Origin of the sequence: Virgibacillus byunsanensis, from assembly GCF_042675965.1 — a bacterium.
Taxonomy (GTDB): Bacteria; Bacillota; Bacilli; order Bacillales; family Amphibacillaceae; genus Virgibacillus_R; species Virgibacillus_R byunsanensis.
The window spans coordinates 1-57,671 of the sequence record NZ_JBHTKJ010000076.1; the positions used below are offsets into that span (position 1 = coordinate 1).

Below are 57,671 nucleotides of genomic sequence, written 5' to 3' on the forward strand. Positions count from 1 at the left end.
CATGAATTCTGGCAACCTTTGTTTTTTGTTTATACCAGTTGTTTGAACCAATGACACGTCTTGATAGGATCTGTTGGGCTTTTATGAGCTTTTCTTCTAAGGACTTGAAATAGCGGTTATTTTTATATTTCGTGCCATCTGAAAGGATAGCGAAGTCCTTTAATCCTACATCCACACCTGTACTAGAGTTTGTTTTAGTTAATTCGCTTACTTCTGTTTCTGCAACGATAGATACAAAGTACTTTCCGCTTGGATTACGTCTAATCGTCGCATTGATAATACGACCATCTATTTCACGACTCTTGGCATAACGAACGAGCCCGAGCTTTGGTAGCTTGATATGATTTTCTAAAACATCCATATTGCCGTTCGTTTGTTTCGTGCTATAAGACTGCACATTATTCTTTTTACTTTTAAAGCGAGGTGCTTTAGTTTGTTTTTTATAATAGCGTTGATACCCGTCAGCTAAATTTTCAACTGACTTTTGTAGGGAAATACTGTCTACCTCTTTCAAAAAAGGGTAGTTCTCTTTCAATTGACGAACTGCTTTCACCGATTCATATTTATGGAAAAACTCACCTTTCCAGTTGTTAGATGGTAATTGACCATTTTGTTTCATCTCTTCAGCGATATACCAAAAGGCATCTTTTTCTTTCTGTTTGGCGAGAAAGAAGTTGAAAACAAATCTAGAACAACCAATCGTTTTATGAATCAACTCTATCTGCTTCTTATTCGGGAAGATACGGAACTTAAAAGCCTTCTTTACTAGCATGATTTCACCTCATATTCACAGGAACATTTGTTCTAATTATAGCACGATGAGGTTCGTTTTGGCTATCGCCAACCGCCATTCATCTCCCCCTTATCGTTGAGCTAAAGCCCTTCCCGCGCTTGAAGAGGGAGTCTTCTGTCTGATGATAAAATGAATTTAAATGAGGAGCGTGAAACACATGGCCAAATCCAATGCTCAAAAAAAGCGTCAAAAACTCGAGCGAGAAGGAAGATTGAAACCGGAATTGAGCAGAAGTCCTTTTACACAGCTGGACTTACGAACAAGAAAAACGAAAACGAAGAAAGATCACATGTATCGAATGAAACATAAGAATCGTTATCCACAATCATGGGAAAACGATTCTTTTTTATTTGCCTGCTACCTAAATTAACCCTTCTACTACCTAAAAGTTGTTATACAAATCCCAGTAATGGAGAACATATATAAAAGAGCAAACATACATAGCGGAGGAGAGACATCCATGCAACCTTCAGACCACTATCGCACGGAGAAAGATCCAATGGGTAGAATATTAGTTCCAAAAACAGCTTATTACGGTGCTCAAACCCAGCGCGCAGTAGAAAATTTTCAAATCAGTGGACGGCGACTTCCACGGTCGTTTATTAAAGCACAAGGAATTATTAAAGCTTCAGCAGCAAAAGCAAATATGCAATTAGGCATGCTTGCAAGTGATAAAGGAAAGGCCATTGTCGAAGCCGCTGAAGAAGTCATTGAAGGAAAATGGGACGATCAATTCGTAGTCGATGTATATCAGGCTGGAGCTGGAACATCACAAAATATGAACGCCAATGAGATCATCGCAAATCGCGCTTCAGAAATCATGACTGGTTCTCTAGAGTCGTATACCGTCCATGCAAATGACCATGTAAACATGGCACAATCAACCAACGACACCTTCCCAGCAGCACTCCATATCGCATGCGTGGAGAATATTAATGAACAACTCCTCCCCGCCATCTACAACTTACAAAAAGAATTAAAGCGAAAATCAGTTGAGTTTATGCCAATTTTAAAAAGCGGTCGAACTCATTTACATGACGCAATTCCAATTCGCCTAGGCCAGGAATTCTCCGGGTATGCTGGAACAATTGAATCTGTGTATCATCAAATTGAAGACTGCCTTGACGGGTTATATGAACTTGGTTTAGGGGGAAATGCAATAGGTACAATCATCAACACACATCAGGATTATCCGCAAACAGTAGTTACGGAAATTTGCAATCGCACGAATGCACCTTTTCGCGCACCAGAAAGTATGTTCAGTTATATGCAAAACCGAAATGCGGCAATACGTACATCACTTGCATTAAAGGAATTAGCTGTTCACTTAATTAAGATAACGAGTGATCTGCGATTACTAGCATCAGGTCCACGAACTGGCTTAGCAGAAATAACGCTTCCCACTCTTCAGCCTGGTTCAACGATTATGCCTGGAAAAGTAAATCCAGCTATATTGGAAATGACTTACATGGTATGCTGCCAAGTCATCGGTTATGAAACAGCAGTTGCAACAGCAGGCACGGCAAGTCAATTGGAAATCAATGTGATGATGCCAGTGATTGCTCATACCGTTCTCGATTCGATCGCATTATTATCGAATGCAATTCCAACTCTTACAGCAAAGTGTATCAGCGGAATTCAAGGAAATGAAGTCATCTGCAAAAATTGGATGGAAGAGAGTCTATCCTTAGTTACAGGACTAAGTCCGATTTTGGGATATGATCTCGCTTCACAGATTGGAAATGAAGCAGATAACAAAAATATAACGATAAAGCAGGTCCTCCAGGAACGAGGTATACTAACTCCTGAATTGGAAAACGCAATAGATCCTACTGGAATGGTTTAACGGTTAGAATTGAAGCAAAAGCTAGAAGCGCTTTGAAAGACACGACAAGCATAAGTAGTTCTCGTAGTGTGGACGCACCACACGGAGTCGGACTGCTTATGTCTTAAGTGTCTAGGCGCTTGATCTGGACCTGGAATATTCCGTAGATAAATATACATGACTTTCAATTTGTACTTTATTTACTAATTAAAAATGTATTACCTATTTGCCCCCAAAACACTTAGTTAGTTCGATTGTAGCTTTAGATTAGGTTATTGCTTTTTAGAGGAATATCATCGTTCATTTATATAATCGAATGTGGATCTAGTTATAGGGGTATGGTTGTTAAAAATTAAAAAATAATCCATGCGCTTAAGTGTTGAATTTGCATAAATCTTAATAAATAACTATTAAACGAAAGGAAATTATTATGTCTCTTGACCATATAATTTTGGTTCTTATTTGGATTATTGGAATCGCACTTTTTATCATTATCACTCCTAAAAATCTAAAAAGAAAATTGATTTTGGCATTCCTTGTTTGCCAGGCTCTTAAATGGTTAAGTGGTCTACTACATTTAAAGTTTGATTTAATTTCATTTCCTACTCGTGAGTTTCCCAATGCTTCAGACATTTTACTTGCTACGGAAGGGTTTTTATATCCATTACTTTGTGGATTTTATATAATCTATGAGCCAAAAAATAACTTCTTAATCCGTGTTGTATATTTATCAATTTGTATTTCCGTATTGGTATTAATTGATTTGATGTTTGTGAAGTTCACCAAATTAATTGATTATGTTAATTATGCATGGTATTGGACATGGCTCGTTTTTTTGGGATTATTTGTCATAACGAATGTAATCTATCATTGGTTTTTCAGAAACAAATTATTGTTTGAACCTGAGAAGAGGATTTCACCATGATTTTAGAATGGACGATCTTGATTTTTGCTTGGATTCTTACTGCTTGTTTACTTTTCATTATTCCGAAAGATAGAAAGAGGATAGCCATTGTGGCGTTTTTATTTAAACAAGCTATTACTTTGCTTTTTGGCTTAGCAGTAGTTGAATATAATTTAATTTCCTATCCTATTCGTTTTTTTTCAGACGTTAATCGTGCTAGTTTTACTTTTGAGTATTTTGCATATCCAACAATATGTGGTATCTTTGTTTCATTTTACCCTTACTACAGAACCCGTTTATATAAGTTGGGCTACTATGCTTCCTTCTGTACAGTACTTACAATTCCAGAGCTACTTTTAGAGAAGTATACAGATGTAATAGAATACTTACATTGGTCTTGGTACTGGACATGGATCACGTTGTTCATTACATTAATGTTATCCAGACGGTTTTGTGTATGGTTCTTTAACGGTTTATCAAAAGAAATTGAATCATTAGAAAACTAAGCTTATCACCAAGCCTTAGTTGCACTTAGTAGGTAAGAAAGTTTTATCTTTCTTATCTACTAAAAAATTAACTGCCTTTCCTTGTTTCACTCAGGGCAAAGGCAGTCTAGGCGCTTTATCTTCTCTCATGTTACTAGGTCAATACATCTTTTCATTTAGCCTTGTTAACTTCCTTACCAAAACACTGATTATTACAATAGATAAGTCCCCGTTCTCTGACATAACATTTACTGCATATTGCCTTCGAACACCTCTTGCACTTACTGCTCGTTCTTACTTCACAAAATCTGCACCACAACATTGATCATCCTTCTTTCTCATTAGGATTCTTACGATTCAAAATGTCAGATTGATGGCATTTGTCTAATTTCTATGTTTTTTTTCATATAAATATTCAGCAAAACGTGTAATTCTGATAGTAAGATTTCCTGGCAATATTTTGATAGAATTAAGGGTTTGGTTTTTTTACCTTCAGCAAAAAACACTGCAATTATAATAAAATTGCAGTGTTTTCCTTGTATATTACTCACCTATTACCATCTACATGCATCTCATTCTCTGCCTTATCCCAAGGAACTTTATACCCTTTACCTTTCGCACAGAATATAGAACTGGATGTGTATTGTGAATCGGCATTTTTATCATAAGCTAATTGCTCAATAATCTCCTCCTCATTATGACAACGATCATATCCACCATAACGGAGACTTAATACTCCTTTTCCATGTGTGAATGAAACGAACATGGTCGAATAATTTTTAAAAGTAGAAACTGGTGCTATTCCCGTAACAATTGCTTTGTCCGCTATCGTTTCTGGTGGATCGAATGTTCCATGTGCCTTTTCAATATCAGATAGTACCCTACCCATATCGTCTATATCTACTTTAATTTTAAACTGGTAATATGGCTCAAGGAGTACGTTATTTGCTTTCTCTAATCCTTGCCGTAATGCTCGATATGTCGCTTCCCGGAAGTCACCGCCTGAAGTGTGTTTATGATGGGAACGTCCAGTCAGTAATGTGACTTTTAAATCAGTAACAGGAGAACCTGTAAGTATGCCGTGGTGATCACGTTCAAATAAATGATGACGAATTAAATTCTGATTACCAATAGATAAGTCATTTGGGTGGCAAATAGTCTCAAACGAAATTCCTGATTCTCTATGTCCAGGTTCTAACTTAAGATGGACTTCTGCATAGTGCTTTAACGGCTCAAAATGACCATACCCATTTACTACTGTTTCGATTGTTTCCATATAAAGAATCTCGGGTTCATCAAAAGAAACATCAAACTGAAACCGCTCTTTAACAAGCTGTTCAAGTACCTCAAGTTGAACTACTCCCATCACATGGATATAAATTTGTTGAAAATGTTCATCCCAAAGTACCCTTAGTGATGGATCTTCTGCATCCAATATGTTAAAACAACGCAGTACATCTTTTACATGCATGGATGAATCGAAAACAATCTTTGACTTCAGCATCGGCATCATTTCATACTGAACCTTTTCCGCGTACTCACCGACCCCATCCCCAACAGAAGCCTTGGATAACCCTACGATTGCGAATAATTCACCAGCAGAAACCTGATCTACTTGCGTATAATCCTCTCCATGATAAACACGAAGTTGTGTCACTTTCTCGGAATTTCTATTTTTTTCATTTCCATAACTAAGCATATTCCTAACAGCTATTGTGCCGCTAAAGCTTTTTACAAATGTAATTCTGTTCCCGCTATTATCATATCGAATTTTATACACCTGACCAGCAAAGTCTTCATCGTCGTTATAAGATGTTTCTGTTAACTGATCTAGCTTTTCAAAAAACGATTTGACACCTGTATCTTTTAATGCTGAACCACTGGAAGCAGCATATAATTTATTTTCAGCTATTAATCTTTTTAATGTATGTAACCATAAATCCTTGTCATAACCTGACTCCATATACGTATCAAATAACGTTTCATCACGTTCTGCAAGAAATTCCACTAATTCTTCTTTCATTTCGCCTTCAGAAAAGCTCTGTGTTAGATCACAAATATTCTCTGTTACATTAGATCTAATTTCATCCAGAACTTCCTCTACATTCGCCCCTTCACGATCCGTTTTATTGATAAAGAAAAATGTAGGTACCTCATGTTTTTGGAGCAACTGCCAAACGGTTTCCGTATGTCCTTCCACACCTTCAACAGCACTGATAATTACAATGGCATAGTCCATTACTTGGATAGCTCGTTCCATTTCCGGGGAAAAATCGACGTGACCTGGCGTGTCGATCAGATAATAGGTCGAATCGTTGTAAGAAAATTTTCCCTGATCAGCAAAAACAGTGATGCCTCTTTTCTTTTCTATGTCATGACTATCGAGAAAAGCATCCTTATTGTCCACTCGCCCTCTTTGTTTAATGCTTTTCGTATGATAAAGCAGTTGTTCTGAGAAGGTAGTTTTGCCTGCATCAACATGTGCGACGATTCCAATTGTTTTATTCATCGTGTGCCCTCCCCGTTATCAATTCTAGTATATTATTATATTATATCAAAAGCTTAACCTAGCAACCTAAAAAACTTATATGACATTGGAAACTAGTGTTATAATAGGTCTGTACAAGAAAATTCAAACATAGAATTATTTTATAAATCCTTATCAGTAATTGAGGATTAATTCTATCTTTTCAGAGGTGCAATAAATGGAATTTAATATCGGTCCACGTATGGTAAAAACGGGACTTGCTGTTACATTGACTTTACTATTAACAGGTATACTCAACCTTCAACTGGAAATTGTTGCGGCGATCGCTGCCGTGTTGGCGATGCAGCCTTCCATTATGCGGTCATACAATTATATTAAAGAAGTTATCATCTCCAATGGGGTTGGACTTATTTTTGCCGTGCTTGGTACTTTCCTGCTTGGAACGCATCCACTTTCTGTTGGTGCTGTTGTGATCATTTCCATTGCAATTAACATCAGGCTTGGCCTTTATAAAACCGTAAGCTTGACGATCTTAACCATCATCGCATTAATGTTAGTTAATACTGATGGGTTAAGCCTTATAAACATTATTAATCGATTATCATTAGTTGCAATTGGAGTTTTTTCTGCCTTTATTATTAACGTGATCGTTTTTCCACCAGACCATCAGAAGAACTTGTTTACTATTATTAAAAAAGCCAGTGATAAAATGAATTTTCTATTACGTGTCATACCAAACAGTACTATGAGCATTCCTAGGATGAAAAAAGAAGATACGGAAGTTGAGAAATTACTTAACGAAGCAGAGGACTATTATGAAATCATTTCGGATGAGAGAAGCCGAATATTTATAAAAAATCGGTTGAGCTTTTACCGAAACATTATTATTTATAAGCATATGATTCAGGTGCTAGATAAAAAGCAAACGTTGATTCGTCAGCTAGAGAAAAACATCCAGGAAATCGAGACCATTTCGAGCAATAAATCCTACTTAATTAAAAAGCTCGCAAAAGAAATAAACAGCTACAGCGAAAATGTTTTTTTATTATATGAAAATAAAATTATTCTTAACATGGATCTGCAGAAAGAAACAAAAGCAGCCATGCAAGTCACAATCAATAACCTCATCGAGGAATTACAAGGGGCAGAACTATACAAGTGGAATTTTGTTTTTCCAATTGCAAACAGTATTATTGAGCTATTTTTTGAGTTAGATAAACTAGAAAGGCTTGTGCGAATAAAGGAATTGAAGGAAGAGAAGTAATAACGAAGCCTGTTTTCGTAAAGATTGTTGCTTTTGAGAGAAATAGATATATGATGCGTCGTAACTTGAGATGATGGGTGGCGCTGTTACTCGCTCCGGAAATACACTTCGCGCATCTTAGGGCGGCTGGTGAGCTTCTTCATGCTAACGCATTTCAGAATCTCACCTAGGAGGCTGTCCGATGGAATAATTCAGTGTGAATATATATGCATTCACACTGAATTATTAATGTATAATCCACCATATTTTGAATAAATATTCGGCAATTTCACTTCGTCGGACAGCCTCCTAGGCCTATCCTCCCGCAGAACAAGGAAAGCTACGGCAGCATTACATCGCACGCAGAAAAAGTGATTTCCTTTTTCAAGGAGTCTTCGTGTATTTCCGCCGCTGGTATAGTTTTCCATAATAAAACAGCAGCTTTCATTTCGTTTTTTATCATATTTATGTTGTTTGATTTTCTCTGCGGGCAGTGACTCCTCGCCTGTGGGGACTTCAGAAGCTGTTCTTGCCCAGGAGTGTAACATTTTTTCACAGCTTAGAACAGCTTTCTGTTCAAGTAACAAGATTCCAAATGTTTTATCAAACAATGATTAGAAAGCCATGACAAGCGTAGGCAGAATATGTAGACTCCTCGAAAATACAAACCGATTTTCTTCGTGGGATGCTACGCTTCGAAGCATACCTTGTCCTGTGGGAACAGCACGTGTCCGAAGACCCCCGGAAGAAGCGTTCTTTGCTTCTGAGGAGGGCTGAGGCCGTGCCCACGGAAAGCGAAGTATTCTGCCGAAGCGGTTTTATAGCACTCGATGTCGAGAAATTTACGTCGCATTTTACATCAACTATGAACACACTAAGGGTGACAGGACTTTTAGTTTATTTAGTTTAAAACAGAGAATGCTTCTGCTACTTTACGTGCGAAAGTTAATGGCGGCTCAACAGACTGAAAGTGTAAATAAAGAATAGTTGGCTCGGTATACAGCCAGTGATTATGCAAAGCACTTATAATAATACCATTTCTCACCAAAATACTTATGAATAAGGGAATCTCTTCTTCGAGAATAACCGTTTCTCCCATATTGAGTGCATTGCCTTCCTGATCCAGCGATTCAAACATAACCTCGGCATGAAGCTCTCCACGACTCGGACGACTTTGAATGGTTACATCCAGATCCCGATCAAACTCAACAGAACAGACACCATGTTCAATCGTTGGCTTTCCTCCGTTCAGTATTTGAGCATACTGCTGACACAATGTATTAAAGTGATTCATCCTAAACACCCTCACCATTTTTACCATACGTTATGTGTTGGGCAGATGTTTTGTTCCATGTTGGATAAAGATATTGTTTGCATTTATTCTTAGAATATCGCCCTAAATTGCACTTATCTACCAAAAAATGTCTGACACCTAGGATGATCCTCACTCCATCGGTGCCAGACACTAGATTTCTGTTTAGCCATTTACTTCCTGAATATCAAAGGAAACAATTCGGTCTGTATCGGTATTGTAAATCACGCTACCTTGGACTTTAATATTTTCTGCGGGGGACTGCAGCATATATTCATATGTTTCCCTCTTTTGAGCGGCATTCATTTGGGTTTCACCTGTTTTATTGTAGTCTGTGACGCTATAACCTGGATAAGCAATTTGTACGACTTCCAATAAATACTTCCCCCATTTTTGTTCTTCCAACTCAGGTGATGGTATAATATCAATATTTATAACACCTTGACTCAAGTTTGCACCCAATGCTTCAAAAGCTCTCCGATGAAGATTAATTTTATTTGCAGGATAGCCAGATACTTGATCAACTACCGTTACTATTACTTCTCTACCTGGTATGGATTGGTTCCTTATTTTAAGGATATCACCACATTGATAGGGTGAATCCTCACCAACAGCGGCCGTCATGTATCTGTTCGTTGACCAAGGTATGCCACACTGTGTAACTTGGCCCCCTTCTGTCCATGTCGCTTGACCTCTAGTGGGTTGTTGACGGTTATTGATATAATAAGGATTTGGAGAATACCTTCCATAGTACCCATAATAAGGGTTAACGTGATAAGGACTATTTACGTACCAATTCATGTATTGCATCTTCATTTAACCTCCTGTCTAAATCAAAACTCATTGATAACATATGCATCAATCAGGTTGACCGGTGACAGATGGGCTTGGATTATTCCAACCATTTCTACTTAACACTTCAAATAAGTAAAAAATCATGTTCATAAATAAAAGCATAACGAATATCGATAAACAAAAAATACTGATCCGTTAACGGGTAGCTAAACGTACGAATCATTTCCCTTGTCTCAATGTCCGAGTAAATGTCAGATAATATACCTTTACTCCATGTTTTCATTTGCATCACATTTTCAAGAAAATAAGGACGAAAAGCCCAGTTTGAACCCTTTTTATGTGGCTCCGGTTCCCAGGTTTCATCACGTTTGCGAAAGTTTGATGACACTTGCTGTCCATTATCGTTACAAACAAACATACGAAAACTTTCTTCATCAAATTGATTCGTTACAGCTTCGATAAACGAATCAACATTTCCAGGGCCGTCCCATTTGGGAAGTAACTCTCTTACTTTCTGTTCCCAGGATAGAACAAGACCCAATCGTTGTTTAACCAGTGATTTTTCACGTTGAATATACGTGTCAATTTCTTTTCCGACATTTAACGAAAGTGAATCTCCCGATGCTAGATCGAATTTTGGTTTTGCAAGGTAATGCCCTTGATAAAAACGACCACCATGTTTCCAAGCGAAATGCAGTTGGGAGTCTACTTCAATATTTTCAAATAGCATGGCAGCACCTATTCTTCTGGCTAACATGGATAGGGAATACATAATATCCTGAAAACCTTCAGCATTGTAGGTACGAATTATCTTTGTATTTATTTTTAAAATATGTGGTTCCAGCTGACGGATTCGATCTATGTTCGAGCTTTTGGCACCCACACGATCAATAGCAAATTTTATTCCAAATGTTTTATAATATTGCAGTAAATGACTAAGCGAATCAAAGTCTTCATCAAAGTCATGCTCTGTTACCTCTATTACAATTCTGTCCATAGAGAATCCTTTTTGTTCAAACTTTTGTAGTGCCTCTAGCAAGTAATCCCCGTTATCTAAGGTTAGTTGTTTGGCATTTCGATTGATAAACAAGTTGCCTTCTTTGTTTAACTCAAGCATTTTTAAAACGGCTATTTCTAATAAGTGTTGATCTACTTCGACTTTAAATTCTTCTGGCACCTCAGTATCTTGAAAGAAATTCCCAAGACTTCTCCACTCATTACCATCGTGGAATCGTCCTAACACTTCATATCCAATCACATCATACCGAATGGCACTAATAATGGGCTGATAAACAGGTTTTACTTTATCCATATTTCCAACAATATCTAACGGATCCATGAGTATGCCTCCTCTTACTCTACCTCTATATTATAATTCTTCTTTCATCCATTTGTTAAATTTCTGTCTATGAGTACTGTTACATTTTCACGTTTATGTATTACTACTTATTAAAAGAGTAAACATGTGGCTTTTGCTACACGTTTACTCTTTTAATAAGCACTTTACCTCGAGCCTACATTCAATTACATGGTGAATAAACACTAAACCTGTTTCCTTCTTTCTTCCCCAGGTACATTGCCTCATCAGCGTGATGAATCAGCATTTTAGCAGTTATCCCATCATCTGGATAAAAAGAAATACCAATACTTGTTGTTACGTTAATGACATTATTCTTAATGATATATGGTTCTTGAGAAGCATCATGTACTCTATCAGCAATATCGGTTACACATTGTTGATCGGTTATATTTTCTAGGAGAATAAGAAACTCATCTCCACCTATACGACAAATTGTATCATAATCACGTACATTTTCCTTCAGTCTTTTAGCAAATTCGATTAGGAGTTCATCGCCAACCTCATGGCCAAATTCATCATTAACAGACTTAAATTCGTCCATGTCCAAGTACATTACAGCCATTTCCTCATGTTTATTATTAGCACTTTTAATGGATTCTTCTAATTGATCAAGAAACGACCTTCTATTTTTCAATCCTGTTAACGGATCATGAAATGCCATAAATGCCAACTGTTCTTCCTGTTTGATTCGTTCCGAAATATCCCGAAAAATAGCTTGTATCGCTATTTCTCCATTCAGTTCGATTGGTGCAGCGGTGACTTCAGTATGGATGACGTTTCCGTTAGAATGAATCAGCTTCTCTTTAATTGGAGAGAATCCCATACTATCTAATTCAACCTCGTTCTCTAGTTTAGCTGCTACATCATCAATCCATCCTCTTTCATCCGGATGTACAAATGGCCAAATGGACTTACCGATTATCTTATTCACATCGCTTATCCCTAACAATTCTATTCCAGCTTTATTCATATATATAACTTTTCTATTTTTATGTATCACGATAGCATCTGGGGACAACTCGATCATTTTGCGATAACGCTTTTCGCTTTCTTCTAGTTGCTTTAAGATAAGATTTCGATCTGTAACATCTCTGTACATCGCAACAGCCAGAACGTTATCTTTATTGATTGGCCTGTATGATGCTAGAATATCAAGCATCTGTCCGTCTTTTGTAAGCCTTTGTACTGGACGATTGGTGATAGTTTCCCCTTTGTGTAATCGATCAAGGAAAGGCTGTTGGCCAGGAATTTCATGTACAGGAAAGATAGGTGGTGTTGCAATACCTTTTATTTCCTGCTCATGATATCCGAACGTTTTTTCAAAGGTAGGATTGGCTGTCAGAACGGAACCATCTTGAGCAATTAAAAAAATAGCATCCATCGTATTATCCCATGCAAGCTCCAGTTGACTCTTTACTTCGTTCAGTTCATTCTCCATTTCTTTTTCCTTTGTGATATCTTTAGCTATACCATAAACACCTTCTAAAATCCCATCAATAATAACTGGTATGGTTCTCACTTGCAGCAAAAGTACATGACCATCCCTATGATAGACAGAAACCTCAAGCTCCTGATGCGTTTCACCTTCTATTACCTGGTTAAAGTGTTCCTTCACATCTTCACTATTTCCTTCCACCAAAATAGAAAAGGAATTGCCCAAAAGTTCCTTTTCTTCGTATGCTGTAATTCTAGTAACGCTATCGTTTATTTTTTTAAAATTTCCATTTAAGTCTAGCTCAAACACCGCATCATCATTTTGAGAAACAAGTGAATGTAGTCGTTTTTGTTTTCTCTCCAGCTGTTCTTTTGTATCTGAAAGTTCTTGCTCATTGTGTCTTCGTTCTGTGACATCTCTTACGATGGCTAATATATATTCGCACTCCCCATCGTTTGTAAGTATTGGATTAAGAGAAGTTTCCCCTACAAATTCTCCGTTGTTACTTTCTATTGTTTCTTCAAAATTTACTCGCTCTTTTGTCTGTATAACCTGATGATAGTTTGCTATCAAGTTATTCGCTACTTTTGAAGACATTATATCCTCTATTTTACTTCCTATGACTTCTTCTCTTCCGACATTTAACATATTTAATCCCGGCAAATTCACGTATTCGTAACGAAAAGAATTTCCATCAAAATTCATTATAAATAACAAATCCTCTATGGTATTAAACATGCTTTCAATTGCCTCAAGGTCACGACCTAACTTATCCAAAAATTGTTGCAACGTATGAAACCTCTTTTCCGTTTCTCGGCTGTAATATATACTTTTTAACTATAATTAAAAATATGAAAATATACAACATTTTAGCAATCATGCACGTAAATAAACCCATCTCGAAATGAGTATGGGCTGATCACTGAACTTATCGAATTCTTTTTCATATCTCACTTAAAAGGTATCTAAGTTATCCAGATTATTTTCTTTCATTCCATCCGGTTCACTGCGGATGATATCTCTATCATACTTATGGAATACATCTACATGAGCAAGCTTTCCTGCCTTTGCTTCATCTAAAGCGGTGACATAATCCAGCTCTCTTCCACTTTCTGTTTTAAATGCAATAATATCACCATCGTCATTTTTGCGAACAGCAACTATTTCTTCTTGGTCTGTATCCACTGATTGTTGTGCTGGATTTTCTCCTTGATTCTTATAATCGTTATATATTTGCTCAAAGTCCTTACTTTCCATTAAAAAACACCTCCTAAACACAGGCTTAGTATGTTCTGGAAGTGTTTGATTTATTCCAGGAGTAGAGTAATAAACTCACCATGATTAACGATTGCCCAAGAAAAACGACCGCATCCCAAAAGTATGGGTTCCCAACTGGATGCAATAACTCAGGTAGTGTTTGTGAATACGCATATAATGCTTGTGGTATGAAGTAAATTATAAATAAACCAACTGTAAACAGAACACCACACATATAAAATAATCCATACATGCGAACAAATTTCGCTTCTTCCTCGAACGTCTCCGTTGTGGAGTCCTGTTTTATAAACGGAATCCATTTACTTAAGTATTCTTTCCCATTTTCCATCAGGTTGTAACACCCTGTTATATTTTCACATAGATAATAGATGTCTGTCTTCATATAAAAACAACATTGGTAAATCGTTTTGATACATATATCAAGAATGGCGACTCCAACGATTCCTGTAAGAATTTCATTACCTTCAGGGAAAGACAATTTAATACTAAATGCGATAAGGATCATCAATTGGTCACAGCAAATCCCAGCAGCATATAACATGTTACGTCGCTTCGGTGAAAGTTTCCATGCCGGAGATAAATCTGTTTGGAATACGACAAAAAACAACCGGTGTCCCACTTCCAACTTAGCGGGTAAGCCATAGGAACGAACGGCTAAAATATGGCCAAATTCATGTATCATAATTAAAATTAACGAAACTCCCATAAACGTTAAAATATTAAACGTCATGGCTTCAAACAAAAATACATCCTGATATGTAGGTAATAACTGCGGATTGAGAAACACAAGCATAATATTAATCAACATAATAGCCATAAATAGTTTAGTTGTTACCTTGTTAAAAATGAACCGGCCTATCCGAGGTGAGAGCCACAAAAAGCCATTTGGCGATTGATTATTCTTTGTTACCTGTATCATTTCACCATCAATCTCTTTAATAAGACCAAGCTCCATCAGCTGATTGGCGAATACAACTAGATCCACTTCTTCCTCTGGGTATTGCGACTTTAACTCTTGCTCGATAAGTTCCAATGAGTCACCTTTATTAATCAAATGGATCGCATCAATACAGACCTTTGGCATCTCAAAAAAATCACCTGAAAGGCTTTCTTCGACAATATAATGTTTCTTATCTTGTCGAATCGTTAGAGGATATAAAACTAGTTGAGATTGTAAGGATACATGCATGCTTTCACCACCCTAGAAAAATAGGATGCTAGCTTTCTAGCACCCTTGATGACTGGAATGATTAACGGCCGATCAAGCCACACCACCAGCACGTTACTTTGATTTTGTTAAGTTTGCGGATTTTCATGTGAATTCACCCCCTTTAATTAGTAGCTGCGACTTCATCCAAACTAATTTGGGTATGATAGCTTTTGTGATATTCGATCCACTTAGGGTATACTTTTTCAAATACGTTTACTAATTCCGGGTCAAACTGGGTGCCTTTTCCATCCATAATTTCTTGGTAGGCTTCCTCCAATGGTAGAGCAGACCGGTAAGAACGAGAGGAAGTCATCGCATCAAATGCATCCGCAATGGCAGTCACTCTTGGAAGCAGCGGGGTTTCATTTCTCTTTAATCCATCTGGATAGCCTTTTCCATCCCAACGTTCATGGTGATGTTTGATGACATCAATATTCTCAGCAATCCCTTCCACTTGCTTAACTGCATTAGCCCCAACAACAGGGTGTGTTTTAATCACTTCAAATTCTTCTAGAGTCAATTTACCAGTTTTAGTTAAAATAGAATCTGGAATGTGAACTTTACCAATATCATGCAATAGACAGGAATAATAATAGGAATTTAATTCACCTTCCTTCAATTCTCCTGTATTCTGGGCTAGAATCATAGCGTAGTTAGCTACTCGTTCACTGTGACCCCGTGTATATGGATCCTTCAGTTCCAGCGTTGCGATAATTCCTTTTACAATTCCTTCTAGTTGTTTATTATAAGAGTTCTCCACCGCCGTAACATAACTTTTAAAACGATTAAGGAGAATGTAGGCGATCAATGACAATGCCAATACTGTAACTAATGGAAACAAAACTACCGGTTCTAAAAGGACTAACCCTACAATGATAAATTTTAAACTTGTCCCTATTGAAACCATGTGAAAGAATTTTTTATTAACAAATATGGGCGAGAAGAGGACGATTACTAATTCAACTACATTTCCATTACTGTACGTAGCATCGCTCCCCCAATAGACCCAAATGTCATTCATAATATTTATAGATGTGAAAGTTAAAAAGTAGATATACTTTATTAACCACGGATTCTTTGTTTTTATTAAATAATAAGCGATTGGTAAAAGAGCAAACATTACTATGTATATCACATAATTCAGGCCACCACTGACTAATCCAATCTCTGGTCCCCAGGGATTTTCAGGTAAAATGTAATAATAAATTACATCATAAACAAAGTATACAATGTAAAATAACCACAAAAACCATATAGTAGTTCGTTTTTCTTCATTTAATAAAGTAGAGTCTCTTAGTTCGTTTTGCATTTCGAAGTCCTCTCTGTTTCTAGTATTAGCTATATATGTAGCGGCATTCCATAGTTTGGTAGATTCTCTACATCTACATTACAAAATGATTACATCCTGATAACAGTATAAGTCAAGTGTCGATATATGTAAATAATGGTAGCATATTAAAGGAATTTGTATAAGAAAATATGGTTGCGAATTATTTTATCTCGATCGTGCCTGTTATTTCAATTTCACGTAATGCCTGGGATGCTAATTGGTCAGCTTCTTTATTCTTTTTTCGAGGAACGAGTTCATATTCGGCTTCGATTCCCAACTGATTGAGATGATTTTCAATCCGATCAGCCCAGTTAGTTAGTTCTTCTTCATAACACGGCCATTCTTCCATTAACTGATTAATGACAACTTGAGAATCGCCAACAAAAGTTACAGCTAAATGATGAACTCCTAGGTATTCTAATTCTTGTAACCCGAGATGAAACGCAGCGTATTCTGCCTCATTGTTTGTTTTAAGTTCTTCGACTAAAGCATTTTTTCGAAGCCGCCAGGACTTTTTATTCTGTTCATAATAAATGACACATCCTAATCCTGATTTTCTAGTTTTCAGATCAAATCCACCATCAAAATAAACTGTTACGTTATGAGGTTCAGTTTGGATTTCCTCCATCTGTTTCTTTATTTCCTTTAATGTCCATGTCGTTTCATGATTGTCGATGAAGGTTACATGTTTCATCCGCCCTGTTTTATCAAAATCTTCCACGATCGATAGTGCCTTCTCAGCATGTAACCATTCAGAGTTAAAAGAAGTCTCTATTCCTTTTGGTGTTTGGTACGTTAACTCGATTCTTATTTTCATCCTAAGACCTCCCATTAATTTATTTTGTGCTAATTCCTGATAGCCAGGTTATTACTAATATGCCCTGTTTCAGACCTAACCAAAAATGGATTTGTATACCAAAGTATACTATACGTCATTATTTTTCCTAGCTATGATGAATATACATGTTAAAAGTCAGTGGTTTTATATGTCATTTATAAATGAGGGGAATTCGTTATGAATAAAATTTCCAAAACGAAGAAAGAGTTCGATCAGTTTTATGAAGAAACATTAAAGGGGGAGGTTGAAGAGTTAGAAGGGAACAGAAAAATTTTAAAAAAGAGGCGTAACAAACAAGCTATGATTACTGGGATAGCAGCCTTAACTCCTATCTTAATTGGCATCATATTTAATGAATATTTCATTGTCTTTTTCATCATAACTTTTATCATACTTATCTTTGGATTTAGTAAGCTATCTAAAACGTATAAGTCATTCGAAGGGATCATGAAAGAAAGAATTGTACGAAAAATCGTAACATTTATAAATGAGGATTTTCACTATGCCCCTGAAAAACATATCCTGGAAAGCACGTTTATGGATACAAAAATTTTTCCAAAGAAACCCGATAAATATCTTGGGGACGATTTAATTTGGGGAAATGTGTACGATGAGGAATTATCTGAAATCGAAAAACAACCTGAAATACCTGCTCAAAGCGCAATACCAAACGATATTAGTGAAAGTCTTACACAGGTTCATGATGTAAAGGGGAATGAAGCAAAACAGAACACGTTAGATGTACCTAAAACGGAAATTGCTTTTTCTGAAGTAACATCCATAGACGTGTGGACGGATGCAGATGACAAAGCCCATGAGAACGTTATTTTTCAAGGATTATTTTTCGATGTTGACTTTAATAAAGACTTTGAAGGAACTACCGTTATTGCACCCAAAAAAGATGTCTTAATAGATTTTAAGAAGCTGGATATTTTTCATAAGCAGAAATTGGATATGGTTGAGTTAGACAACGTGGCATTTAATGAGCGATTTACAGTTAAGACGACAGATGAGGTCAGAGCAAGGTATATCTTAACACCAGGTTTTATGGAGAAACTGTTAGCACTGGCGGACGGATCGAAAAAAAGAGCATCAGAACGTATACCGAATCAACATTTGAAAATCGTTCAAAGTGTTGTTGAAAAGATCCAACCTTACTTTTCTTTTAAAGACGGGAGAATGTATTTCCTATTAAATACATTCCAAGACCATTTTGAATTTAATATTGACAAGAAACCTAATAAAGAATCGATCTATAGTTACTTTGAGGATATTAACCAGGCATTAGAAGTAGTGGAAGAGTTAGATTTGAACTTAAAATTATGGAATAAAGGGTAAATGGGGTGAAAAGTAATGACGTTGTATATCATCATGGGAGTATGTCTACTATTTTTCCTTTATATCATTGTAACGTACAATACCGTTAAAAAAAGAGCAGTAAAATTGGAACAGTCTTTTTCCAACATTGACGTCCTCTTGCAAAACCGTGCGGATGAAATTATTAATTTAGTTTCTACTACTAAAAGTGCTGTGGAAAATGAAAAAGAATTGCTTGCAGAAGTAACAGCTTTACGATCTCAAATGAATCGTAATACATCAAAAAGAATGGAAGACAAAGTGAAAGACGCACAGCGTTTAGAAGGATCGGTAACCACCTTACTAGGCAGATTAGAAGCTTATCCCGATATCAAGTTTACCTCACAATATAATCATCTTCAAAAAAGAATCACAAACATCGAAGAAAACATTCAAGCGCAACGGAGAACATTTAACGCAAGAGTAGCAGACTACAATGTCTATATTGTCATGTTCCCAAGAAACATCATTGCATCTATGTTTCATTTTACTAAAAAGCCTTCCTATGAAGTATCAGATCCATCGAAAAAAGAAAATACTGACGTAGGTGCCATGTTTAGAGAATAGCACCTAGAAAGGATCTGTCCGGATAAGGACAGATCCTTTCTATTATCTTTCTCTTTTATTTTTTTCATTATCTAAATTAAGAAACTCGCTTTCCCTCGAAAACTCTTCTTTGTTGTTTTTCGGCGATGTATCATACTTAAGTACATTTCTCTGTTTATTCTTGTCCTTATTGCGATTTTTGTTTTCCTCTGACATGAAACGATCCTCCTAACATGTTATTTCATGTGATTATTATGTCCATGATAACTATTTTTATTTTAGGCTGTTTTCGTATTGTTTGTTGTTTTTGAGAGAATAGATATATAATGCGACGTAACTTGAGATGATGGTTAGTGCTTTTACTCGCTCTGGAAATACACTTCGCTTTTCGCGGGCGGCTGGTGAGCCACCACGTGCTGAAGCACTTTGGTGTCTCACCTATGCCTATCCTCCCGCAGAAGTCTTCGTGTATTTCCGCCGCTGGTATAGCGTCCATAATAATACAACAACCAATCATTTCGTTTTTATAGCATAAATTACCACTTTTATGATGGTTGATTGGAGCCGATGGCGGTCGACTCTTTGAAAATACAAACCAATTTTCTTTGTGCGATGTAACGCTACCAGAGCTTTCCTTGTCCTTTGGGAAAAGCAAGTTTTAAGATACGAAACTTTAATTTTGAATGATTTTTCCTAAAATTAATTAGAACATCACTACCAGCGAAGGCAGAATACGGAGACTCCTCGAAAATACAAACCGATTTTCTTCGTGCGATGTAACGCTGTCGAAGCATTCCTTGTCCTGTGGGAACAGCACGTGTCCGAAGACCCCGGAAGAAGCGTTTTTTGCTTCTGAGGAGGGCTGAGGCCGTGCCCACGGAAAGCGAAGTGTTCTGCCGTAGCGGTTCTATAGCACTCGATGTCGAGAAAGAAAATCCACGAATAAGTTACGTCGCATTCTACATCAACTATGAAGTTGAAAAAGTATTAATGCGTGTGAAAACAGCCTTATTTTATTGCATCTAGATCAGCCGATACATAATTTATAATTACTCGTTCAAAATAACATAAAAAGGAGGGGTTCCTATGAGTAAAGATAAAGGTAAGAAGAAAAAGAACAAGAGCAAGCAGGAGTTGAACGACATGAAGGATGATAAAAAGTATCCACAAAATAGACCTCCAAGTTAAGCGTATTAGGAGTAGGAGTAAGGGGCGATTATGCGGCTTTGAAATGAAGAATTAATACCATATTTACCTTACCAAATAAACAATTAATGGGGCAGCACCATGAATGTTGGGTATGAAGAGGCAATGACTGGGGTAAAAAGCATGCACACAGTTAATTATATAGTTGATTAATCCCCCTATCGCCTCTTTATATATCACTAGATGATTATCGATGAGATGAAAAAGCGTGGCTAGGGTGATAACTAAAAAACTAGAGTAACGTTTATCTCGACAGGTGATATCATCCTAATAATTAGAGATTTCTATACGGTCAGAACCAAATTGTCCAATCGATTAATGTTTATGGTAAACATCTCCCTTTTACGTATTTCATACATTTACTACGCTTAGTGATTTACCCTTATGTAACAACATCGATAATAAAACTATCTTGATAACTTTAGAGTTGCCTACGCTTATTTTATCAGAAAAATTAAAATCGACTCTGAAGATTAATTAAACCACTATGATGATGAATTAATCTAAAAGAGGTATAAATCAAAATACGATTTATACCTCTTCCCTCATATTTCTTCTAGCTTATTCGCCGGTCATCCATTGTGGTTTTCCAAATCCTTGGAATTCTTCATCAATGATGGCTTCAAATTCATCCGATTCAATTACTTCTTTAATATCTTTTGTAAATTGTTCATCCACATCGTCTGTATTTACAACCACACGGTTACGGTAATCATCAGGCATATCTTCTAATGCTAGTGCATCTAATAAATCCATTTCGGCTGCAAGTGCGTAGTTACCTGGTACTGCAGATACGTCCTCACTTTCGACTAGACGAGGAAGCTGTGCTGCCTCTACTTCAACAAATTTAAGATTTTTCGGATTTTCTGCAATATCATTAACAGAAGCAGTCAATGCTTCTACATCTTCGCTAATCGTAATTAACCCTTCGTCTTCAAGCATTCCTAATGTTCTTGCCAGGTTAGTAGGATCGTTGGCAATAGCTATTTGACTTCCATCTTCTATTTCATCAATACTGCTAAACTTTTCCGAATATAACCCCATTGGTGCTGTTGGAACAATGATAACCTCTGATAAATCTAAGTCATTTTCTTCTGCAAATGCTTCCATATAGATTTTATGCTGGAATAAGTTCGCATCCAGTTCACCATTTGCTAAAGCATTGTTTGGCTGAACATAGTCTGTAAATTCCTGATTGGATACTTCATAGCCCTTTTCTTCTAACAACGGAGCAATTGCTTTTGTAACCATATCACTGTATGGACCAACTGTTGCACCAAATTGAACTTCTTTATTCTCATCACTGCCACTTTCTTCTTCTCCACAAGCTGCTAACAGGATTAATAATAGTGCTGAACATGTTACTACTAATTTTTTCATTTTATTTTCCCCCATATTTTTGTTTTTTTATCATACTTAACGTTTATTTACAGCTTTTGCTATAAAATCGCCAAGATATTGAATGAATTGAACGAGTACGATTAACACAATAACGGTGGTGAACATGACGGTATCATCATATCGGTAATAGCCATATCGGATCGCTAAATCACCGATTCCTCCGCCACCGATTGTACCTGCCATTGCCGAGTAACCAATTAGACTAATAGCCGTAATCGTTAATCCGCTTATTAAGCCAGGTTTTGTTTCTGGAAGTATTATTTCTTTAATAATCAGCTTAGGAGAGGCTCCAACTGCAATTGCTGCCTCGATCACTCCTTTATCTATCTCCCTTGCAGCAGATTCCACGATTCGTGCATAAAATGGGATCGCCGCAACTGATAAGGATACCGATGCAGCTAAGGCTCCTGTCGTTCTTCCCACCAGTAAATCTGTAAACGGAAATAAGAATACGAGTAATATAATAAATGGAATAGACCGAATGAGATTGACAATAACACCTAAGACTGTTTTAACACCTCGGTTCTCCCAAAAGAGTCCTTGATCGGTAACAAATAATAGAATCCCTACAGGCAGCCCGAGAATAACTGCTACTAGAAGTCCTATTCCCACCATAATTAATGTTTCATAGAATGCAGCGTTCAGTTCAGGTAAAATTTCAATGATTCTATCGAGCATGCTGGATCACCTCCACCTGTTTTAAACGTTGCTCTAAGTATTGTTTTGCCTTTTCAACCTCTGATGAGTCACCTAAGAGTTCCATAATAAAAATTCCTAATGGGATCTCTTTGATATACTCCACTTTTCCATGCAAGATATTTCCACTCACCTGGAAGGTTTGCAGCATATCGGACACTACCGGGTCACTAGCCAGGTTCCCTCTGAATTGAAGTTGTAGAATGGTACCTTTGCACGTTTCTAAAAGCTTAGGTGGTAACTCGAAATTTAAGATTGTGTCAATAAACTGTTTCGTTAATTCTTCTGTTGGGTTGGAGAAAATCTCATAGGATGGGCCTTGTTCAATAATCCTTCCATCCTGCATGACAGCACACGTGTCACAAATCTCCTTTACAACCTCCATCTCGTGCGTGATCAACACAATCGTAATACCCAACTCCCGATTAATCTTTTTCAAAAGGGCCAGAATCGATTTTGTTGTACTTGGATCCAGTGAAGAAGTTGCTTCATCACAAAGTAACACTTTTGGGTTATTGGCAAGCGCCCTTGCAATACTTACCCGCTGTTTCTGGCCCCCACTTAATTGGGCTGGATATTGATCTACTTTATCTGACAACCCTACCAAATTCAGTAATTCTACTACTCTCTTTTTCCTTTTTTCAGCTGGAATGCCTGCAGCTTTTAGTGCAAAAGCAACATTTTCAAAAACAGTTTTCGCTGAAGCTAGGTAGAATCCTTGAAAAATCATTCCAATTGACTGCCGTGCTGTACGGAGCTCTTTTGCGGATAAATCTAGTAAGTTCACCCCATCCACAATCACGTTTCCAGATGTAGGACGCTCGAGAATGTTCATGCAACGAATTAATGTACTTTTTCCAGCTCCACTATAGCCGACAATGCCGTAAATATCCCCTTTTGGAATTTTTAAAGATACATGATCCACACCAACTACTTGACTGGATTTCGATTTATATATTTTACTTACATTTTCTATCTCAATCATGCGAACTCAACTCCCAATCTTATTAACAACGAAAAACCCCCTTTCATAATGAAAGAGAGTGAATGATAAACGGTATTATCAACACTTATCTTTCAGAATGAAATCCATTCTGAAGGAAGTAGCACCACTCCAATTTGGAAGGTTGCTGTGACGTCTCAGGGCCTTTTCCCTCAGTCACTCTAGATAAGAAGGTTATTATTTTTTAAATGGATAAGACCTATCATAATGCTGTAGTCTAACTTTGTCAACATCTATTTCGTAAATAGTCCAAGTTTACCGATTCGTTCTGCCGCTTCACTAAGACGATCTTCACTTGCGAGTAATCCAGCCCGAACAAATCCTTCCCCAGCCTCGCCAAATCCATTACCAGGTGCAACGACAACGTGCGCCTTCTCCAAGAGTATGTCGGCAAACTCTTCTGAGGTATACCCTTCTGGAACAGGGAGCCAAGCAAAAAATGTCCCCTTTGGCGCTTGAACCTTCCAGCCAATTTCATTTAGTTTCTCAACCAGAACATTGCGCCGATTTTCATATGTATTTACCAATTGATCTACTGCAGACTGATCACCTAATAAAGCTTTTTCGGCAGCTTGTTGGATCGCTCCAAATAAGCTGACATACATATGATCTTGAATAAGATTTAAACTTTCAATAACGGAACGATTACCAACTGCAAAACCAACGCGCCAACCGGCCATATTATACGTTTTCGATAACGTATACATTTCGATACCGATGTCTTTGGCACCTTCTGATTGTAAAAAGCTTTGTGGCTTTTCCCCATCGAAGCCAATAGCACCATACGCAAAGTCATGTACGACACAAATATTATGTTTTTTAGCAATATCAACCGTTTCGTCAAAGAAGGCTTGATTAGCGGTAGCCGACGTGGGGTTGTTTGGATAATTTAAAAATAATAGCTTCGCAGCTTCTAAATCCTTCTCATCAAGCTTCTGATAATCCGGTAAAAAAGCATTTTCCTCCATTAAAGGCATCCATGCAGTTCGAGCATTTGCTAAGGCTATTCCTGACATATAGTCTGGATAACCAGGATCAGGAAGCAATGCTAAATCTCCTGGGTTGAGCAAACATTGACTAATTTCCACTAAGCCGGTTTTTGCCCCAAACAAAACAGCAACCTCTGTTTCTGGATCGATATCCACTCCGTATTCACTTTTGTAAAAAGAAGCAATCGCCTCTTTTAAAAATACCTGCCCGGTAAATGGGGAATACTTATGATATTCCGGGTTATCGGAGGCCATTTTTAATTCCTCCACAATGTGTTCTGGTGTCGGTAAGTCTGGATTCCCCTGTCCTAGATTAATCATGTCATGGCCTTCATCTTTTAACTTTTGAACTTTTTGAACGAGATTAGCAAAAAACTGCTGAGGTAACCGATTTAATGTATCCGAAAACGCAAACCTTTGCATGACCCTCACACTCCTGACCGTTTCTAAACTTATAATTAATCATCTTAGACAATATTTCTTGAGTTGTAAAGTATATTTGGAACACTTAATTCATTTGAGTCATTATTTAGCTGTTCATTACAATCCACGAGAAGATGCGATTCATAAGCAACTCCATATGAATCGTTTTATATATACGTTGTTTTCTCTTTTCACAACCCTATTCATTCCTTTTATACCACCAGCGATAAATCGGTATCACAATTAAAATAAATGCTACATATATCGAAAGACCGATGACGAATGAGCGGATGGAAGTGAATAACTGATTTCCTAAGTAAGCATAGACGATCATTCCCGGTATCTGACCAATTGCAGTTGCCATCAGATATGTTTGAAATGTCATCGTGCTTAACCCGGAATAAATATTAACGACAGGTGGTGGGATAATTGGGATCATTCGGCTGAATAAAACAGCCACAAACGCATTTTGAGTGATGATATAATCAAACTTTTTAACCTTTTTAAACTTGGATATATATGTTTGAAATTGCTTAACAAAAAAGTAACGAGCAAGAACGAAAAATATTATCGCAGCTCCAACCGAGCCTGTCCAATTTATAGTTGCACCAACCCAGACTCCGTATTTCGCCCCCATTAATCCAGCATATACAGCAAATGGAACAATAGGAATAACCCCAAATAGAATGGCCAGAACAAACATCAGTGGAAGATAGGCTATATTACTTTGATTTATCCAATCCATGATCGGTTCGCGAAATAAAAAGGCAATGTAAAGAATAGTTCCATAAATGATGACAAAAATAATTCCTTTTTTCATACGATGACTCCCTAAGCTGTTTTAATTACTTGTAATCGAATAAATATATTTAACCATTAGACACAATACTAGTATTAACTAATGATGTAACATTAAAGGATGTTTTTTATGATTAAAAAAATAGTTATGACGTTGATCGGTCTAGGGTTAATCTTATTCGTCATTAATTGGTATGGGTTTTCAACTCCGACCAATGACATAAACAGTCAAAAAAAGAACCCCACTTCCAAACCTGTTGTATTTATTATTATGGATTCCCTTATGGATAAACCACTGCAAAAAGCTATCCAAGAAGGACGAGCACCTGCCATGAAATTTTTATCTGAACAGGGACAATACCTCGATAACGTTGTCACTTCTTATCCAACCATGTCCGTTACAATTGATAGCAGCCTTTTAACAGGGACATATGCGGATGAACATCGACTTCCAGGACTAGTTTGGTTTAATCAAGATGAGAATCGATTGGTCAACTATGGAAGTGGGAAGATGGAAGTTTTCCAAATCGGTATCAAACAAGTGTTAAATGATAACATTTCAAACTTAAATCAGAAGCATTTAAGTGAAGACATTGAAACCATCTATGAAAACCTAGATAAAAGAGGAGAACGTTCTGCATCGGTTAACGGACTCGTGTATCGTGGGAATCAAACACATAACCTGCATGTTCCAAAAATAGCTTCTGGTTTCAACCTAATCTCTGATAACGCAACCGTGAAAGGGCCACCTATGTTATCGATGGGGGTACTGTCTCAATTTAGTCCAGATAACGATTCCCATAATAAAGTCTGGCAAGGTCTGGGACTAAATGATGCTTTTACTGCTGAGGAGATAAAATACCTTACTCAAGAGAATAGTCTGCCCACTTTTACGCTTGGCTATTTTCCAGATCTCGATCACCAAGTTCACAACCATGGACCAATGGATCTAAAAGGAATTGAAGAAGCCGATCAACATCTACAGACAATTCTTGATTCCTATCCAACTTGGGAGGAAACGTTAGAAAATATGACTCTGATTGTATATGGAGATAGCGCTCAATCAGAAATTGGTGAGGACCGAACGGAATCCATCATAGATTTGACAACACTTTCTGAGAAGTACCAGGTTTCCAAGCTAGGAGAGCCCATCAGTAAAACAGATCAGGTTGTGTTGGCCGTCAATGAACGAATGGCTTATATTAATTTATTAGATGATGAAGTAACGTATAGTGAAATGATCTCCGATTTAATAGGAGACCCCAGGATCGAATTTATTTCGTGGAAAGACCTTGAAGGTAACCATGTTTCAGCTCAGAATTCGGATGGTAAACTTACTTTTAGGCCTGATGGAGTTTATACGGATCTATATGATCAGTCGTGGGATATAAGTGGTGATTTTTCCATATTAGATATTGCTATGAATGACCAAAGCGAAATAACGTACGGTGATTTTCCTGACGGTCTCGCTAGATTACACGGAGCCCTTCATTCTCATAAAGGACGTTATCTGATAATCGATGCAAAGCCCGGGTATGAATTCGTTGGTGAACATTCCCCTACCCACCTTGGCGGAGCCGGACATGGTTCATTACATGCAAAAGATTCCCTTACCCCCATGATTATCGCTGGAACCGACACACAGCCAAAATTTAAACGTATTGTGGACTTTAAGGAATGGTTATTGGAAATAACGAGGTAATAAACGTAACCTCTTTGAGGCACTTAATTAAACTAATGAACTTTAATAAATAACATACCTTACACAAGTTATGTTACATCCTCTAAAATTACTTATTTAATTTAAAGCCCATAACTACAGCCTCTTCCATAAAATTTAGCAATTTGAAGAAAATAGCTATTTCCTTCAAAATCTATTTTAATTTATAGAAGTTAATTCCTCTTCTATTTAATTCCTCTTTGAGTAATGTTAGAAAATTATTATCAAGTTTCATTTCTCTTGCTTGATAATAGGCATCGATCAGGGCATTTTTGCTTAAATGTTTCATTTCGTATTCCTCATTTTCTAATGGCTCTACTTTAACAATTCCATTAGTAAGACTGTGTTGAAGAAAATGCCTTTGATTATAAATCATATCTATCAAGTTCAAACCTAAAGATACAATGGCATTCAGAGTCTCATAAGCACGTCTTTTAATATTTTTCAAAATAATATTTCCTTTGACCGGAGTTGAGAAAGGTATTTATTGCATAATTATCTACTCTAATAAGAATTTCACTTAGGTAAAAAACCAGTATTATCGATACCTATTTAATAGTGTCATGAATAAAAAGCTAAAGTATTTTTTGCACAGGAAACTATCCTTTTATATTAAGATCATCATCAAGAAATTTTCTTCTTTCTTCTTTCTGCTTCTATTTGATTTAGCTTTACGATCAACTGTTGCTGATCTTTCATTCCAGTCTCAATAAATTGAATACCATAGGAATTCATTTTATTTTTGACATGTTCTTCTTTTCGCACAATATACCCCTTAAAGGAAAATAACTCCTCTTTCAATTCAAACTTTACTCTGATTTTTATTTTATATTTTACTGGGAAGTTATATTTACTATCAAATTTCAATCCTGTTGAGCTTACATTTTCTAGAATAGCGGTTATTTTACTGTTTTCGAGATTTTTCATTTTATCATTTTCTATTTCTATAAAAGTAACTTCACAAGGTAAATGAGAAATTTCTACTCTAAAATTTCTCCGAGGATCAGTGTTCTGTTTAGTGGGTTGTTTTCTTGAGTCATTAATTTCTTTATTCAATGATTCAATTTTTGCTCGTTGGTTGATTATAACCTTGTATCCATAAATAAAAAATACTACCAATAATACGTTCACAATTAATCCATAAATAGATAAGATAATCATTATTATCTCCCCCATCCTACAGGTGATTTCTCAGGTTCACCAAGCATATAGCCTTGGGCGAACTTTATTCCTAACAGTTTGGCGGTTGCTAGTTCAGTAGGTGTTTCAATCCCCTCTAAAATAAGTTTAATATTAAATTTTTTACAGTACTTAACTATATTCTTTACTAGCTCTTTCTTTTCCTCACATCTATCTATTTCTTTCGAGAAATATCTATCCAATTTTACAATGTTTGGTTTTAACTCAATTAACTTCTTGAAGTCATCTGGTCCTTTTCCAAAGTCATCTATCGCAAATTGAACCCCTTTTTCTTTTAAAAGACTAGTAACATTTTTTAATGTTTCTATGTCTTCCACCATTTCCGTCTCACTTATTTCTAAGACAATTGAATTAAATAGCTTTTTAAAGTGGACATCTTCAATAAATGTTATAAACTTAGGATTTACCAATGTAGAAGGGAAGATATTGGCGTATAATTTAACACCATTTTGAAATGACCGTATTTGAAAGTAATTTGTTACAGCTTTTTTTAATGAATACATATCTAATTCAAAAAGTTTTTTTATCTTATTTGCATCCTCAAAGGCATTCAATGGATTCTCATAACTTGCAGATCTAAATAGTACTTCGAAGCCACATATTCTCCAGTTAATTAAGTTATAGATTGGTTGGTAATGGTGATGAATTATTATATTATTAATTTTTTCTAAGGTTAAACTTTGATTAGCCATTAACTTCCCTCCTTTAATTACAAAAAGCAGACTCCAGAAAAGAGACTGCTTTTTGTCTCAAATTCTTCGGTAACTCGGCTGCCATAGATTCTTCATTAGGCCCGTAGTTTTGCGTCCTTATTTTTCAATAAGTTTGCTATTATCGGAAAGTGAATTATGAAATTATACTAAATATAAGGGTTATCTATACTTCAGAATAAGATCAACCTTATTTTTAACTTCCAATTTACTGTATATTTTTTTCATGTGTGCTTTGACAGTATGTATCGATATATGTATTTCTTTAGAAATCTGATCTGTGTCCGCACCAATTTTTAATAATTCTAAAACTTGCCTTTCTCGGCTAGTTAACTGTTTTTTTTTAAATCAAGTTCGCTTTCCGTATGTTTGGAGTGCGCTAAGAAGGTGTTTTTAATATTTTCTAACCTATTTATTTTCTCTTCACTAATGTCTTCACTAGATTCAGTAGTTATATCTATAGCGTGTATAAGATCCATTACTTCCTGATTTGAAAACTGATACGATGTGACAAATTTCATCATATTTCCTCCTGTTTAGCCAAAATTCCTTTAAACCCACGATACTACACCCCCATAAAAAAATATATTACTCAAAATAAGTATTTTTTTACCCTTTTAAGTTAATCAAAAGCTCTTTTGGTATTTAATTTCTTACTTGTATGTCATTAGTTGCTTCCTCAATGTGTACCCTGTGGGCATCCTTTTTATCACTTTCCATAAGTACAATGATTTCACTTGTATATTATCGAATTCTTTACCATGATCGGTATGAAACATTTGCATCGTATAGGGATTGAAATTGATATTCGCTATCGCCTGATCTACAAGCTCTGCCGTTTTATTGGTTCTAGCACTATGACCGATAATTTACGATTAAATAGATCAATAAACAGACGTAATGCCACTTTCCGTCTACACGTGCATACGTTAGATCGCTGACAACAACAGCTAATTCCTGATCTTGATTAAATTCACGCTGGAGTTCATTTTGATAGGTGCTTCATTCCAGCTTTCCTTATGTACCTTAAATTGAGCCACAGTATAGTTCGAAGCAAATCCTGTTTGCTCCATGATAGGCTGATTTTTCGACGAGAAACCGTATATTCCTGTTTCTCTAACTCAATCTTAATCTTGCGTGTTCCATAGTTATTTTTGCTTTCTTTAAATATCGTTTCAATTACTGCTTCCAACTCTTGCTCCCGACTGTTTGTGAATCTCTTACCATTACATTACTTGGTAATAGCACGTACTTTGTGGGACTTCCGGGACTTCGCACATTGCTGATACTGGATAGTTGTGAGCATTATATCTGTTAGTGTAGTGAAGCACTATTTAAATTAACCGTTACTCCCTTTACTGAATGAAAAATATAAATTGATAAATAATATCCTTCTTAATCTTTAATGTAACTACCAAAAGACTCCTAGAAAAAGCAACCGATATTTCCCTTTGTAATGTGACATATTTAATATCAACAAGTGACATTTGTGACTTATTTATTTTGAGCATGTCTTTTAAATTGCAATAGACTTAAACGACCACCTGCTAAAGCAGGTGGTCGTTTAAGTAATTCCAATTGGGCTCGAACCAACGACCTCATGTTATATTAAAATCAATTTAGGAAATTAAAATGAAGCTAGGAAAAATATGTTAGCAAATTGGTTAGCAAGTGGAGTATTTAGCCCAGACTGCGCCCTCTTGTTTCGTGAAATTTTTTTAGTCCTTCCTTCTCACTATCCGTAATGTAAATAACTAGTTTATGAGTATTATTGAGAAGATTAATATTGCCAAACAGTTGAATTTCATCAACTTTTCTTTAACATTTACCGCTTCTAATAATAGTTCACTTTCAAATTTTTGGTGAATTCCTTCATAAACTCTTTAAATGTAGATGATGAATGAATTTTAAATTCCATCTCGATATCCTCTATAGTGCTTTTTCAAATACCCGTTTATGGCTTTTGAGCAGTAGAGAGAAAAGCTCCCCCACTAATCTCCTTTTGTCCAACAAGATGTCCTTCTCTTTTCTCAGTTCCTTGAGAAAGCTGCTGACATTCATGAAAAGCAAAGTGCTTGCAACCCAAACATGAATTTTTCTCAATTACCAACATGGCATCATTAATAGCTTCCCCTGTATGATGATAAAAGTTTTTCTCTCCAATTTCCTCATACAGTCCAGATTTTTTTAAGGTATCTTCTAATTCATAAGTGACGCCTGAAAGAAGAAGAATGCCACCACTTCTCTTAAAATGTTGGATGATATTTCTTAAATGTGCCTCTCCCGTTGTATCCATCAAAGGCACCCTTCCCATTCGTAGGATTAAGACTTTCGGTTTGTAATGAATCGTCTCCATAATCTGTTGTTCAAACATTTGAGCAGCACCAAAGAATAGCGGACCTTCAATGGTAAAAATACTAATTTGTGGGCAATCATGGGCATCATTAACCACATGAGATTGAACGCTTCTTTTTTCTTGAGTATGGTCTGGAAGTACTTTAGAAACAACCAATATGTTACTCATTCGCTTAGCAAATAAAATAATGGCTAAAACAAGCCCCACCTGTACAGCTGTGGTAATACTGGTAAAAACCGTAAATAAACATGTCACCACTAAAACAAGAGAATCTCCTGTCTTCATTTTTAACACATGAGCAAATTGTTTACGTTCACTCATGTTCCAAGCCACTACCATTAATATTGGTGCCATACTTGCTAATGGAATATGAGAGGCATAGGGAGCTAAAAGTAGTAGAGTGAACAGAACAAAAACCCCGTGAATGACTCCAGACATTGAGGAGACAGCGCCAGATTTAATATTTGTGGCTGTTCGTGCAATCGCTCCTGTAGCTGGGATACCCCCAAATAATGGTGTCACCACATTTGCAATCCCTTGTCCAATTAGCTCTCGATTACTATTATGCTTAGTGTTTGTCATGCCGTCTGCTACCACAGCTGATAACAGAGATTCAATTCCTCCTAATACAGCAATCGCAAAAGCTGGTGCCAGTAGCTGTTGTATTCTTTCCCATGTTATCTCCGGCATCATAAATTGTGGAAGGCTACTGGGAATAGCCCCAAAAACGGTGCCTATGGTAGGGATACTTCCTGAAAATAAGACGGCAGCCACAGCCGTAGACACGACTATTCCAACAAGTGGCCCAGGTACTTTTGGAAGCAACCGTGGAGTCAATAAAATGGAAAAAAGACAAATAAAAGCAGTGATGACACTATAGAGACTAATAGTGTCTATATGTAGGATGATCTCTTTCATGTTTGCTATAAAAGCCTCGTGTTTTTCCATACCCGATAAACCCAAAAAATTACCCAATTGTCCTGTAAAAATAATGACTGCTATACCAGAAGTGAAACCTATCATCACAGGACGTGGAATATACTTAATCAATGAACCCAGTTTAAAAATACCCATGAAACAAAGTATAATTCCGGCTAGTAAACCAGCAAGTAGTAAATCTGTATATCCATAGGTAATCACAATACCTAAAAGAATCGGTATAAAAGCGCCAGTCGGCCCTCCGATTTGAAACTTTGACCCGCCAAAAATGGAAATCAATACTCCCGCAATGATCGTCGTGTAAATTCCATATTCCGGTTTTACTCCGGAAGCAACTGCAAACGCCATTGCAAGTGGAATTGCGATGATCCCCACTATCACCCCTGAAAGAAGATCTTTTTGAAAATGTTTCAGCGTATATCCTTTAAAGCTTTTTTTCCATAACCCTTTCACTTAGATACCCTCTTTTTCCGATCGTCTAGTTCTTCTAACATAGAATATGTGTCAATAAGATGATTATTAAAAATCTCCCGTGCAGCTTCTAACAGTTGAATAATAGCCGGATCTCTAAGAGAATATCTCACCTTTTTTCCATCCTTTACACCTACTACAATATTTTTACTACGCAATACGCTTAATTGCTGGGACACAGCTGAACCCTCACTGTTTAGAATACGTTGCATTTCATTTACACTTTTTTCGCCTTCTGCCAATAATTCAAGAATACGAATTCGTAACGGATGAGATAAGGCTTTAAAAAAATCAGCTTTAAATTGTTGCATATCATTCCACATTCGATTCCCCCCTTTTTTATCACATTACATTTTCAAATATTTGAATATGTTTTATTATACTGCTATTCTTTCGGAACTTCAAATGTATGAACGAATTCAATATCTTAATCTCTAAAGGTGTAGCAATATCCTTTATGAAATCCATCTAGGTAGAAAACGAAATTTTCCTTAAGATAATTCGTATAATAAATGATATCCGAGTTGTGTGTTTCTTTCCTATCAAAAGACTCCTAGAAAAAGCAACTGATATTTCCCCTTGTAATGTGACATATTCAATATCCACAAATGACATTTGTGACTTATTTAATTTGAGCATGTCTTTTATGATTGCAATAGACTTAAACTTCATCGAAAAGAGGAAACAATATGCGTACTCTATTATTTCAAGGATACATGTGGGGTTATATTTTAAGTAAAGCTAACAAATCATTTACGCTTAGTAAATTAAACAAGGCAGGTAAGAACAAAGAAAAACTGGAACTGATGGATAAAATCATTCTGAAATGTACCAGAAATTTAATTAAAATTTCTGGAGCCGACCTTACCATAACAGGAACAGAAAATATTCCTTTAGACGAACCTGTATTATATGTGAGCAACCATCAAGGTAATATGGATATTCCGATTTTATATTCAACAGCTCCTCAAACGATGGCTTTTGTTGCTAAAAAAGAAATGGAGAAAATTCCGTTGTTGGGTTACTGGATGAAAGAACGAGGATGTGTGTTTATCAACAGGGATAACGCACGTAGCTCCCTAAAGGCGATTAATCAAGCAATAGAAAGTTTAAAATCAAATAATTCAATAGCAGTTTTTCCAGAAGGAACGAGAAGTAAAGGTCCTGAAATGGGAAACTTTAAATCGGGTAGTTTACGAATTGCGATTAAATCAGGGGTAAAAGTCATTCCTGTTACCTTCAAGGATTCTTATAAATTGATAGGAAAGAAGGGCAAAAACACACCAGCAAAAGTTTCTGTCCATTACTCTGCCCCCATCGATTCAAGAAATTTTAAAGATACAAATCAACTGGCCACAACAGTTCTAACACAAATTAAAAAACATTTGTAACAGGACAAGTAGACAGTAAGAATTTTACTAGTCCCCCGTGGCAGCAAAAATCTTCGTAAATGTATTGATGATGGTTTAGCTGTTATTGTAAAAGAGTGCTTTCTGTAGCAGGATCCTTTTCATCCGCCACTTGTACAGCTAACCTTCCTATATCAGGTTTTGTTGTTGTGCTGCGCAGGCGTTTCAGAAGCATCAAACTTCTGGATCCACTAATACATCTGGTGATCCTTCAAACTACTCTCTTGTCACCACTTTGAAATGCTTAACTCATGAAGATATTGCTGGATCAGAGCAGAATGTATTTATCCAAATAATAAGCGAATTATCTTTTTAAAAAAACATCCTAAATCACCGCAAAGGGATATGAAACGACACGATATATTTATCGCTGTTTTGTTTGTGATGGCTGTCCGTTACGAGAACAGTGAACACGATCCAAGTATGACAGGACAGTCCGTGTGAATCACCAGCTTAATACATACAAAGCACAGGTGAGGAAAAAATCTCCAAGTGAATTAGGCAAAGAACTTGCAGCAATACGCAAGACCGAAGTTGAAAGTGTCTTTGGCCATATCAAACAAAATTAGGGCTCCCGTCGCTATACTAAAAAACGAAAAGCCTGTGTCTATTGGTATACCAATGATCACAGGCTCTGTTCTATAATGATTCCGATTGGGCTCGAACCAACGACCTCATGCCTGTCAAGCATGCGCTCTCCCAGCTGAGCTACGGAATCGTGTTACATTAATTTATCGATACTCTTTTACTATATAGCAATACAATAATTTCTGTCAATATAAATTTGCTGTAAAAAGCATGTTGTCTTATTCCAGGAACAATCAAGTTCACAGACAATTTTATCAGCACTTTTTTCGTTATATCAGTAAATTTTGTGCTTTCATCAGCACTTTTTCTATTTTATCAGCAAATTTTGTACTTTTATCAGCATTTTGGCACTTTTATCAGCGTATTTGTCATTTTACACTCATCCACCTTGTCACCTCCCCCCAGTTACTTCTGCTCTCGAAATAGATCCTTGGATAAATTACGAGTTTCCTATTATAATAGAATGAAAATTGTCTTTATTTTAATATCGGACATCGGAGGTTTTACTACTGTGAGAAATGTTTTTGGCTTTTTGAAATCATATAAGCTGCCGATTGCAGTTGCCTATTCGCTGATGCTTATTGAGCTTGCAGTGGAGCTACTACTTCCTTTCTTTTTAGGAAAGATGATTAATGACGGGGTAATGAATCAAGACTTAGACAATATAGTGATGTGGGGCAGTATTATGATTGGCCTTGCATTTACGGCATTTGTTGCAGGTATTTTTAATTCTTTTTTTGCATCTCATACGAGTTTAGGATTAGCGTATGATATTCGGGAAAAGTTATTTCATAAAATCCAGTCGTTCTCATTTGCGAATTTGAATCAATATCCGACGTCTGGGCTCGTGACGCGATTTACCAATGATGTGCGTCAAATTCAGAATACGATTTTTATGGCACTTCGAATTATGAGTAAGGCTCCTTTAATTGTTATTGGCGGGGTAATTATGGCTTTTGTGGTGAACGCAAAGCTAGCACTTATTTTCCTGATTACGGTCCCACTTCTTGTTGGTTTCCTATTATGGGTGCTTAAGATAGCGAGTAACATGTTCGACAAGGTTCAAAAGCGTGTCGATAACGTCAACCGGGTTATGCAGGAAAATTTGGCTGGGATGCGTCTCATCAAAGCATTTCTCAGACGTAATTTTGAAGAGAATAGGTTTACTAAGGCTAATGGTGACCTTGCCAGTATGACACGTTCTACGTTCCGGTTTGTTGAAGCGTCTATGCCGATTCTTCTTTTCGTGATGAATATGAGTTTGATTTCTATTCTTTGGTTTGGAAATATGCAGGCTATTGCTGGTGATTCATCCGTTGGTGATGTTGTTGCAATTGTTAACTATGCCCTACGTGTTTCCATGTCGATCTCGATGTTCACATTCATTATCATGGCTTTTTCACGGGCAAAAGCATCTTCTGAGCGCTTGAGTGAGGTGCTTAAACTGGATGTGGATTTAGTAGATCATCTCGATGCAAATGATGAAGCTGGTATTACAGAAGGAAAAATTGAATTTCAAGATGTTCGTTTTACGTATCCAGCTACAGATAAAACAATTCTGGAAGATATCTCATTCATGGTAAAACCAAATGAGAAACTGGCGATTATTGGCGCGACCGGTGCTGGTAAAACATCGATGTTCCAGCTAATTCCGCGTCTTTACGATATAGATCATGGGCAACTATCATTGGATGATAAACCAATTACATCCTATACATTAGATCAACTGAGACGAAGCATTGGTTATATACCTCAAAATCCGTTACTGTTTACTGGAAGTATTACGGATAACATTGCTTGGGGTAAAAATAATGCAACTACACAGGAAATTATTCAAGCTGCGCGTGATGCACAGATTCACGAGACGGTTATGGAGCTTCCTGATCAGTACAACACAAAGATTGGGCAAAAAGGGGTAAATTTATCAGGGGGTCAAAAACAACGGATTTCCATTGCACGTGCGCTGATTCGCCGCCCAAAAATTCTTATGCTTGATGACAGTACGAGTGCATTGGATCTAGCAACAGAGTCACGCCTACTTAAAGCAATCCAACAAGACGACTGCACCATGCTGATTATCACACAAAAGATCTCCACCGCTATGAGTGCAGATCGTATTTTATTAATGGATTATGGAAAAGTTTTAACAATCGGTACACATGATGAGCTTCTCCGGGAATCTGAGTTATACCAAAACATTGTAGAATCGCAATTTGGAAAGGAGTACCCGTATGCTTTTTAAACAACTGAAGAAACCTTTTCAATATGAGCGGATTCCATTAGATAATGTTAAGCATGATAAAAAAGATAAGGCACGAAATACATGGGGAACGGTAAAACGAATCTGGTCTTATTTGTCCCGTGAAAAAGCAAAACTCATTCTGGTTATCTTTATGGTATTAATCAGCTCAGGGTTAGCCCTACTCGGTCCTTATATGATTGGCATGGCGATTGATGATTACATCGTCGAACAAGAAACTTCAGGACTAGGCATGCTGTTAATTGGTCTTATTTTCATCTATCTGTTCCACTCCCTTTCGATCTTTTTACAAAATTTCTGGATGGTCGGGATCGCCCAAAACACCGTATATGATTTACGATCTGATTTATTTCATCAGTTCCACCGTCTGCCGATTTCGTACTTTGATAAACGTCAGCACGGGGAACTAATGAGCCGAATTACAAATGACATTGACAACGTGAACAACACGCTCAATCAGTCCGTTATTCAAATTTTTGCAAGTATTTTAACGCTTGTAGGAACGGTTGTTGTGATGCTGATACTCAGTCCAATCCTGACCGTTGTAACGATGGCAATTATTCCATTTATGTTTTTTGCAATGAAATGGATTACCAAACGCACTGGTCCTCTTTATAAATTACAGCAAAACCACCTTGGGGAGCTGAATGGCTATGTAGAGGAAACGGTGTCTGGACAGCATATTGTCAAAACATTTTCCCAGGAAGAACGCGTGATAAGAGAATTTGAAGGAAGAAATAACGAGCTGCGGCATTCTGGCTTTTGGGCAATGACGTTTGCCGGTTTTATTCCAAAAGTAATGAACATGCTGAACTTCTTAAGCTTTGCCCTGATTGCATTAGTTGGTGGTATTTTAGCGATTAATGGTACTGGACTTGTTACAGTTGGTGTTATCGTTATTTTCACGGAATACGCACGACAGTTTACTCGTCCATTAAATGAGCTGTCGAATCAATTCAATATGTTACTTTCCGCTGTAGCTGGAGCAGAACGGGTTTTCAAAGTGATCGATGAGGAGCAAGAGGAAACAGATGAACATGATGCCAAACAGGTAGAAGAAACAAATGGACATCTCGCTTTTGATCATGTGTCATTCGCTTATGAGGATACACCTATTTTAAAAGACATTAGCTTTGAAGCGAAGTCTGGTGAGACAGTTGCTTTTGTGGGTCATACCGGTGCTGGAAAAACAACTATTATTAATCTCATATCTCGCTTTTATAATTATGACGAAGGGCAAATAACACTGGACGGGATCGCATTAAAAGATATTAAACGTTCCAGTTTAAGAACACACATGGCATTCGTATTACAGGATTCCTTTTTATTTCATGGAACCATTCGGGAAAATATCCGCTACGGACGTTTAGATGCAACGAATGAAGAAATCATCGATGCTGCAAAAGATGCTAATGCGCATGAATTTATTGATCATCTCCCTGAAGGGTATGATACCATTTTGGATCAAACTGGTTCTGGAATCAGTCAAGGCCAAAAGCAATTAATAACTATTGCCCGGGCAATACTCGCTGAACCTTCTATTCTCATTTTGGATGAAGCGACCAGTAATATTGATACCATTACTGAATTGAAAATCCAGGATGCTCTCAAACGATTGATGTATGGCAGAACTAGTTTCGTCATCGCCCATCGCTTGAACACCATCCAGGAAGCCGATAAAATAATTATGCTTAAGAATGGGGAAATTATTGAGAAAGGGTCACATAACGAATTAATTAAAGTTAGAGGAAATTACTATGACCTGTACAAAGGCCAGCTTAAACAACAAGCAAGTGGGGCATAATGCATCTTGTTCGAAATAATGATATCCTTAACAAAGGATCGTAATCAATCAGGTTAAGATAGTAAAAATGAGGTGGTAACAATCGGACGCAAAGGATCCTTTATCGAAAAACAAATTGAAAGTAAGTATTTAAATGAAACAATGACACTAAAGTTATATCAGCCAGAATCGTTTTCACCTTTATATAAATATCACATTTGTATCATGCAGGACGGAAATGACTACTTCCAATTAGGCAGAGTTGCAACGTTAAGTGATAAACTCCACGAAGAGAATGACATAACAAATACCATATTTGTTGGTATTCACTACCAAGATAAATTTGATCGCAAGGATAAATATCATCCAAGTGGACAGCAGCAGGATGACTACATTAAATTCCTTGTACATGAAGTTGTTCCACTCTTAGACGAGGAGCTTCCTACGTATCATATGGGGCATTCTCGTGCACTGATGGGCGACTCACTTGCAGGCACGCTAGCATTAATGACCGCATTGAAGTACCCGAACACGTTTGGGAAAGTGATTATGCAATCGCCATATGTTGATCACACCGTTTTACATGCAGTACAAGATGCAAAAGGACTTCATTCTATTGATATTTATCATACGATTGGTACTGCTGAAACCGAAGTGGACACAACTGCTGGTAAAAAAGAAGATTTCATAACACCAAACCGTGTGTTAAACAACCTGTTAAATGAAAAAGGTGCAAGCTACACATACCATGAGCTAGAAGACGGAGCACATACGTGGAAATATTGGCAAAAAGATTTAACAAGAGCATTAACCTCTATGTTTGATTAAAAACAAAAGCGTAACCGTGCAGGATTGTTATCGTTATGAAGTAGGCCAATATAATAAAAATTAGAAAACTTGGCTTATCGTTAAAGGGATTCTTAGTAAGCGTACCTTGCTTTCTTAGAAGCCATTATGCTCTGGAGTGCAAGCCTTAGTTGCACTTATGTAGGTAAGAAAGTTTTATATTTTCTTATCTACTAAAAAATAAATATCTCATTTACCAGAATTTTTGTTATAATGGAAGGTAAATAAAAGGTCAGTTTGAAATAGTGAATAAACGAAAAGATTTCCAAACAACATGACAATTATCGTAAATTACTATAGGAGGTTATTATTATGAAGTATGGTATCGCTATTTTTCCATCAAAGCCAGTCCAAGACGAAATCAACTCATACAGAAAACGTTATGATCCGCACTATGCACTTATTCCGCCACATTTGACGTTAAAAGAGGCGTTTGAGGCTGACGATGACACCATTTATGAACTTATAACAGAGTTGAAACATATCGCAAACGAACAAGAGCCATTTACGATTAATATCAATAAGGTTAGTACGTTTGCGCCTGTTACAAACACGATCTACTTGAAAGTTGAACCAATTCAAGAACTCGATGACTTATTCGATAAAATGCAAACTGGAAAATTCCCGAAAAATATGGAGTACAATTTTGTACCTCATATTACAATCGCTCAAAAACTGTCACATGACGAGTATTCAGACGTTTTTGGCAGCATGCAAATGAAAGACATTAAACTACAAGACACCGTTGATCGCTTCCAACTACTATACCAACTAGAAAACGGCTCATGGACAGTATATGACTCATTTGTTTTTGGTAAGGAATACGTTTAATTGGATATAAAGATCATTCAAACAAACGAAGAACGCGAACAAGCATATCAAGTGCGAACGGTTGTTTTTGTAGAGGAGCAAAAGGTGCCACCTGAAGAAGAAGTCGACCAGCATGAAGAAGAAGCCATCCATTTTGTTGGATATGAAGATGGTAAGCCAATTGCGGCAAGTCGCTTGCGTTTGGTTGAGAGCTACGGGAAATTAGAACGCATTTGTGTCATGAAGGAACATCGGGGAAAATCATATGGTTCACAGATTATACAAGCAATGGAAGACGAAATTTCAAAAAATGGTTACAAAAAAGCAAAACTAAATGCACAAACACATGCTGAGGATTTTTATCAGCATCTTGGGTATGAAACGATATCAGGTGAATTTATGGATGCTGGAATACCACATGTAACCATGGTAAAACAGTTAAATTAAGACATTATAAAGGGGGGGGATTCCATATGGAGTTCCCCCTTTATAATGTGGTGAAAAAAGCGTACCAATCAAACAAATCCACAGTTTATCAGCACTTTTTAAGATTTATCAGCGGAACTCGTGATTTATCAGCACTATTTCAATTTTATCAGCGAATTTTAGAATTTATCAGCACTTTTCAACAGTTTATCAGCATTTTTAAAACTTTCTTTCTCCATGCATGACTTCTCTCTTAACGGTTAAGCTAAATAAAGACTTTTTCATGAGGGGAAAATTTTAATATGAATCACTATTTACCTATGCTTTATGATACTCTCTTTGGCTTCTTTGCTTTATTCCTTCTAACTAAAATCCTCGGCAAAACACAGATATCACAACTGACGGCATTTGATTTTATATCGGCTTTAATATTAGGTGAATTAGTTGGGAATGCTTTGTTTGATAAAGAAGCTGGAATACCCGAAATAGCATTCGTAATTACTTTATGGGGTGGATTATTATATTTAACCGAGATCATTACACAAAAATACAAACGAACTCGTTCGCTTCTAGAAGGCAGTCCGGCTATTGTTATTCATAAAGGGAAACTAATTTATGACGTTATGAAAAAAAATAATCTGGACATTAATCAACTGCAAAATATGCTGCGAACAAAAAATGTCTTTTCGATTCAGGAGGTTGAGCATGCTATCTTAGAAACAAATGGTACTGTTTCTGTTTTAAGAAAGCCGGCCTACCAGACACCAACAAAAGAGGATTTAAATGTGTACCAAACTCCCGCTAATCTTTCTGTAATGCTGATAAATGATGGTGAGGTTATTTATGATAACCTTGCTGAATTTAATCTAAGTGAGGAATGGCTTTATGTTCAACTCGAGCAACAAAAAACGGAGCTTTCGGATGTATTTTATGCAGAGTACATGGAGGGTAAGCGACTATTCATTCTTCCTTACGTAAACAAAAAAGATAGCCAATAGACATTTAATTATCTATATAGAGCCGCTAAAATACTTTCCTTTACCAGTTAATTCTGCGTACACTAAATCGTATTTTCCCTTGTACTGTTTCTGTTGAACGAGTACTGCGTCATATACGGAGTACTCGTTTGCAATATCTTGGTATTGCACTTCTAAAATGGGTCTATACGGTCTTTCAATGTAAAAAGGATTTGGTTTATCTTTGGTGATACGGTTCTGGTAATCTTTATATTGGTGTGATTCTACCGGTAATACATATCCCATTCTAAACACCCTTTCCTTGGTAAATAAGAAAGCATTACAACTAAGGCTTGACGATAAGCCTGCGTTTTCTAGAAGCATCCTTTATATAATTATTCGTAAGTCTCTACGTATTTATGTCTATCCAGTAAACAATACCTTTATCACAACTATTATATGCGTTAATCCTCCATTTTCTTCTCAAACTCTGAAATAACCTTCTCTAATTGCGTGATCCCATCCATAAATTGCTTATTCCATTCGTCCATTTCCCCTTCAAAGCGATGCATCTTTTTCTCTGGGTACTGAAACCACTTTTCATTTTTTTCTAGATGTTTCTCGATTGCTTTTATATGCTTCATCCATGGTATATCTGGTTTCTGTCTCATATTTACCTCCTTATTTTTTAAATAGCTATTTTCTAAAAGATTCTTGTTTTTGTCACAATAGATATATAATGCGACGTAACGCTTGGTTGATTTCTATAAGTTGTGCTATTGCCGCCGTCCGGAATCTCTCCGGGAGGATGCTTTCCGCGGGCACGGTCTCAGCCTCCTCGAGAAACCCACTCTGCGGGGTCTTCGAACACGTGCTGTTCCCGCAGGAGTCACCTCCCTTCGCTCACCCGGCCTGGTAAAGCTGCATTATAAGTTTTTCCACGCTACGCTGCTATTAATTATCAGATAGCACTATATTAGCAGCCGGAATAGACGAAGACTCCTTGAAAATACAGACCAATTTTCTGCGTACGATGTAAAGCTGCCGGAGCTTTCCTTGTCCTGTGGGAGGATAGGCATAGGTGAGATTCTAAAAATGCGTCAGTATGAAGAAGCTCACCAGCCGCCCTAAGATGCGCGAAGTGTATTTCCAGAGCGAGTAAAAACCATCATCTCAAGTTACGACGCATTTTATATCAACTGCCAGGATTAAATAGCAACAAAATTTACGAAATGAGCCTTTAAAATCTTGGCTTATCGCCAAGATTTAGTTGCATTGCAGTAGGAAATTTTCATACTCCCCTATTTACTAACAAAGGGAAAGACAGCCAATGACAGCTGCCCAACCTTTAGATTCTATTTGATTGCTAAATCCAGGAAAATGGTTCTCTGTCCCTATCATCCTTGTTTTCTGAACTTTCCCTGTCATCGTGGTCATCTCTTTTTTCCGGTGATTCTGGGCTTTCATCCCTCTCCCCCATTACACGCGGGCCAAAAAAAGGATCTCTACGTTGACGTTGTGGCTCGATACGGACATTATCCGCTTTTATAACTAAATCTTTCACGTGGATGACTTGTTTTTTATCAGACACCTGACTAATCACTCCTTTTAGAAACTTGATCGCTATTAGTCTATGTAACTACATTATTTTGGGTATAGACAAACGCCCTAAATGGACTTAAATTCATCTGTTAAATATCTATAGAAAGAAGATGTCCGCCCACACCGACTATGTATAGATACATATTCTAGTAAAGACAACAGATCAATAATTTTTAGGAAGGGGTAATAATTCATGGGTTGTGGAAAAGACTTCGATACAGGTAACTGTGTATGTGATATCCTTAGAGAAATAGTAGAAGCACAGAATGATGTTGTAGAGAATTGTTGTGACACTAGTTGCGAACGTTCCATCAGTGATTTACTTGGAGATACAGACGTCACAAATGGATTAGATACAGTACCAGTAATTCTGTATTGTAAAGATGGATGTAAGCCATTTAGAGGCTTTGGTGCTGATCCAGATGACATTGGTGATATGACTTCAAGCTTCTTCTTCCGAGTTAAACGGGTAGATGATGATTGCTGTGCAGTTGTGGAACTATTAAGAGATCCAGATGATGATGACGATACACCAAAAGATCCAGTGGACCAGGACACTGATCCATTGAGAGCAACAGGTATATGTATGACTGTCAACTTGGATTGCTTCTGTCATGTAACTTGCTTGCCAGCAGTAAATGCATTTAACTAATTAACTAGAGAGAAAAAATAAACCATTGAAAGAAGTCACTTGGCCTTTTTCAATGGTTTTTCTATGCTTATAAAGGAAGAATATCTTGAAAAGCAGTGTCCTATTAACTTCAGAAATAGCCACGTCCAGCTTCAGCGCCTAGACACTCGGGGACATTAAGCAGTTCGACTCCCTATGGGTAAGTCATCCACACTATACGATCTGCTTATGCTTGTCGTGTCTTTCAAGGCGATTTTGCTTTTGCACCCTAGAACCCCAGCATTCGTATTTCTGTAATAGTATCAAAAGGAATTTTTGTAGTGGAAGTCCTTTTCCCAACACGCATCATAACTTCTCCATCTTTAAAGTCGATTATAATTCCTCGGTGAGATTTTGTATCTGTTTTCACTTCACACTTAACCTTGGGTACATGAACCGGCGATTTGGTAAAGTAATCGACCTTTTCATGTAATGTCATATCTTTAAATTTAGGACGAGTTTTCTCTTGCTCATCATCTTCCTTTTCACCCGAAACATCAGTTACTTTCTCTTCGCTTTTGGTTTCCTTATTCTCAGGCTCTTTGGTAGATGTACTGTTCTCCGCGGTTGGTTTCGTAAAAGAATCACGCCTTAATGGTCTTGGCTGTTTCTTCACAGGTTGATCCAGCGCAGCAGATTCAGACGTTTTTTTGGGAGTTGTATAATGATGCTGCATTGGCGCCTTAGGCTGTTTAACACTTGGTTGATGGATATAAAGCAATGGTTCTTTAGCGAATCGCTTTTTTCCCATTTATCATTCTCCTTTGCATACGATTAGTCAACTCATTATATGACTAGACCAAAGGAAATGTGTGCCATAGCCTAAAGAGAACTGCCTCTTGTTTAGGTTAAATAACTCAAAAAGGCTGTTGCAATCCCAAAATAGATAAGCACAGAAATAATATCATTTATCGTTGTAATGAAAGGACCAGACGCTACAGCCGGATCCACTTTTAGCCGGTCCATCAATAGTGGTACAAACGATCCTGCAATGGTCGCTACAATTAAGGAGGCCATAATCGAAATACCGACAAGTAATCCTAAGAAAATCTCACCTTTCCACAAATAGATAACGACAGTAATAACCGTACCACAGACAGTTCCTGTAATTATTCCGGTACCTGCTTCTCTAAGAATAAGTTTGGTTTTCCCTTGTTGACCATAATCACCAGTTGCGATACCTCGAACAGCTACGGCTAGTGCTTGTGTTCCGGTGTTTCCTGCCATACCTGCAATTAACGGAATAAAAATAGCTAATGCTGCAACTTCTTCAAGTGTAGCTTCAAACCTACCAATTAAACTTGCAGTCAACATCCCTAAAAATAAAAGAATGATCAGCCATGGAAGCCTTTTTTTTGCTGAAATTAGCGCATTATCATTTGGTCGATCCATGTCTGATACCCCTGCTAATTTGGAGTAGTCATCACTTGCTTCCTCTTCCATAACGTCCATAATATCATCGACGGTAATAATCCCTAATAAATGCTCTTGAAAGTCAATAACAGGAAGTGCTAAGAAATCATAGTCTCGCATCATTTGAGCAACATCCTCCTGGTCCTTTGCAACGGACACAGACACAATCTTCTCGCTCATGATATCTTCCACCAATGTTGAGTCATCAGCAATAATTAAATCACGTAATGATGTAACTCCAACTAAACGTTTGACCTCATCTAAAACATATAAATAGTAAATCGTTTCAGCATCAGGAGCCTCTACTTTTAAACGCTCCATCACTTGTTTTACTGTTTGTGTTTTATAAATAGCAACAAACTCGGTAGTCATAATACTACCAGCAGTTTTTTCCTCATAATGGAGTAATTCTTTAATCTCATGTGCTGCTTCATTATCCATAATCGTTAAAAAACTAGCGACCATATCTTTTTCCAATTCATTTAAAATATCCACCGCATCATCTGTAGCCAATTCTGAAAATACCATCGATGCAAAACGTGGATCCATTTCCGTAAAGAATGGCTCAATATCATCCAGTTCAATATTTTCCATAAAGTCTGCTACTTCTTCTGGTGATAGAAATGAATAGATCAATAATCTCGATTCTGCTGTTTGTTCCATGAAGTACATTGCTTGGTCATATGCATGCATATCTAAGAATTCTTCACGAAATTCACTAATTCGATCATTTGTTAATGCTGTAGTCAGTTTCTCCCAATGCTCTTTTGTTTCCAAAAAAATCACAACCTTTCAAGCAAAGAGATAATTATGTAATTTTTTCATTTATCTAGATCTTCACGTAGAACTCCTTATTTTGTTAATTATACGTTCGACAACATATCACCGCAATCATAAACACCCTTTCACGTATATAAACTTTTAAACTTTATCTGATCTTTAAGTGAAAAAAATGCCGAAATCGTGTAAAATTGTGGTTAGTGTTCTTTTATGTTTAGAATGATTAAAGACAATCTAGATTATACAGAAAGTAAGGATTACCTATGGGCAAACAAAATACGCAATTAAATATAGATTATACATTGGTTTCTATTCTTGTGTTACTTGGGATAACAAGCCTGTTTTCACTATACACACTTGGACCAGTATTACCTGCCAAGTATGACAATACTAACTTCTTGCTCCAACAGCTTATGTGGTATGGAGTAGGTGGTGTCGTTATTTTTTTAACGATGTTGATCGATTATGATAGGTTCCGACAAATTACTTGGTTTTGCTATGGTGCAGGGCTAATAGCATTAATTATGCTGTTTTTGCGAGTTCCCGCTTCGATAGTGGTAGAAGCAAACGGTGCTGTCAGCTGGTTTTATATTCCTGGAATGGGAACCATACAACCTGCAGAGTTTATGAAAGTATTCTTAGTAATGGCACTCGCACATATTATGGTTAGTCATAACGACAAATTCATAGAACGTACCTTAAATAGTGATTTGTGGTTATTTTTAAAAATAACAGTCGTAGCCGCTGTACCAACAGCATTCATAGCCGTGCAGCCAGATTTAGGTGGTTTATTGGTTATGGTGGCAATTACTGGTAGTATGATTCTCATTTCTGGTATTAAATGGCGAATTATATTTTCCATCGCTTTTATTGGAATAGCCACGATTTTGGTCCTGATTGCTGCATGGTATTACGTCCCTGGACCAATAGCCACATTTTTAGAGGAGTCTGTTTTCAGCCATGTTTCGAGCAGGTTTTATGGATGGTTAAATCCTGAGCAAAATGCTGATTCTGGATACCAGCTTATTCTAGCAATGCTTGCGATTGGGTCTGGACAGTTGTTTGGAAAAGGCATTAGCGATATGGAAGTGTATGTTCCAGAACGACATACTGATATGATATTCACTGCTATTGCTGAACAATTTGGGTTTATCGGCGCAAGTATAGTTGTGGCACTTTTCTTCTTATTAATCTACCGGTTAATCCATATAGCCATTTTAAGTAATGATAAGTACGGAAGTTATTTAATAACAGGGTTTATTGGTCTATTCGCCTATCAAATTTTCCAAAATATAGGAATGTCCATTCAGCTCCTCCCTATTACCGGCTTACCATTACCGTTTTTAAGCTATGGCGGCAGCTCCACATTAACCTATATGCTAGCCATTGGAATTGTATTAAACGTCCATTCACGTACGAGGACTTATATGTTTGAATAGTGCTGTTTTCGTTAAGATTGTTACTTTTGTTACAATAGATATAGACTGCGACGTAACTTTAGGCTTATTTCTATTGCCGCCGTCCGGGATCGCTACGGACGGATGCTTTCCGCGGGCACGGCCTCAGCCAGGGTACTACTTGAATCATCTTCTTCGTTCCCTTGCGCTGAGGAAGCATACTTCGAAGCGTTACTAGAAGACGCAGGCGCATCTAAGCGGGGTCTTCGGACACGTGCTGTTCCCGCAGGACAAGGAGAGCTTCGACAGCGTTACATCGCACGCAGAAAATTGGTTTATATTTTCAAGGAGTCACCGCCCTCCGCTCACCCGAACTGGTAAGGTGTTTTATTAATACAGATACAGTCCCACGACAGTAACGGAAATTACAGCGGAGGAAATACACGTAGACTCCTGTGGGAGCAGAGGCCTAGTTGAGACCCCGCAGAGCGTTAGCTCGAGGAGGCTCATCAGCCGCCCACGGAAAGCGAAGTGTATTTCCGTAGCGGTAGGTTAACCGTCACATCAACTATGAAGATGAAAAAGCAAAAATGCGGGCGAAACAGCCTTGAATAAAAGAAAAGTGCAAGCGCCTTGAAAAACAGGAGAAGCATAATCAAAGCAGTACAGTGTGGATGCCATTTCCACACTTGGTCGAACTGTTTATATCTCGAGTGTCTAGGCACTGGAACTAGATTAGAATGAACCAAAACACGTACAATTTTTTACTTATAAAAATTTACAAGGTGGAATTTTTTATGAAAATAGATGTCATTGGTGATGTTCACGGTTGTTTGGAGGAGTTATATGAGCTTTTTCATGATCTTGGCTACGTAAAGGAAAAAAATATCTTTATTCACCCAGAAGGTAGAATCCCTGTTTTCCTTGGTGATATTACCGATAGAGGCCCAGATTCCATAAAGGTCGTGCAGCTCGTCTATGATATGGTTGTTTCACATAAGAAGGCAAAATATGTCCCCGGCAACCATTGCAATAAATTGTATCGCTTCTTCTTAGGCAATAATGTAAAACAGCAGCACGGATTGGAATCTACTGTTGCTGAATATAAGGCATTAAAAAAAGAAGAACAACAACAAGTAAAAGAACAGTTCATTACGTTATATGAACATGCTCCTCTTTACTTAGAATTGCCTGAAGTACAAGCTATAATTGCACATGCTGGAATTAAAGCGGAATATATCGGACGTACCGATAAAAAAGTAGAAACGTTTGTCCTTTATGGAGATATAACAGGGAAGTTCCATGAAGACGGTAGACCCATCCGCAGAGACTGGGCAATGGATTATGACGGGGATCACTGGGTTGTGTATGGACATACCCCAGTAAAAGAACCGCGTATTGTGAATAAAACGATCAATATTGATACTGGTTGTGTATTTGGTAATGCCTTAACAGCCTTCCAGCTACCAGAGGAAAATGTTGTCATAGTACCTTCTAAACAACCATACGTAGAAGAGAAGTTTCAATCGTTCGAGTGACGATTGAATATGCTGACCATATCTTCAGGTAAAGGAGCCTCTACCGTAATCATTTGATTCGTTAATGGATGTTCAAATGTTAGTTCATAACAATGGAGTGCTTGTCTATTTATATCGGCCTTTGAACCACCATATAAGTCATCCCCTGCGAGCGGATGACCAATATGGGAGAAATGGACTCGTATCTGATGGGTTCTACCTGTTTCTAATTGTATTTCTAATAATGAGTGGTATTCTGACTCCGCTAGCACCTGATAATGGGTGATAGCGGTTTTTCCTGCTTCACTGACCATTCGTTCAATGATGGAACCTTCCTTTCTTCCAATCGGTTCCTTAATAGTTCCAATTGGTTCGGTAAGGTGTCCTTCCATGATAGCCTTATATTTCCTTTTTACCAATCCATTCCTTTGCGATACGGCCAACAATGAATGACTATAACGATGTTTTGCGATCAAAATTAAACCTGTTGTATCTCGGTCCAGCCTTGTTACTACATGAACCGTATATGGGATATTGCGTTCTTTATAATAATTCAAAACCCCATTGGCAATCGTTCTAGCTGGATGAATGGATGAGGGCATAGTTGCAATACCTGCTTGCTTATTAATAATCAGAATATGTTCATCCTCATAAATAATATCAATCGACACATCCCGAGGCTCCATGTACGTCCCTTTTATTTCTGGAGGGAAAACAATAGACAATACATCACCAGAGATTAATTCATATCGGACTGTTTTCGGTACATCATTAACACATATTTGTCCCCCATCGAATTTAACAATTTTGATCATTCTTCTGGAAAATCCATGAACATGCTGTAAATAGTCTCGTATGACCATGCCGTCATGTTCTTTATCTATTTGCCATTCCATATTTATACACCTACATTATTTCTTGAGATCTGGAAAGGATTTATCATCATCATTAACGAAAGAATCCCGCACCCTGTTCCAAAATGGGAACGGTCTAAATCTGGCAAACCTTACTTTTTCCTTTGCAACACGACATTGAATCGATTTTACATTGGTATATGTTTCTGTAAAGTGATCAATGGCAATTAAAAAGCTGCGATCAACAGTGGGCTTAAGCAAACACGTATGATGTTTTGGTAAAATTAACGGTGAACCGATTGTACGGAATACGCGATTATTGATCGAAGCCATTTCCGTAAGCTGAATTGCTTCTAAAGATGGATGAATAATCCCTCCGCCTAGTGCTTTATTATAAGCGGTACTACCAGATGGTGTAGAAATACATAAACCATCACCTCGGAATGTTTCAAAGTGCTCTCCTTTAATTTCTACATCAAACACAACCGAACCATCCGCCGTTTTTATAGTTGCTTCGTTTAGAGCAAGATATTGATCTTCCTTTCCTCCAGCTTTCCCCCGTATAATAACCTCTAATAAAGGGTATTCCACAATTTGAAAAGGTGTTTTTGCAATTTCAATAATTAGTTTTTCAACTTCATCTGGTACCCAATCCGCGTAAAACCCCAAATGCCCGGTATGTACCCCAATAAAAGCAGTAGATTTTAAACAATGGAGGTAACGATGAAAAGCTTCTAAAAATGTACCATCACCACCGACAGATATAACCAGATCCGGATTATCTTTATCATATACTAAATCAAAATCAGATAAGTACTGTTTCATCGTTGCTTTTATCTTATTTGATCGTTCATCACCTTTAGATACAATTGCAAATTTCACTATTTATTCACTCCTTTGTAAAACCAGTTATCATTATCGTAAGTTATTTTCGGTGAAAAATGCGTTGTGCCTCTTGTACTTCATTTTTTATTTTTGACATTTCCTCATCCAACTTAAATGCCGCTTCTGCAGCACGTTGTAATCTTGATTTGACAGCACTGGGAATCCTGCCTTCGTATTTATAGTTAAGGGAATGTTCATTCGTAGCCCAAAAGTTCATAGCCAGTGTACGGATTTGAATTTCTGCTAAGACCATTTTTTCACCATGAATCGTTTCAACTGGATATTCAATAATAATATGGAACGAACGATAACCACTTTCTTTTTTCTCTGTAATGTAGTCCTTCTCGTCAATAATTTTCAAGTCGTTCCTCGACCGTAGCATATCAACGATTTCATGAATATCATCAACAAACTGACATACCACTCTCACACCAGCGATATCTTGTATATTCTTTTCAATATCTTCTATTGGTATTTGTCTTTTTTCTGCTTTTTCTAAGATACTTTGAATCGGTTTTACTCTTCCAGTAATAAATTCAATTGGAGAATGCCTGGACTCAAACTCATATTGAGCGCGCATTCCTTTCAATTTTACCTTTAATTCTTCTACAACCTGTGAATAAGGGGCAAGTAATGCTTCCCAATTCATATTTCACACCACCTATTACGTCATCTTTCCTATTACCATTTTATCATAACAATAATGGATAATCTTTGCATATTTGTATAACATTAGCCATAATCAATAATAATTCAACCTGTTCACGAATAGAGGCGATCATTATGACACAAGAAATTGAAATAGAATATAAAAATTTACTAACAAAAGATGAATACAATCGTTTATGGAGCCACCTATCTATACCTAAAAAAAGCAAGACGCAAACTAATTTTTACTTTGAAACAGAAGACTTTTCACTTAAAAAGCATGGTTGTGCGCTACGAATCAGGGAGAAAGCAGGCAATTATACCTTAACATTAAAAGAACCTCATGAAACTGGTTTATTAGAGACTCATGATTCGTTAACCAAACAAGAAGCAACCTTATGGATAAGTGGTAATAAAATGGAGAAACCTAACATTGCTAAGCGGTTGGAGAACATAAATATAAACATATCTGACCTCTGTTATTATGGCAGTTTAACAACTGAGCGTGTTGAAATACAATCAGATGACGTATTAATTGTACTTGATTACAGTATGTACAATGGGAAATCTGATTATGAATTGGAAGTCGAAGCACCAACAGAAGAAATTGGTTTGAACGTCTTTCATTCTCTGCTTGAGGACATGAATATTCCTAAACGTAACACGCCAAATAAAATACAACGCTTTTTTGACAGATAAGAAAGTATAAAACTTTCTTGTCTGCATAAGTGCAACTAAGACTTCCGCCATTAAGGCTTGCACTCCAGAGCATAAGGGCTTTTAAGAAAGCAAAGTACGCTTACTAAGAATTCCTTTAACGATAAGCCAAGTTTTCTAACAACATATATATAGGAAGAAACAAGCCACATTAGTTGCTCATAAAATAGTACGTTGCTACAATATAAACAAAACATACTAGGGGAGAGTACTTTATGACAAGACCTGGAACCATGTTTGAAGCAATTGGTGGCTCTGATACGATAGATCGACTCGTAACCGCCTTTTATCAACGCGTTGGCAAACATGAAAAGCTAATACCAATCTTTCCAGATGATTTGACCGAGACAGCTAGAAAACAAAAATTATTTTTAACACAATTTTTTGGTGGACCTAATTTATATACAGAAGACCGTGGCCATCCTATGTTAAGACGTCGCCACCTGCCTTTTGAAATAACTCCTGAACGAAAAGATGCTTGGTTGGAGTGTATGGAGTCTGCATTAGATGATGCTAATATTGATGAACCATATCGAACGGCTGTATTCGAAAAGCTAACCATGACAGCACACCACATGATGAATACACCTGAGTAATGGAAAGGAGAATCGGTGTGAGTTGGAATCAAAGTGGGCTAAAAAGTACGAATAGCACAAACACATCGGCCACATATAGCTTTTCTAATTTTGTACAAAAACCAATCGAAATTTATGTTTTTATTGACCCGCTATGTCCCGAATGCTGGTCATTAGAACCTAACTTAAAAAAATTAACCATCGAGTATGGCCGCTATTTTACGATTCGACCGATTATTAGCGGACATCTTAATGCACTAAATAATGATAAATTTGATAAACCTAAACGATTAAAAGATATATGGGAGCGAACTGCAAAGCGAACCGGAATGAGCTGTGATGGTGATTTGTGGATTGACAATCCCGTTTCCCTACCCTGGATCGCCTCACTTGCTATTAAAGCCGCTGAGCTTCAAGGAAAGAGGGCTGGAAGGGTTTTCTTACGTAAAATACAGGAGAGCTTATTTTTAAATAAACTAAATATATCCGAGGATCAGGTGCTCATTCAATGTGCTGAAGATGCAAAGCTTGATCTGGATGAATTTAGGAGTGACTTGAATTCAACGTCAGCGAAAAAAGCCTTTCAATGTGACTTGAAGCTAACAAAAGAAATGGAAGTTGATTATATACCAACTATCGTCTTCTTTAATCAGATCGTTGAAGAACACGGGATTAAAATATCAGGGTTATACCCATACGAAATTTATGTACGCGTGTTAAAGCAAATGCTTCAACAAGACCCTATCCCAGCTGAAAAGCCACCATTAGAAGACTTTTTAGCGTTTTATGGAGTAGTTGGCGGTAAAGAAATTTCTGTCGTATACGACTGGACTATGGCCCAAACGGAAAAGGAAATGAAAAAGCTGCAATTAAAACAAAAAGTAGAAAAGATCCCGGTTAAATATGGATCGTTCTGGAAATATGCAAAATAAAATCCTCAGGAGCCATATCTGAATAGAAACGGCTCCTGAGGATTTTTACAAATAATCAAGGATATACGGGGCAGCGTATATCCTTTTACATTACATTATATTACAAGGGGGGAGAAAGTTTTAAAGTCAAACAAAGGGGTCGTTTGTTTGTGTCTCATCTCACATTTATAATATACCAACTGACAATCCCTGTTTCAATAATACGTTCATTATTTCACTAAAATGTCACACTTCTAATTCACATTTTAGTAACATATAATGTACTACATATTCTTATGACAGGAGTGAGATAGGTTGCAAGGAGTTGCTCCAATTTTATTTGCTGCCCTAATGGTCATCGCGTTATTTCTTAATGTTCTAGGGATTATGCAATTAATACCCCTTTATGTTACGCTTCCACTGTTATTCATCTCTATTTACTTAACCATCTATTCCTTCACACACAGACGCGTGTACCGTGGAATGAGGTGACCATTTATATTGGTTAATCGGGTATCTCTCTGTGAGGATACCCGATTTTACTTTGTTTCGGATTAGAGTTTTAGTTACGAGTTCACTTATGTAGATAAGAAAGTTTTATACTTATCTACCAAAAAAAGTAGGCTGCCTCATCGTACATGAGACAACCTAATCCAAATCAAACTACTTCAACAACAGCTTTTCCATTTCTTCTAATTTTTCTTCAAATACATCCAATGCATCTAGGATCGGTTGCTTGGAAGTCATATCGACTCCAGCCTTGTTCAACACTTCAATTGGATAATCGCTGCTACCTGACTTAAGGAAGTTAAGGTAACGCTCAACGGCACCGTCTTCCCCTGCTAGTATTTTGTTTGCTAGTGCTGTTGCAGCTGAATACCCTGTTGCATATTGGTATACATAGTAATTCATATAGAAATGAGGAATTCTTGCCCATTCCAATCCGATTTCTTCATCTGAAACAACAGCTTCTCCAAAATACTTCTTATTTAAGTCGTAATAAATCTCGGTTAGCTTTTCTGCAGTAAGTGCTTCCCCGTTTTGCATGCGTACATGAACATCATGTTCAAATTCAGCAAACATGGTTTGACGGAATACGGTTCCACGGAATCCTTCAAGGAAGTGGTTTAACAAATACAGTTTTTGTTTTTCATCCTCTAGATGGTTAAGCATATAGTCATTCAACAATGCCTCATTGGTAGTTGATGCTACTTCCGCTACAAAAATGGAATAGTTTCCATATCTAAACGGCTCGTGCTTTCGGGAGTAATAACTATGAACAGAATGACCTAATTCATGACTTAATGTAAATAGATCGTTCACGTTATCCTGCCAGTTCAGTAAAATGTATGGATTAGTGCCATACGCACCAGATGAATATGCCCCGCTTCGTTTTCCTTTGTTCTCTTCTACATCAATCCAGCGATTTTGATAGCCTTCTTTTACAATGTCCACATAGTCATCACCAAGTGGCTTCAAGCTATCAACCACATATTGCTGTGCCTTCTCATAAGAAATCTTCATATCGACGTTCTTAACCAGTGGCGTATACATATCATACATGTGCAATTCATCTACTTCCAATACCTTTTTCCGAAGCTCTGTGTAGCGATGCAATAATGGTAATCTTTCGTTCACAGCTTCTACCAGATTGTCATACACCTGTTCTGGAATATTATTACTATCTAATGCCGCTTGTCTTGCAGAATCATAATTTCTTACTTTGGCATTAAAGTTAGCATTTTTAATATTTCCAGTTAAAGTGGATGAGAATGTATTTTTAAATGAACCATACGTTTCATACATAGCCTTGAACGCATTTTCCCTTACGCTTCGATCTCTAGACTCTAGGAACCCTAAATAACGGCCATGTGTCAGGTCAACTTCTTCTCCTTTTTCATTTTTAACAGCAGGAAAAGTCAAATCGGCATTATTTAACATGCTAAACGTATTGGACGCGCTTGACAATGGTTCTGATGCCTCGGCCAGAAGTGCTTCCTCGCGCTCACTTAATACGTGTGGTCGCTGACGCGTAATTTCGTCTAATGTCTTCTTATATAATTGAAGTTCACTTTTCTCTTCTAAAAATCCGCTTAATTTGTCTTCATCCATCGCCAATATTTCTGGGACAATCCAGCTCATGGAACTTGATGCTAGGGTAAGTACATTTTCTGCTTTGGCATTTAACCCCTGATAAAATGAATTGGTTGTATCCTGGTCATATCGCATATGAGAGTATGTAAATAGCTTCCCTAGACGTTCTGAGATCTCATCCTGCATTTTTAGAGTGTCGTATACGGTTTCAGCCGAATCAGCTAGTTTACCTTGAAATGCTTCAATTTTTGGGATATCTTTTTTTAAAGAACTTAACTCCTCTTCCCACGCATCATCCGTTTTGAAAATATTCTCTAGGTTCCATGTTAATTCTTCTGGTACTTCATTTCTTTTTTGTAATTCCTTTGTTACTTTAGCCACTAAAATTCCTCCTTTTTCTCTATACTTATTCATTCTCTATGCATATCATTATTTCCTTTAAGAAAAATTTTATTTTCTTAGTATAAGCGAATTGCTTTGAGTTCATGCTCATATTTTATTTTCCATCAAACAATTTAAAACGAGTTCATCACCTTTTAAAGATTCTTCTACATTTTTGTGAAAATGGATCGGGTTTATTTTCGAATAATACTCATTAGAATGTTGCTCTAGTATATTTAACTGGACTAATAATTGAAGGTATTCTCTAATAGGGTTTGGATCCCCTTTAATTAAAGGAAATTGTCCCTTATTCATCATGTGATTGCTCACGATCTGTATACATCTTTTTATCGAAAACGAACTTTCAAATGACAACGGATGCAGGAGTTCGAGGCACAAACGGCTTTGCCAATCCCAAACAGGAGTATTCATCACGTATTGGGAAGCAACAGGAAGATGTATAATAGAAGGTAAATACTCTTTATGGGTACCTTTAGCATAAACCCATTGATTCCACGCTAACTCCTTTCCATATCCATGGTTACTTCGGTGCAGACGAAATGACCGTTTTTCCTTTTTCCATAGATGGTAAAGTTCATTAGATGAAAACCTGTGAAATTGGAATATATCTTTAAATGACATTTTATTTATTGGGGATATTCGTAACTTTCCTACTGTTTGATGGGTATTTATATGGTGTATATGCTGAAACGAAGAAAATTGCGCAGTTTCAGGACAGAAGTAATATAACGTAAGCGGTAGGGCGGGAGAAAATTGGTGGATAAAACATAAGGAAAATGAATCAATCTTTAGGGAATGTTTACTCAACCGCTTGAAACGTTTGGCGCCAATTACCCAAATAGGTGTAATCCCTAATTTCATGTAGCCTGCATTACGACTATTAATTTGTTCTAGAGGTACACGCGCACATTGAAATTCCATGGCAATTGTCTTCTCACCTATCCTCATCAATAAATCAGGCCGCTGGATGATTTCTGGTAAATACACTTCCAGTCCTACTTCAAGATGTTGGTTCTTC

At 37.1% G+C, this 57,671-nt stretch carries 56 protein-coding genes, 1 tRNA gene, 1 pseudogene and 2 riboswitches (1 of these 60 running past the window's edge); of the genes and pseudogenes, 22 read left to right on the forward strand and 36 right to left on the reverse strand.

Translation table 11 applies throughout. The features are described 5' to 3' along the window. A partial coding sequence (locus tag ACFQ3N_RS20035; protein WP_390364950.1) for an RNA-guided endonuclease TnpB family protein occupies positions 1-772 on the reverse strand: 772 nt, incomplete at its 3' end. A 150-nt stretch (positions 773-922) separates the two neighbouring features. Between ACFQ3N_RS20035 and ACFQ3N_RS20040 the strand changes: the two genes are divergently transcribed. From ACFQ3N_RS20040 to ACFQ3N_RS20055, 4 genes are all read left to right on the forward strand, one after another. Then, positions 923-1,102 carry a hypothetical protein gene (locus ACFQ3N_RS20040; RefSeq protein ID WP_390364952.1) on the forward strand — a complete coding sequence of 60 codons (180 nt, stop codon included), beginning with the start codon at positions 923-925 and terminating at the stop codon, positions 1,100-1,102. Positions 1,103-1,253: 151 nt separating this feature from the next. Then, the gene (locus ACFQ3N_RS20045; protein ID WP_390364953.1) at positions 1,254-2,639 is read left to right on the forward strand and encodes a class II fumarate hydratase; all 1,386 of its coding nucleotides are present in this window, start codon (positions 1,254-1,256) and stop codon (positions 2,637-2,639) included. Between the two features lie 430 nt (positions 2,640-3,069). Then, on the forward strand, positions 3,070-3,543 hold the full coding sequence (locus tag ACFQ3N_RS20050) for a CBO0543 family protein (RefSeq protein ID WP_390364955.1): 474 nt from the start codon (positions 3,070-3,072) through the stop codon (positions 3,541-3,543). Continuing rightward, positions 3,540-4,028, forward strand: coding sequence for a CBO0543 family protein (locus tag ACFQ3N_RS20055; RefSeq protein WP_390364957.1), 489 nt, complete (start codon positions 3,540-3,542; stop codon positions 4,026-4,028). Before ACFQ3N_RS20050 ends, ACFQ3N_RS20055 begins: the two co-directional genes overlap by 4 nt. Positions 4,029-4,554: 526 nt before the next feature. On the opposite strand, the gene ACFQ3N_RS20060 is transcribed toward ACFQ3N_RS20055, so the two are convergent. Continuing rightward, on the reverse strand, positions 4,555-6,516 hold the full coding sequence (locus ACFQ3N_RS20060; protein WP_390364959.1) for a GTP-binding protein: 1,962 nt from the start codon (positions 6,514-6,516) through the stop codon (positions 4,555-4,557). A 196-nt stretch (positions 6,517-6,712) separates the two neighbouring features. Here ACFQ3N_RS20060 and ACFQ3N_RS20065 point away from each other — a divergent pair, with 196 nt between their 5' ends. Then, on the forward strand, positions 6,713-7,759 hold the full coding sequence (locus tag ACFQ3N_RS20065) for an FUSC family protein (protein WP_390364961.1): 1,047 nt from the start codon (positions 6,713-6,715) through the stop codon (positions 7,757-7,759). 880 nt (positions 7,760-8,639) lie between these two features. Here the strand turns inward: ACFQ3N_RS20065 and ACFQ3N_RS20070 are convergent. From ACFQ3N_RS20070 to ACFQ3N_RS20105, 8 genes are all read right to left on the reverse strand, one after another. Then, the gene (locus ACFQ3N_RS20070; RefSeq protein ID WP_390364963.1) at positions 8,640-9,032 is read right to left on the reverse strand and encodes a DUF1259 domain-containing protein; all 393 of its coding nucleotides are present in this window, start codon (positions 9,030-9,032) and stop codon (positions 8,640-8,642) included. A gap of 183 nt (positions 9,033-9,215) precedes the next feature. Beyond that, positions 9,216-9,860: a DUF3889 domain-containing protein gene (locus ACFQ3N_RS20075; RefSeq protein WP_390364965.1), complete on the reverse strand. Its 645-nt coding sequence runs from the start codon at positions 9,858-9,860 to the stop codon at positions 9,216-9,218. A gap of 109 nt (positions 9,861-9,969) precedes the next feature. Further along, entirely contained in the window at positions 9,970-11,184 is a 1,215-nt protein-coding gene (locus ACFQ3N_RS20080) for an EAL domain-containing protein (RefSeq protein ID WP_390364967.1), read from the reverse strand. A 181-nt stretch (positions 11,185-11,365) separates the two neighbouring features. Next, positions 11,366-13,429: a PAS domain S-box protein gene (locus tag ACFQ3N_RS20085; protein WP_390364969.1), complete on the reverse strand. Its 2,064-nt coding sequence runs from the start codon at positions 13,427-13,429 to the stop codon at positions 11,366-11,368. A 165-nt stretch (positions 13,430-13,594) separates the two neighbouring features. Beyond that, entirely contained in the window at positions 13,595-13,897 is a 303-nt protein-coding gene (locus ACFQ3N_RS20090) for a DUF3892 domain-containing protein (protein WP_390364971.1), read from the reverse strand. Between the two features lie 25 nt (positions 13,898-13,922). Then, a complete protein-coding gene (locus ACFQ3N_RS20095) occupies positions 13,923-15,107 on the reverse strand; it encodes a peptidase (RefSeq protein WP_390364973.1) in 1,185 nt (394 codons plus the stop codon). A 142-nt stretch (positions 15,108-15,249) separates the two neighbouring features. Beyond that, positions 15,250-16,437, reverse strand: a complete 1,188-nt coding sequence (locus ACFQ3N_RS20100) for an HD-GYP domain-containing protein (protein WP_390364975.1) — start codon at positions 16,435-16,437, stop codon at positions 15,250-15,252. A gap of 181 nt (positions 16,438-16,618) precedes the next feature. Beyond that, a complete protein-coding gene (locus ACFQ3N_RS20105) occupies positions 16,619-17,275 on the reverse strand; it encodes a ribonuclease H family protein (RefSeq protein ID WP_390364977.1) in 657 nt (218 codons plus the stop codon). Between the two features lie 198 nt (positions 17,276-17,473). On the opposite strand from ACFQ3N_RS20105, the gene ACFQ3N_RS20110 reads away from it, so the two are divergent. Then, positions 17,474-18,634 carry a DUF3137 domain-containing protein gene (locus tag ACFQ3N_RS20110; protein WP_390364979.1) on the forward strand — a complete coding sequence of 387 codons (1,161 nt, stop codon included), beginning with the start codon at positions 17,474-17,476 and terminating at the stop codon, positions 18,632-18,634. A 15-nt stretch (positions 18,635-18,649) separates the two neighbouring features. Continuing rightward, entirely contained in the window at positions 18,650-19,219 is a 570-nt protein-coding gene (locus ACFQ3N_RS20115) for a LemA family protein (RefSeq protein ID WP_390364981.1), read from the forward strand. A 42-nt stretch (positions 19,220-19,261) separates the two neighbouring features. On the opposite strand, the gene ACFQ3N_RS20120 is transcribed toward ACFQ3N_RS20115, so the two are convergent. The 7 genes from ACFQ3N_RS20120 to ACFQ3N_RS20150 form a co-directional block, all read right to left on the reverse strand. After that, positions 19,262-19,414: a hypothetical protein gene (locus ACFQ3N_RS20120; RefSeq protein WP_390364983.1), complete on the reverse strand. Its 153-nt coding sequence runs from the start codon at positions 19,412-19,414 to the stop codon at positions 19,262-19,264. A 57-nt stretch (positions 19,415-19,471) separates the two neighbouring features. After that, positions 19,472-19,636, reverse strand: coding sequence for a hypothetical protein (locus ACFQ3N_RS20125; protein WP_390364984.1), 165 nt, complete (start codon positions 19,634-19,636; stop codon positions 19,472-19,474). A gap of 1,329 nt (positions 19,637-20,965) precedes the next feature. After that, complete coding sequence (locus tag ACFQ3N_RS20130) at positions 20,966-21,784, reverse strand: MetQ/NlpA family ABC transporter substrate-binding protein (RefSeq protein WP_390364986.1); 819 nt, start codon at positions 21,782-21,784, stop codon at positions 20,966-20,968. Between the two features lie 36 nt (positions 21,785-21,820). Next, entirely contained in the window at positions 21,821-22,483 is a 663-nt protein-coding gene (locus ACFQ3N_RS20135) for a methionine ABC transporter permease (protein WP_390364988.1), read from the reverse strand. Continuing rightward, positions 22,473-23,486 (reverse strand): methionine ABC transporter ATP-binding protein, encoded by a 1,014-nt coding sequence (locus ACFQ3N_RS20140; RefSeq protein WP_390364991.1) that lies wholly within the window; start codon positions 23,484-23,486, stop codon positions 22,473-22,475. Before ACFQ3N_RS20140 ends, ACFQ3N_RS20135 begins: the two co-directional genes overlap by 11 nt. Before the next feature lie 82 nt (positions 23,487-23,568). Then, a riboswitch (SAM riboswitch) is annotated at positions 23,569-23,676 on the reverse strand. A 61-nt stretch (positions 23,677-23,737) separates the two neighbouring features. Beyond that, positions 23,738-24,916: a pyridoxal phosphate-dependent aminotransferase gene (locus tag ACFQ3N_RS20145; RefSeq protein WP_390364993.1), complete on the reverse strand. Its 1,179-nt coding sequence runs from the start codon at positions 24,914-24,916 to the stop codon at positions 23,738-23,740. 199 nt (positions 24,917-25,115) lie between these two features. Continuing rightward, on the reverse strand, positions 25,116-25,736 hold the full coding sequence (locus ACFQ3N_RS20150; RefSeq protein ID WP_390364995.1) for a TVP38/TMEM64 family protein: 621 nt from the start codon (positions 25,734-25,736) through the stop codon (positions 25,116-25,118). A gap of 108 nt (positions 25,737-25,844) precedes the next feature. Between ACFQ3N_RS20150 and ACFQ3N_RS20155 the strand changes: the two genes are divergently transcribed. Next, positions 25,845-27,416 (forward strand): alkaline phosphatase family protein, encoded by a 1,572-nt coding sequence (locus tag ACFQ3N_RS20155; protein WP_390364998.1) that lies wholly within the window; start codon positions 25,845-25,847, stop codon positions 27,414-27,416. A gap of 172 nt (positions 27,417-27,588) precedes the next feature. Here ACFQ3N_RS20155 and sda read toward each other — a convergent pair whose 3' ends face one another. The 8 genes from sda to ACFQ3N_RS20195 all read right to left on the reverse strand — a co-directional run bounded on the left by sda (position 27,589) and on the right by ACFQ3N_RS20195 (position 33,433). Beyond that, the gene (sda, locus tag ACFQ3N_RS20160; RefSeq protein WP_390365000.1) at positions 27,589-27,882 is read right to left on the reverse strand and encodes a sporulation histidine kinase inhibitor Sda; all 294 of its coding nucleotides are present in this window, start codon (positions 27,880-27,882) and stop codon (positions 27,589-27,591) included. Between the two features lie 176 nt (positions 27,883-28,058). Next, positions 28,059-28,595 carry a PilZ domain-containing protein gene (locus ACFQ3N_RS20165; protein ID WP_390365002.1) on the reverse strand — a complete coding sequence of 179 codons (537 nt, stop codon included), beginning with the start codon at positions 28,593-28,595 and terminating at the stop codon, positions 28,059-28,061. A 2-nt stretch (positions 28,596-28,597) separates the two neighbouring features. Continuing rightward, positions 28,598-29,326: an EAL domain-containing protein gene (locus ACFQ3N_RS20170; RefSeq protein WP_390365004.1), complete on the reverse strand. Its 729-nt coding sequence runs from the start codon at positions 29,324-29,326 to the stop codon at positions 28,598-28,600. Positions 29,327-29,391: 65 nt separating this feature from the next. After that, a riboswitch (cyclic di-GMP riboswitch) is annotated at positions 29,392-29,474 on the reverse strand. A gap of 32 nt (positions 29,475-29,506) precedes the next feature. Further along, positions 29,507-29,638, reverse strand: a complete 132-nt coding sequence (locus ACFQ3N_RS20175; RefSeq protein ID WP_390365066.1) for a helix-turn-helix transcriptional regulator — start codon at positions 29,636-29,638, stop codon at positions 29,507-29,509. A gap of 35 nt (positions 29,639-29,673) precedes the next feature. Beyond that, the gene (locus ACFQ3N_RS20180) at positions 29,674-29,865 is read right to left on the reverse strand and encodes a hypothetical protein (protein ID WP_390365006.1); all 192 of its coding nucleotides are present in this window, start codon (positions 29,863-29,865) and stop codon (positions 29,674-29,676) included. A gap of 464 nt (positions 29,866-30,329) precedes the next feature. Next, positions 30,330-30,536: an IS3 family transposase gene (locus tag ACFQ3N_RS20185; RefSeq protein ID WP_390365008.1), complete on the reverse strand. Its 207-nt coding sequence runs from the start codon at positions 30,534-30,536 to the stop codon at positions 30,330-30,332. A gap of 762 nt (positions 30,537-31,298) precedes the next feature. Then, complete coding sequence (locus ACFQ3N_RS20190) at positions 31,299-33,092, reverse strand: SulP family inorganic anion transporter (protein WP_390365009.1); 1,794 nt, start codon at positions 33,090-33,092, stop codon at positions 31,299-31,301. Beyond that, entirely contained in the window at positions 33,089-33,433 is a 345-nt protein-coding gene (locus tag ACFQ3N_RS20195; RefSeq protein ID WP_390365011.1) for an ArsR/SmtB family transcription factor, read from the reverse strand. Before ACFQ3N_RS20195 ends, ACFQ3N_RS20190 begins: the two co-directional genes overlap by 4 nt. A 366-nt stretch (positions 33,434-33,799) precedes the next feature. Here ACFQ3N_RS20195 and ACFQ3N_RS20200 point away from each other — a divergent pair, with 366 nt between their 5' ends. Together ACFQ3N_RS20200 and ACFQ3N_RS20205 are read left to right on the forward strand one after the other, a co-directional pair. Further along, on the forward strand, positions 33,800-34,501 hold the full coding sequence (locus ACFQ3N_RS20200; RefSeq protein WP_390365013.1) for a lysophospholipid acyltransferase family protein: 702 nt from the start codon (positions 33,800-33,802) through the stop codon (positions 34,499-34,501). A 440-nt stretch (positions 34,502-34,941) separates the two neighbouring features. Further along, positions 34,942-35,088, forward strand: a pseudogene (locus ACFQ3N_RS20205) (transposase); the annotation flags it as partial. Positions 35,089-35,164: 76 nt separating this feature from the next. Here ACFQ3N_RS20205 and ACFQ3N_RS20210 read toward each other — a convergent pair. Next, positions 35,165-35,237 (reverse strand) — tRNA-Val (locus tag ACFQ3N_RS20210). 381 nt (positions 35,238-35,618) lie between these two features. On the opposite strand from ACFQ3N_RS20210, the gene ACFQ3N_RS20215 reads away from it, so the two are divergent. The 6 genes from ACFQ3N_RS20215 (at position 35,619) to ACFQ3N_RS20240 (ending at position 42,230) form a co-directional block, all read left to right on the forward strand. Further along, positions 35,619-37,349 carry an ABC transporter ATP-binding protein gene (locus tag ACFQ3N_RS20215; protein ID WP_390365015.1) on the forward strand — a complete coding sequence of 577 codons (1,731 nt, stop codon included), beginning with the start codon at positions 35,619-35,621 and terminating at the stop codon, positions 37,347-37,349. Next, complete coding sequence (locus tag ACFQ3N_RS20220) at positions 37,339-39,171, forward strand: ABC transporter ATP-binding protein (RefSeq protein WP_390365017.1); 1,833 nt, start codon at positions 37,339-37,341, stop codon at positions 39,169-39,171. The genes ACFQ3N_RS20215 and ACFQ3N_RS20220 overlap by 11 nt, the downstream gene beginning before the upstream one ends. Before the next feature lie 81 nt (positions 39,172-39,252). Then, positions 39,253-39,978, forward strand: a complete 726-nt coding sequence (locus ACFQ3N_RS20225; protein ID WP_390365069.1) for an alpha/beta hydrolase — start codon at positions 39,253-39,255, stop codon at positions 39,976-39,978. A 330-nt stretch (positions 39,979-40,308) separates the two neighbouring features. Further along, complete coding sequence (locus ACFQ3N_RS20230; RefSeq protein WP_390365019.1) at positions 40,309-40,827, forward strand: YjcG family protein; 519 nt, start codon at positions 40,309-40,311, stop codon at positions 40,825-40,827. After that, complete coding sequence (locus tag ACFQ3N_RS20235; RefSeq protein ID WP_390365021.1) at positions 40,828-41,253, forward strand: GNAT family N-acetyltransferase; 426 nt, start codon at positions 40,828-40,830, stop codon at positions 41,251-41,253. It begins immediately after the preceding gene. A gap of 281 nt (positions 41,254-41,534) precedes the next feature. Further along, positions 41,535-42,230, forward strand: a complete 696-nt coding sequence (locus ACFQ3N_RS20240; protein ID WP_390365023.1) for a DUF421 domain-containing protein — start codon at positions 41,535-41,537, stop codon at positions 42,228-42,230. Positions 42,231-42,242: 12 nt separating this feature from the next. Here the strand turns inward: ACFQ3N_RS20240 and ACFQ3N_RS20245 are convergent, their stop codons facing one another. The 3 genes from ACFQ3N_RS20245 to ACFQ3N_RS20255 form a co-directional block, all read right to left on the reverse strand. Next, positions 42,243-42,494, reverse strand: a complete 252-nt coding sequence (locus ACFQ3N_RS20245) for a hypothetical protein (RefSeq protein WP_390365025.1) — start codon at positions 42,492-42,494, stop codon at positions 42,243-42,245. Between the two features lie 158 nt (positions 42,495-42,652). Then, the gene (locus tag ACFQ3N_RS20250) at positions 42,653-42,859 is read right to left on the reverse strand and encodes a hypothetical protein (RefSeq protein ID WP_390365027.1); all 207 of its coding nucleotides are present in this window, start codon (positions 42,857-42,859) and stop codon (positions 42,653-42,655) included. A gap of 695 nt (positions 42,860-43,554) precedes the next feature. Beyond that, the gene (locus tag ACFQ3N_RS20255; RefSeq protein WP_390365029.1) at positions 43,555-43,779 is read right to left on the reverse strand and encodes a hypothetical protein; all 225 of its coding nucleotides are present in this window, start codon (positions 43,777-43,779) and stop codon (positions 43,555-43,557) included. 204 nt (positions 43,780-43,983) lie between these two features. Between ACFQ3N_RS20255 and ACFQ3N_RS20260 the strand changes: the two genes are divergently transcribed. Then, positions 43,984-44,442, forward strand: a complete 459-nt coding sequence (locus tag ACFQ3N_RS20260; protein ID WP_390365031.1) for a CotY/CotZ family spore coat protein — start codon at positions 43,984-43,986, stop codon at positions 44,440-44,442. A gap of 247 nt (positions 44,443-44,689) precedes the next feature. Here ACFQ3N_RS20260 and ACFQ3N_RS20265 read toward each other — a convergent pair whose 3' ends face one another. Beyond that, positions 44,690-45,211: a CotO family spore coat protein gene (locus tag ACFQ3N_RS20265; protein ID WP_390365033.1), complete on the reverse strand. Its 522-nt coding sequence runs from the start codon at positions 45,209-45,211 to the stop codon at positions 44,690-44,692. Between the two features lie 92 nt (positions 45,212-45,303). After that, the gene (gene mgtE / locus ACFQ3N_RS20270; protein WP_390365035.1) at positions 45,304-46,650 is read right to left on the reverse strand and encodes a magnesium transporter; all 1,347 of its coding nucleotides are present in this window, start codon (positions 46,648-46,650) and stop codon (positions 45,304-45,306) included. Positions 46,651-46,916: 266 nt separating this feature from the next. Between mgtE and ACFQ3N_RS20275 the strand changes: the two genes are divergently transcribed. Together ACFQ3N_RS20275 and prpE are read left to right on the forward strand one after the other, a co-directional pair. Beyond that, positions 46,917-48,092 (forward strand): FtsW/RodA/SpoVE family cell cycle protein, encoded by a 1,176-nt coding sequence (locus ACFQ3N_RS20275; RefSeq protein WP_390365037.1) that lies wholly within the window; start codon positions 46,917-46,919, stop codon positions 48,090-48,092. Between the two features lie 755 nt (positions 48,093-48,847). Further along, entirely contained in the window at positions 48,848-49,588 is a 741-nt protein-coding gene (gene prpE / locus ACFQ3N_RS20280) for a bis(5'-nucleosyl)-tetraphosphatase PrpE (RefSeq protein ID WP_390365039.1), read from the forward strand. Here the strand turns inward: prpE and ACFQ3N_RS20285 are convergent. The 3 genes from ACFQ3N_RS20285 to ACFQ3N_RS20295 are packed head-to-tail and all read right to left on the reverse strand — an operon-like array spanning position 49,573 to position 51,955. Further along, positions 49,573-50,463 (reverse strand): RluA family pseudouridine synthase, encoded by an 891-nt coding sequence (locus ACFQ3N_RS20285; RefSeq protein ID WP_390365041.1) that lies wholly within the window; start codon positions 50,461-50,463, stop codon positions 49,573-49,575. The two genes, prpE and ACFQ3N_RS20285, sit on opposite strands and share 16 nt — an antisense overlap. Before the next feature lie 15 nt (positions 50,464-50,478). After that, a complete protein-coding gene (locus ACFQ3N_RS20290) occupies positions 50,479-51,303 on the reverse strand; it encodes an NAD kinase (protein WP_390365043.1) in 825 nt (274 codons plus the stop codon). A gap of 43 nt (positions 51,304-51,346) precedes the next feature. Then, positions 51,347-51,955 carry a GTP pyrophosphokinase gene (locus ACFQ3N_RS20295; protein ID WP_390365045.1) on the reverse strand — a complete coding sequence of 203 codons (609 nt, stop codon included), beginning with the start codon at positions 51,953-51,955 and terminating at the stop codon, positions 51,347-51,349. 134 nt (positions 51,956-52,089) lie between these two features. On the opposite strand from ACFQ3N_RS20295, the gene ACFQ3N_RS20300 reads away from it, so the two are divergent. The 3 genes from ACFQ3N_RS20300 to ACFQ3N_RS20310 all read left to right on the forward strand — a co-directional run bounded on the left by ACFQ3N_RS20300 (position 52,090) and on the right by ACFQ3N_RS20310 (position 54,178). Next, entirely contained in the window at positions 52,090-52,653 is a 564-nt protein-coding gene (locus tag ACFQ3N_RS20300; protein WP_390365047.1) for a CYTH domain-containing protein, read from the forward strand. Between the two features lie 233 nt (positions 52,654-52,886). After that, the gene (locus ACFQ3N_RS20305; protein WP_390365049.1) at positions 52,887-53,267 is read left to right on the forward strand and encodes a globin domain-containing protein; all 381 of its coding nucleotides are present in this window, start codon (positions 52,887-52,889) and stop codon (positions 53,265-53,267) included. A gap of 17 nt (positions 53,268-53,284) precedes the next feature. Continuing rightward, positions 53,285-54,178 carry a ClpXP adapter SpxH family protein gene (locus ACFQ3N_RS20310; RefSeq protein WP_390365051.1) on the forward strand — a complete coding sequence of 298 codons (894 nt, stop codon included), beginning with the start codon at positions 53,285-53,287 and terminating at the stop codon, positions 54,176-54,178. A gap of 642 nt (positions 54,179-54,820) precedes the next feature. Here the strand turns inward: ACFQ3N_RS20310 and pepF are convergent. Together pepF and ACFQ3N_RS20320 are read right to left on the reverse strand one after the other, a co-directional pair. Continuing rightward, entirely contained in the window at positions 54,821-56,632 is a 1,812-nt protein-coding gene (gene pepF, locus ACFQ3N_RS20315; protein WP_390365053.1) for an oligoendopeptidase F, read from the reverse strand. 108 nt (positions 56,633-56,740) lie between these two features. Beyond that, on the reverse strand, positions 56,741-57,671 hold the 3' portion of the coding sequence (locus ACFQ3N_RS20320) for a competence protein CoiA (protein WP_390365055.1). It continues 245 nt past the right edge of the window; the window shows 931 of its 1,176 coding nt (coding positions 246-1,176); its start codon lies off the right edge, out of view; it ends in the stop codon at positions 56,741-56,743.

Coding starts and splice junctions, on each gene's coding strand:
- ACFQ3N_RS20040 (WP_390364952.1), top strand. CDS start 923: ATGAATTTAAATGAGGAGCGTGAAACACATGGCCAAATCCAATGCTCA.
- ACFQ3N_RS20045 (WP_390364953.1), top strand. CDS start 1,254: ATGCAACCTTCAGACCACTATCGCACGGAGAAAGATCCAATGGGTAGA.
- ACFQ3N_RS20055 (WP_390364957.1), top strand. CDS start 3,540: ATGATTTTAGAATGGACGATCTTGATTTTTGCTTGGATTCTTACTGCT.
- ACFQ3N_RS20060 (WP_390364959.1), bottom strand. CDS start 6,516: ATGAATAAAACAATTGGAATCGTCGCACATGTTGATGCAGGCAAAACT.
- ACFQ3N_RS20065 (WP_390364961.1), top strand. CDS start 6,713: ATGGAATTTAATATCGGTCCACGTATGGTAAAAACGGGACTTGCTGTT.
- ACFQ3N_RS20070 (WP_390364963.1), bottom strand. CDS start 9,032: ATGAATCACTTTAATACATTGTGTCAGCAGTATGCTCAAATACTGAAC.
- ACFQ3N_RS20075 (WP_390364965.1), bottom strand. CDS start 9,860: ATGCAATACATGAATTGGTACGTAAATAGTCCTTATCACGTTAACCCT.
- ACFQ3N_RS20080 (WP_390364967.1), bottom strand. CDS start 11,184: ATGGATCCGTTAGATATTGTTGGAAATATGGATAAAGTAAAACCTGTT.
- ACFQ3N_RS20090 (WP_390364971.1), bottom strand. CDS start 13,897: ATGGAAAGTAAGGACTTTGAGCAAATATATAACGATTATAAGAATCAA.
- ACFQ3N_RS20095 (WP_390364973.1), bottom strand. CDS start 15,107: ATGCATGTATCCTTACAATCTCAACTAGTTTTATATCCTCTAACGATT.
- ACFQ3N_RS20100 (WP_390364975.1), bottom strand. CDS start 16,437: ATGCAAAACGAACTAAGAGACTCTACTTTATTAAATGAAGAAAAACGA.
- ACFQ3N_RS20105 (WP_390364977.1), bottom strand. CDS start 17,275: ATGAAAATAAGAATCGAGTTAACGTACCAAACACCAAAAGGAATAGAG.
- ACFQ3N_RS20110 (WP_390364979.1), top strand. CDS start 17,474: ATGAATAAAATTTCCAAAACGAAGAAAGAGTTCGATCAGTTTTATGAA.
- ACFQ3N_RS20115 (WP_390364981.1), top strand. CDS start 18,650: ATGACGTTGTATATCATCATGGGAGTATGTCTACTATTTTTCCTTTAT.
- ACFQ3N_RS20120 (WP_390364983.1), bottom strand. CDS start 19,414: ATGTCAGAGGAAAACAAAAATCGCAATAAGGACAAGAATAAACAGAGA.
- ACFQ3N_RS20130 (WP_390364986.1), bottom strand. CDS start 21,784: ATGAAAAAATTAGTAGTAACATGTTCAGCACTATTATTAATCCTGTTA.
- ACFQ3N_RS20135 (WP_390364988.1), bottom strand. CDS start 22,483: ATGCTCGATAGAATCATTGAAATTTTACCTGAACTGAACGCTGCATTC.
- ACFQ3N_RS20140 (WP_390364991.1), bottom strand. CDS start 23,486: ATGATTGAGATAGAAAATGTAAGTAAAATATATAAATCGAAATCCAGT.
- ACFQ3N_RS20145 (WP_390364993.1), bottom strand. CDS start 24,916: ATGCAAAGGTTTGCGTTTTCGGATACATTAAATCGGTTACCTCAGCAG.
- ACFQ3N_RS20150 (WP_390364995.1), bottom strand. CDS start 25,736: ATGAAAAAAGGAATTATTTTTGTCATCATTTATGGAACTATTCTTTAC.
- ACFQ3N_RS20155 (WP_390364998.1), top strand. CDS start 25,845: ATGATTAAAAAAATAGTTATGACGTTGATCGGTCTAGGGTTAATCTTA.
- ACFQ3N_RS20165 (WP_390365002.1), bottom strand. CDS start 28,595: ATGATTATCTTATCTATTTATGGATTAATTGTGAACGTATTATTGGTA.
- ACFQ3N_RS20170 (WP_390365004.1), bottom strand. CDS start 29,326: ATGGCTAATCAAAGTTTAACCTTAGAAAAAATTAATAATATAATAATT.
- ACFQ3N_RS20180 (WP_390365006.1), bottom strand. CDS start 29,865: ATGAAATTTGTCACATCGTATCAGTTTTCAAATCAGGAAGTAATGGAT.
- ACFQ3N_RS20195 (WP_390365011.1), bottom strand. CDS start 33,433: ATGTGGAATGATATGCAACAATTTAAAGCTGATTTTTTTAAAGCCTTA.
- ACFQ3N_RS20200 (WP_390365013.1), top strand. CDS start 33,800: ATGCGTACTCTATTATTTCAAGGATACATGTGGGGTTATATTTTAAGT.
- ACFQ3N_RS20220 (WP_390365017.1), top strand. CDS start 37,339: ATGCTTTTTAAACAACTGAAGAAACCTTTTCAATATGAGCGGATTCCA.
- ACFQ3N_RS20230 (WP_390365019.1), top strand. CDS start 40,309: ATGAAGTATGGTATCGCTATTTTTCCATCAAAGCCAGTCCAAGACGAA.
- ACFQ3N_RS20240 (WP_390365023.1), top strand. CDS start 41,535: ATGAATCACTATTTACCTATGCTTTATGATACTCTCTTTGGCTTCTTT.
- ACFQ3N_RS20245 (WP_390365025.1), bottom strand. CDS start 42,494: ATGGGATATGTATTACCGGTAGAATCACACCAATATAAAGATTACCAG.
- ACFQ3N_RS20250 (WP_390365027.1), bottom strand. CDS start 42,859: ATGAGACAGAAACCAGATATACCATGGATGAAGCATATAAAAGCAATC.
- ACFQ3N_RS20260 (WP_390365031.1), top strand. CDS start 43,984: ATGGGTTGTGGAAAAGACTTCGATACAGGTAACTGTGTATGTGATATC.
- ACFQ3N_RS20265 (WP_390365033.1), bottom strand. CDS start 45,211: ATGGGAAAAAAGCGATTCGCTAAAGAACCATTGCTTTATATCCATCAA.
- ACFQ3N_RS20275 (WP_390365037.1), top strand. CDS start 46,917: ATGGGCAAACAAAATACGCAATTAAATATAGATTATACATTGGTTTCT.
- prpE (WP_390365039.1), top strand. CDS start 48,848: ATGAAAATAGATGTCATTGGTGATGTTCACGGTTGTTTGGAGGAGTTA.
- ACFQ3N_RS20285 (WP_390365041.1), bottom strand. CDS start 50,463: ATGGAATGGCAAATAGATAAAGAACATGACGGCATGGTCATACGAGAC.
- ACFQ3N_RS20295 (WP_390365045.1), bottom strand. CDS start 51,955: ATGAATTGGGAAGCATTACTTGCCCCTTATTCACAGGTTGTAGAAGAA.
- ACFQ3N_RS20300 (WP_390365047.1), top strand. CDS start 52,090: ATGACACAAGAAATTGAAATAGAATATAAAAATTTACTAACAAAAGAT.
- ACFQ3N_RS20305 (WP_390365049.1), top strand. CDS start 52,887: ATGACAAGACCTGGAACCATGTTTGAAGCAATTGGTGGCTCTGATACG.